The 57,671-nt window shown below is 37.4% G+C and carries 41 protein-coding genes, 1 tRNA gene and 1 pseudogene (1 of these 43 running past the window's edge); 21 read left to right on the top strand and 22 right to left on the bottom strand.

The genetic code is table 11. The features are described 5' to 3' along the window. The 5 genes from HA632_RS06255 to HA632_RS06235 all read left to right on the top strand — a co-directional run. Positions 1-507, top strand: the 3' portion of a protein-coding gene (locus HA632_RS06255) for an AAA family ATPase (protein WP_176306348.1). It extends 30 nt beyond the left edge of the window; only the last 507 of its 537 coding nucleotides appear in the window; its start codon lies beyond the left edge, outside the window; its stop codon occupies positions 505-507. A 92-nt stretch (positions 508-599) separates the two neighbouring features. After that, positions 600-2,492 (top strand): ATP-dependent DNA helicase RecQ, encoded by a 1,893-nt coding sequence (locus HA632_RS06250; protein WP_176306347.1) that lies wholly within the window; start codon positions 600-602, stop codon positions 2,490-2,492. 2 nt (positions 2,493-2,494) lie between these two features. Beyond that, a complete protein-coding gene (fmt, locus tag HA632_RS06245; protein WP_176306346.1) occupies positions 2,495-3,442 on the top strand; it encodes a methionyl-tRNA formyltransferase in 948 nt (315 codons plus the stop codon). A 145-nt stretch (positions 3,443-3,587) separates the two neighbouring features. Then, complete coding sequence (locus HA632_RS06240) at positions 3,588-3,890, top strand: HU family DNA-binding protein (protein ID WP_158592531.1); 303 nt, start codon at positions 3,588-3,590, stop codon at positions 3,888-3,890. Positions 3,891-4,011: 121 nt separating this feature from the next. Next, entirely contained in the window at positions 4,012-4,572 is a 561-nt protein-coding gene (locus tag HA632_RS06235; protein WP_176306345.1) for a YqgE/AlgH family protein, read from the top strand. On the opposite strand, the gene HA632_RS06230 is transcribed toward HA632_RS06235, so the two are convergent. Continuing rightward, positions 4,569-5,405, bottom strand: a complete 837-nt coding sequence (locus tag HA632_RS06230; RefSeq protein WP_176306344.1) for an aminotransferase class IV — start codon at positions 5,403-5,405, stop codon at positions 4,569-4,571. The two genes, HA632_RS06235 and HA632_RS06230, sit on opposite strands and share 4 nt — an antisense overlap. Before the next feature lie 50 nt (positions 5,406-5,455). Continuing rightward, positions 5,456-5,848 carry an START-like domain-containing protein gene (locus HA632_RS06225; RefSeq protein ID WP_176306343.1) on the bottom strand — a complete coding sequence of 131 codons (393 nt, stop codon included), beginning with the start codon at positions 5,846-5,848 and terminating at the stop codon, positions 5,456-5,458. Positions 5,849-5,993: 145 nt separating this feature from the next. Between HA632_RS06225 and HA632_RS06220 the strand changes: the two genes are divergently transcribed. From HA632_RS06220 to HA632_RS06210, 3 genes are all read left to right on the top strand, one after another. Continuing rightward, a tRNA-Met gene (locus HA632_RS06220) sits at positions 5,994-6,067 on the top strand. 291 nt (positions 6,068-6,358) lie between these two features. Next, a complete protein-coding gene (locus tag HA632_RS06215) occupies positions 6,359-9,547 on the top strand; it encodes a LamG-like jellyroll fold domain-containing protein (RefSeq protein ID WP_176306342.1) in 3,189 nt (1,062 codons plus the stop codon). Between the two features lie 306 nt (positions 9,548-9,853). Continuing rightward, a complete protein-coding gene (locus HA632_RS06210; protein ID WP_176306341.1) occupies positions 9,854-19,297 on the top strand; it encodes a LamG-like jellyroll fold domain-containing protein in 9,444 nt (3,147 codons plus the stop codon). 90 nt (positions 19,298-19,387) lie between these two features. Here the strand turns inward: HA632_RS06210 and hisS are convergent, their stop codons facing one another. Beyond that, positions 19,388-20,746, bottom strand: coding sequence for a histidine--tRNA ligase (gene hisS, locus HA632_RS06205; protein WP_176306340.1), 1,359 nt, complete (start codon positions 20,744-20,746; stop codon positions 19,388-19,390). Positions 20,747-20,917: 171 nt separating this feature from the next. On the opposite strand from hisS, the gene HA632_RS06200 reads away from it, so the two are divergent. Further along, a complete protein-coding gene (locus HA632_RS06200) occupies positions 20,918-22,165 on the top strand; it encodes an ABC transporter permease (RefSeq protein WP_176306339.1) in 1,248 nt (415 codons plus the stop codon). A 33-nt stretch (positions 22,166-22,198) separates the two neighbouring features. Here the strand turns inward: HA632_RS06200 and prmC are convergent, their stop codons facing one another. Together prmC and HA632_RS06190 are read right to left on the bottom strand one after the other, a co-directional pair. Further along, entirely contained in the window at positions 22,199-23,053 is an 855-nt protein-coding gene (gene prmC / locus HA632_RS06195) for a peptide chain release factor N(5)-glutamine methyltransferase (protein ID WP_176306338.1), read from the bottom strand. Then, positions 23,053-23,550, bottom strand: coding sequence for a GNAT family N-acetyltransferase (locus tag HA632_RS06190; protein WP_176306337.1), 498 nt, complete (start codon positions 23,548-23,550; stop codon positions 23,053-23,055). The genes prmC and HA632_RS06190 overlap by 1 nt, the downstream gene beginning before the upstream one ends. A gap of 10 nt (positions 23,551-23,560) precedes the next feature. On the opposite strand from HA632_RS06190, the gene ribD reads away from it, so the two are divergent. From ribD to HA632_RS06175, 3 genes are read left to right on the top strand one after another with little or no spacing between them, the layout of a single operon-like run. Further along, on the top strand, positions 23,561-24,619 hold the full coding sequence (gene ribD / locus HA632_RS06185; protein ID WP_176306336.1) for a bifunctional diaminohydroxyphosphoribosylaminopyrimidine deaminase/5-amino-6-(5-phosphoribosylamino)uracil reductase RibD: 1,059 nt from the start codon (positions 23,561-23,563) through the stop codon (positions 24,617-24,619). Continuing rightward, on the top strand, positions 24,612-25,223 hold the full coding sequence (locus HA632_RS06180; RefSeq protein WP_176306335.1) for an HAD family phosphatase: 612 nt from the start codon (positions 24,612-24,614) through the stop codon (positions 25,221-25,223). The genes ribD and HA632_RS06180 overlap by 8 nt, the downstream gene beginning before the upstream one ends. Positions 25,224-25,253: 30 nt before the next feature. After that, positions 25,254-25,856 carry a YigZ family protein gene (locus HA632_RS06175; RefSeq protein WP_217902836.1) on the top strand — a complete coding sequence of 201 codons (603 nt, stop codon included), beginning with the start codon at positions 25,254-25,256 and terminating at the stop codon, positions 25,854-25,856. On the opposite strand, the gene HA632_RS06170 is transcribed toward HA632_RS06175, so the two are convergent. Further along, positions 25,853-26,251 carry a thioesterase family protein gene (locus HA632_RS06170; protein ID WP_176306334.1) on the bottom strand — a complete coding sequence of 133 codons (399 nt, stop codon included), beginning with the start codon at positions 26,249-26,251 and terminating at the stop codon, positions 25,853-25,855. The two genes, HA632_RS06175 and HA632_RS06170, sit on opposite strands and share 4 nt — an antisense overlap. A gap of 188 nt (positions 26,252-26,439) precedes the next feature. Between HA632_RS06170 and dnaA the strand changes: the two genes are divergently transcribed. Genes dnaA through HA632_RS06155 form a run of 3 tightly spaced genes read left to right on the top strand, consistent with a single transcriptional unit; the run spans position 26,440 to position 29,094 of the window. Beyond that, a complete protein-coding gene (gene dnaA / locus HA632_RS06165; RefSeq protein WP_121311646.1) occupies positions 26,440-27,867 on the top strand; it encodes a chromosomal replication initiator protein DnaA in 1,428 nt (475 codons plus the stop codon). Between the two features lie 40 nt (positions 27,868-27,907). Further along, positions 27,908-28,375: a low molecular weight protein-tyrosine-phosphatase gene (locus tag HA632_RS06160; RefSeq protein ID WP_176306333.1), complete on the top strand. Its 468-nt coding sequence runs from the start codon at positions 27,908-27,910 to the stop codon at positions 28,373-28,375. After that, complete coding sequence (locus tag HA632_RS06155; RefSeq protein WP_176306332.1) at positions 28,372-29,094, top strand: SAM-dependent methyltransferase; 723 nt, start codon at positions 28,372-28,374, stop codon at positions 29,092-29,094. The genes HA632_RS06160 and HA632_RS06155 overlap by 4 nt, the downstream gene beginning before the upstream one ends. Before the next feature lie 16 nt (positions 29,095-29,110). Here the strand turns inward: HA632_RS06155 and HA632_RS06150 are convergent, their stop codons facing one another. From HA632_RS06150 to dapF, 5 genes are all read right to left on the bottom strand, one after another. Next, positions 29,111-29,746: a peptidoglycan-binding protein LysM gene (locus HA632_RS06150; RefSeq protein ID WP_176306331.1), complete on the bottom strand. Its 636-nt coding sequence runs from the start codon at positions 29,744-29,746 to the stop codon at positions 29,111-29,113. Positions 29,747-29,843: 97 nt separating this feature from the next. Continuing rightward, positions 29,844-30,755 carry a DUF2279 domain-containing protein gene (locus tag HA632_RS06145; RefSeq protein WP_217902835.1) on the bottom strand — a complete coding sequence of 304 codons (912 nt, stop codon included), beginning with the start codon at positions 30,753-30,755 and terminating at the stop codon, positions 29,844-29,846. 3 nt (positions 30,756-30,758) lie between these two features. Beyond that, on the bottom strand, positions 30,759-31,787 hold the full coding sequence (gene mltG, locus HA632_RS06140) for an endolytic transglycosylase MltG (protein ID WP_176306330.1): 1,029 nt from the start codon (positions 31,785-31,787) through the stop codon (positions 30,759-30,761). Positions 31,788-31,806: 19 nt separating this feature from the next. Beyond that, a complete protein-coding gene (locus tag HA632_RS06135) occupies positions 31,807-32,334 on the bottom strand; it encodes a GNAT family N-acetyltransferase (protein WP_176306329.1) in 528 nt (175 codons plus the stop codon). Beyond that, the gene (dapF, locus tag HA632_RS06130; RefSeq protein WP_176306328.1) at positions 32,328-33,110 is read right to left on the bottom strand and encodes a diaminopimelate epimerase; all 783 of its coding nucleotides are present in this window, start codon (positions 33,108-33,110) and stop codon (positions 32,328-32,330) included. The genes HA632_RS06135 and dapF overlap by 7 nt, the downstream gene beginning before the upstream one ends. A gap of 132 nt (positions 33,111-33,242) precedes the next feature. Between dapF and HA632_RS06125 the strand changes: the two genes are divergently transcribed. The 3 genes from HA632_RS06125 to HA632_RS06115 all read left to right on the top strand — a co-directional run bounded on the left by HA632_RS06125 (position 33,243) and on the right by HA632_RS06115 (position 36,770). Continuing rightward, positions 33,243-34,634 (top strand): S1C family serine protease, encoded by a 1,392-nt coding sequence (locus HA632_RS06125; RefSeq protein WP_176306327.1) that lies wholly within the window; start codon positions 33,243-33,245, stop codon positions 34,632-34,634. 153 nt (positions 34,635-34,787) lie between these two features. Continuing rightward, positions 34,788-36,236, top strand: a complete 1,449-nt coding sequence (locus tag HA632_RS06120; protein ID WP_176306326.1) for a glyceraldehyde-3-phosphate dehydrogenase — start codon at positions 34,788-34,790, stop codon at positions 36,234-36,236. A gap of 156 nt (positions 36,237-36,392) precedes the next feature. After that, entirely contained in the window at positions 36,393-36,770 is a 378-nt protein-coding gene (locus HA632_RS06115; RefSeq protein ID WP_176306325.1) for a hypothetical protein, read from the top strand. 52 nt (positions 36,771-36,822) lie between these two features. Here the strand turns inward: HA632_RS06115 and HA632_RS06110 are convergent, their stop codons facing one another. Together HA632_RS06110 and HA632_RS06105 are read right to left on the bottom strand one after the other, a co-directional pair. Continuing rightward, positions 36,823-39,087 (bottom strand): aconitate hydratase, encoded by a 2,265-nt coding sequence (locus HA632_RS06110; RefSeq protein ID WP_176306324.1) that lies wholly within the window; start codon positions 39,085-39,087, stop codon positions 36,823-36,825. 166 nt (positions 39,088-39,253) lie between these two features. After that, positions 39,254-40,363: an acyltransferase gene (locus HA632_RS06105; protein ID WP_176306323.1), complete on the bottom strand. Its 1,110-nt coding sequence runs from the start codon at positions 40,361-40,363 to the stop codon at positions 39,254-39,256. A gap of 21 nt (positions 40,364-40,384) precedes the next feature. Between HA632_RS06105 and HA632_RS06100 the strand changes: the two genes are divergently transcribed. Then, positions 40,385-41,518 (top strand): hypothetical protein, encoded by a 1,134-nt coding sequence (locus HA632_RS06100; RefSeq protein ID WP_176306322.1) that lies wholly within the window; start codon positions 40,385-40,387, stop codon positions 41,516-41,518. Here the strand turns inward: HA632_RS06100 and HA632_RS06095 are convergent. From HA632_RS06095 to HA632_RS06065, 7 genes and pseudogenes are all read right to left on the bottom strand, one after another. Beyond that, positions 41,515-41,688: pseudogene (locus HA632_RS06095) on the bottom strand (AAA family ATPase); the annotation flags it as partial. The gene HA632_RS06100 and the pseudogene HA632_RS06095 sit on opposite strands and share 4 nt — an antisense overlap. A gap of 37 nt (positions 41,689-41,725) precedes the next feature. Further along, positions 41,726-42,040 carry a hypothetical protein gene (locus HA632_RS06090; protein ID WP_176306321.1) on the bottom strand — a complete coding sequence of 105 codons (315 nt, stop codon included), beginning with the start codon at positions 42,038-42,040 and terminating at the stop codon, positions 41,726-41,728. Between the two features lie 150 nt (positions 42,041-42,190). Next, complete coding sequence (locus HA632_RS06085; RefSeq protein WP_176306320.1) at positions 42,191-43,531, bottom strand: hypothetical protein; 1,341 nt, start codon at positions 43,529-43,531, stop codon at positions 42,191-42,193. Positions 43,532-43,830: 299 nt separating this feature from the next. Next, positions 43,831-44,784, bottom strand: coding sequence for a MoxR family ATPase (locus HA632_RS06080; protein ID WP_176306319.1), 954 nt, complete (start codon positions 44,782-44,784; stop codon positions 43,831-43,833). Positions 44,785-44,856: 72 nt separating this feature from the next. Next, positions 44,857-46,284 carry a peptidylprolyl isomerase gene (locus HA632_RS06075; RefSeq protein ID WP_176306409.1) on the bottom strand — a complete coding sequence of 476 codons (1,428 nt, stop codon included), beginning with the start codon at positions 46,282-46,284 and terminating at the stop codon, positions 44,857-44,859. Continuing rightward, the gene (locus HA632_RS06070; protein ID WP_176306318.1) at positions 46,247-47,095 is read right to left on the bottom strand and encodes a peptidylprolyl isomerase; all 849 of its coding nucleotides are present in this window, start codon (positions 47,093-47,095) and stop codon (positions 46,247-46,249) included. Before HA632_RS06070 ends, HA632_RS06075 begins: the two co-directional genes overlap by 38 nt. 1 nt (position 47,096) lies before the next feature. After that, positions 47,097-49,064, bottom strand: coding sequence for a peptidylprolyl isomerase (locus HA632_RS06065; RefSeq protein WP_176306317.1), 1,968 nt, complete (start codon positions 49,062-49,064; stop codon positions 47,097-47,099). A gap of 255 nt (positions 49,065-49,319) precedes the next feature. Here HA632_RS06065 and HA632_RS06060 point away from each other — a divergent pair, with 255 nt between their 5' ends. After that, the gene (locus tag HA632_RS06060) at positions 49,320-50,909 is read left to right on the top strand and encodes a peptide chain release factor 3 (protein ID WP_176306316.1); all 1,590 of its coding nucleotides are present in this window, start codon (positions 49,320-49,322) and stop codon (positions 50,907-50,909) included. A gap of 78 nt (positions 50,910-50,987) precedes the next feature. After that, positions 50,988-51,182 carry a hypothetical protein gene (locus HA632_RS06055; protein WP_176306315.1) on the top strand — a complete coding sequence of 65 codons (195 nt, stop codon included), beginning with the start codon at positions 50,988-50,990 and terminating at the stop codon, positions 51,180-51,182. Positions 51,183-51,261: 79 nt separating this feature from the next. On the opposite strand, the gene HA632_RS06050 is transcribed toward HA632_RS06055, so the two are convergent. Continuing rightward, a complete protein-coding gene (locus tag HA632_RS06050) occupies positions 51,262-54,567 on the bottom strand; it encodes an S-layer family protein (protein ID WP_176306314.1) in 3,306 nt (1,101 codons plus the stop codon). Between the two features lie 653 nt (positions 54,568-55,220). Further along, a partial coding sequence (locus HA632_RS06045) for a hypothetical protein (RefSeq protein ID WP_176306313.1) occupies positions 55,221-57,671 on the bottom strand: 2,451 nt, incomplete at its 5' end.

The following is a 57,671-nucleotide window of genomic DNA, read 5'->3' as shown; positions in this document are numbered from 1 at the left end:
GGTCCGGGCACAGGAAAAACCACCATCATCGATGCACTTATCGAGCAAGGCTATGCGTGCTTTCCTGAAATTTCAAGACAAGTAACTTTGGAAGCCAAAAAACAAGGCATTGAACAATTGTTCTTAGAAAAACCTTTACTCTTTAGTGAATTATTACTCGAAGGCAGAAGAAAACAACACCAGCAAGCCATTGAAGATGTAGCCGAATTGGTTTTTTTAGACCGAGGCATTCCCGACATTTTAGCTTATATGCATTACATAGGCGACAGTTATCCGGCGTTTTTTGACCATGCTTGCCGAGAACATTTGTATTCCAAAATATTTGTACTGCCGCCTTGGGAAGAAATCTACGAAAGCGACGAAGCGCGTTACGAAAACTTCGAACAAGCCAAACTCATCTTCGACCATTTATTGGAAACCTACCAAAAATACGGTTACGAGCTCATTGAAGTACCTCGCGGAACTGTAGATGAGCGCATCCAATATATCTTGAGTCAGCTTTCTTAATACACATTTGTTGTAATTACAACTCAATCTTATTTTATACCTTTATACCATAAACTGAGTTGACTCATAACTCATAACTCATAATTCACAACTTGGATAAAGCCTTAGAAATCCTAACCAAATACTGGAAACACGATGCTTTTCGCGAACCACAGGAAGCCATTATCACTTCGGTTTTGGAAGGAAAAGACACCTTTGCCTTGATGCCCACCGGTGGCGGAAAATCGATTTGTTTTCAAGTTCCGAGTATGATGATGGAAGGCATTTGCTTGGTGATTTCTCCGCTGATTGCTTTGATGAAAGACCAAGTCCAAAATTTGCAAAACAAAGGCATTAAAGCCATCGCTTTAACCGGTGGCATTCGCCAAGAGGAAATTATCGATTTGCTCGATAATTGTCAGTTTGGAAATTACAAGTTCCTTTATTTGTCTCCCGAACGCTTGCAAAACGACTGGATTTTGGAACGCATAAAAAATCTCCCGATAAATCTTATCGCTATTGATGAAGCGCATTGTGTTTCTCAATGGGGACATGATTTCCGTCCGGCCTATTTGAAGATTGTACAACTAAAAGAGTTCTTCCCAAAAGTGCCGTTTTTGGCGCTAACGGCTTCGGCTACGCCACGAGTTAAGGAAGATATTATCGCGCAATTAAAACTCGATACTCCACAGATTTTCTCCAAATCCTTTTACCGAGACAACATCGCTTACATGGTTTTTGAAACCGAAGACAAGTTGCATTTGTTGCAACAAATACTGCAGAAAAATCCGCAACCGTCTATCGTTTATGTGACCAATAGAAAATCGTGCAACGAAACCGTTCATCAGTTGGAAAGCATGGGTTTTACAGCTACATTTTACCATGGCGGACTTTCCTCCAAAGACAAAGAAAAGCACATGCAACTTTGGATGGACGAAAAAGTTCAGGTAATCGTTGCCACGAATGCTTTCGGAATGGGCATAGACAAGTCGAATGTCAAAACGATTATTCATTTGCATTTGCCTCAAAATCTCGAAAATTATTACCAGGAATCCGGTCGTGCCGGTCGAAATGGTGACAAAGCTTTTGCTGTTTTGCTCAACAATCCTTCCGATATTTTACATGCCGAAGCACAATTCATCAGCGTTTTACCTGACAAAGCCTTTTTGAATTTGGTGTTTTCTAAACTCTGCAACTATTTCCAAATCGCTTACGGCGAAGGCATAGACGAACAGTTTAGTTTTAACCTGAATCACTTTTGTACCAAATACGGTTTTCCGACTTTAAAGACTTATAATGCTTTACAGTTTCTCGACCGACAAGGCATCATAACTTTATCTCAGGAATTCTCGGAGAAAATCACTTTACAATTTATCATTCCGTCTAAAGAAGTGATTCGGTATATGAGTTTGAATCCGAATGACGAGGAAATTCTGTTGACTATGTTGCGCACTTATCCCGGAATTTATGATATGCAAACCGCTTTCAACTTGGCATTGATTGCCAAAAAATCTAACCATACCGAAAGCGCAGTGCTTTCACTGTTACAAAAACTAAAGGAGAAAAACATCATTGAAATGATCGCCAAAAACAATGACGCGACCATTACCTTGAATGAAGTCAGAGAAGACGAACGCACCATCAATCGCGTTTCGAAATATCTCGAAGCGCAAAATAAGTTAAAAACCGCACAGCTTCAGGCCGTTTTACAATACAGTAAAAACAATAAAACCTGCAAGAGTAAATTATTGATGCAATATTTTGGCGAAAGTCAAAAAGACGATTGCGGTATTTGCTCCTATTGTATTGCCAAAAACAAAAAGAAACAAAATCCTGAAACGGTTTCCGAAAAGATTGTGGAATTATTGAAAATGCAGGATTTCAATTCGAGAGATATTCAAAAGTTGACTAAATTTCCGAAAGACGATGTTATCTTTGCGTTGCAAAAGCTGTTGGAAGAAGACATCATCAGCATCAATTCAAATAATTTATATTCCTTAAAATAAACATGGAAAAGTTACGCATCGTTTTTATGGGAACACCCGAGTTTGCCGTTGGCATTTTGGATACCATTATCAAAAACAATTACGAAGTGGTTGGCGTCATTACAGCAGTCGATAAACCTGCGGGTCGTGGTCAAAAGCTTAAATATTCTGCAGTAAAAGAATATGCTTTGGAACACAACCTAAAACTATTGCAACCGTCCAATTTAAAAGATGAAACTTTTTTGAAGGAATTACAAAACTTAAACGCCAATTTGCAAGTCGTTGTGGCTTTCAGAATGTTGCCGGAGGTCGTTTGGCGTATGCCAAAATTGGGAACCTTTAATCTTCACGCTTCGTTGTTGCCGGACTATCGTGGCGCGGCTCCAATTAACTGGGCGATTATTAATGGAGAAACCAAAACCGGTGTGACAACGTTCTTCATTGATGATAAGATTGATACCGGCGCGATGATTTTAAGCAAAGAAATCGGAATCGGCGCTGAGGAAAATGCAGGTGAACTCCATGATCGATTAATGGAAGTAGGAAGCAGCGCAGTTGTAGAAACTTTAGCATTGATAGAAAAAGGAAATGTTACTACCACTATTCAAGTAGACCATTCAGAAATCAAAACTGCTTACAAACTCAATCGGGATAACTGCAAAGTGGATTGGAATAAATCGGCCGTTGAAATTCACAATTTAATTCGCGGCTTGTCTCCTTACCCATCGGCTTGGTGTTTTTTCAAAAACAATGGTGAAGAATGGAATGTGAAACTTTATGAAGCCAAAGTGATTTTGGAACAACATCATTTTAATATTGGTCAAATTATCACAACCAAAAAAGAAATTAAAGTTGCAGTGAAAGATGGGTATATTCAAATTTTGAGCTTGCAATTGCCCGGGAAGAAAAAAATGCAGGCTCATGAGCTACTCAATGGGGTTGCCTTTTCCGAAAGAGCGCAAGCAGAATAAGGTCTCAAGCGTTTTTTTAGTTAAAAAACCGATGAAAGACGAGGGTTTATCAACAAAAGCTTGAAGTTATCAACAAATGCTTGAAAAAAACGCCAAATCTCTTGTGTGGTAAGGAATTCCTATTAAATTTGTTATCATTAACAAAATGTTTAACCAACAATTAATAACTAACATTATGAACAAATCAGAATTAATCGATGCAATTGCAGCTGACGCTGGAATCACAAAAGCTGCTGCAAAATTAGCTTTAGAATCATTTTTAGGAAATGTAGGTGGTACTTTGAAAAAAGGCGGAAGAGTATCTTTAGTAGGTTTCGGTTCTTGGTCAGTATCTAAAAGAGCTGCTAGAGACGGAAGAAATCCTCAAACAGGAAAAACTATCAAAATCGCTGCTAAAAATGTAGTTAAATTCAAAGCTGGTGCTGAATTAGACGGAGCAGTAAACTAATTAATTAGTTCTTCTGATATACAAAAACCATCCTGATTAATCGGGATGGTTTTTTTGTTTTTACGAAAATCATTTGGATATCTGAAAAAAAATTCCCAACTTTAATGAAAATTAGTTGCAGATGATTTCGGAAAAATTACAAAAAGGGCAATTATTAATAGCGGAACCATCCATTATTGGTGATTTGTCTTTTAACAGATCTGTAATTTTACTGGCCGACCACAATGAAGAAGGTTCGGTTGGATTTATTCTGAATAAACCTTTAAAATACACCATCAAAGATTTACTGCCGGAAATTGATGCCAAATTTAAAATCTACAATGGCGGTCCGGTCGAACAAGACAATCTGTATTTTATTCACAATGTCCCTCACTTAATCCCCAATAGTATTGAGATTTCTAATGGTATTTTTTGGGGCGGTGATTTTGAATTGACCAAAGACTTGATCAACAAAGGGTTACTCAAAAAGAAAAACATTCGTTTCTTTTTGGGATATACCGGCTGGGATTCCGAACAATTGGAGAATGAAATGCAATCCAACTCATGGATATTGACGAAAAATATTTATGAAAACAAAATTCTAGGCAAAGCTTCGGCTCACTTTTGGAAAGAAAAAATCATTGAATTGGGTGGTGAATACTTAATTTGGTCCAACGCTCCCGAAAATCCTATTCTAAATTAAACTTCAATCGACTGATTTAGCTTTGCTAACAATTCCTCAGACAATGTTGTCTTAAATTCTTTTTTGCGGTATTTGGTTATCGGTTGGATACCTACAATCACATTGGTTACAAACAATTCATCTGCTTTTTGCAAATCAAAAGGGGAAATTTCTTTTTCTATAACTTCTACATTACCAAGCGCTTCGGCCAGTTTCAGGATTTGTTTCCTCATGATTCCGTTTAAGCAACCTTCAGAAATAGGCGGCGTAAACAATTGATTGTTCATTAACATAAACAGATTGCCATTGGTAGCTTCAATGACATTTTTCTCTTCATTGATAAGCAAACAAGAATCCAATTGGTTTTCTTGGGCAAAAATACTGGCGGTAATTTGGATAATTTTATTGTTGGTTTTGAGTGTAGAAAGCAATTGCTTGGTGACTACAAAATCTTTGTACAGGTCAACTTCAAAAGATTTATCAGCAATAGAATATACTTTTTGGGTCAATTCATTAGCCTGAATTACAAAGGAAACCGAATTATCGGTTGGTGAATAAAAACCACCATCGTTTCTGAAAACGGTCAACCGTACCCGAGCGGAATTTTGGATATTTTGTTGGTTTACCAAGGCTAAAACTTGACTTTCTAGATATTCAAAAGTAAATGACATTGGAATTTGCATTCTTATAATCCGCATGGAAGCCAACAATCTGAAATAGTGGTCTTCAAAAAACAAAATGCGGTTATCCACTATTTTCAAAGTTTCAAACACACCATCGCCATAGAGAAAAGAACGATTGGATACCGTTAATTGCAAATCAGAATCCAGAATCTCACCGTTAAAATTTATCATAAAAAATCCCGTTTAAAAAACGGGACAAATATAACTTTAAAAAATAGGATTTATATAGAACCAATTACATGTTTTAAATCGGAAATTTGATTTTCCCATAAAAGTTTTGACTCTTCTAATTCATCTTCAATAGCGTAATCAACTACCATTAAAGAGACATCTTTAGTGATTTCGTCTTCTAAAATTCTCAACTCAAAGTAATATTCGGTATCTTTTTTATTATCATCTACCCATTTAAACTTTACCTTTTCTCCGGTTTTTTTAGAAGCCAATCGGGCATTTTCTTCAATATCATCCCAAATAAAAGTAAAAAATTCTCCTCTGGAATTCACATTGTCTGCGAACCACTCTTGTAATCCTGAAGGAGTTGAAATGTATTGATATAACAATTGAGGTGATGAATTCAAAGGAAACTCAAGCTCATAACGAATTTTATTATCCATGATTAGAACAAATTTTTTGGAAATATATAGAATATAAAATCAAAAAAAAAACGTTTTTTAAAAATAAAAAAAATAACCGTTATATGTTTGCAGCCAATAATTTTAATTTTATATTTGCACCCGCATTCAGGGAATGCTTCTTCATGGCGAGGTAGCTCAGTCGGTTAGAGCGCAGGATTCATAACCCTGAGGTCGAGAGTTCAAATCTCTCTCTCGCTACAAAAAAAGGCTTAGAAATTTCTAAGCCTTTTTTTATACCTATAATACTCATCCTCTTTATTTATTTTTTTCAAACTTTCTAAAAATCAAGCTAAAACCAAATAGCGATTGAAAGAAGTTCAAAATATATTTGTAAGTATTTTACATGTAATAATTTGTAAATTATGCATTTCATCGATTTTTTTAAGCTTTTTATCGATTGTTATAAATTCTTTTATAGTTTTGAAGTGTCAAATAAAACGATGGAGCATTGGCTTCACCAAATTAATCATTAACTAAACCCCAAGAGTTATGAAAAATACTTTACTTAACCTACAGAGAAATTATTTCTTTCTTATTGCGTTATTAATAACGTCAATCTCGTTTGGTCAAGACTACTATGATTCAAATGGAAATGTCATTTGGAATGCAACTGCAAACAGTGGTTACAACAACAATATCGATTTAATCGGTAGAGATGATAATTTGAGTTTAAACAAAAAACAAAACACCGGTGTGAGTCCTACTCCATTTGTAACAATTGGTTTAGGCAGTATAGCTGTTTCGAATGCTTCGAATCCTAATACTTTCAGTGCTGATAGAAATTATCTCGTTTGGGGTGATAACAACAGCGACATGAATGATTCGAACAGCAATTTAACACTGAACTTTGGAGGAACTTCAGGGGTTTCAACCTCTGTTGATTTACCAAACAGAAGATGGAAAATTGTGGAATCTGGCGGCGATGTTGGTAAAATAAGAGTTTCAATTCCTTCCTCAGGAATGTTGGGAATGCCAACTTTGGCCGGTAATGATAATTATGTAATGGTAGTTGCAAGCGATGCCGGTTTTACAACGGATGTAGAAACAGTATTTTTAACCATTAGCGGCTTAAATCAAGTGGCTGATTTTGACTTTGACGGAACGAAGTATTTTACGTTTGGTGTTGCTCAACAAACTAGTTTTTCAAGACATGCCTCGTTTGATGGGGTTGATGAGTTAATAAAATTTGAAGCCGTTAATAACTTAACAAGCAGTTTCACTATGATGTTTTGGGTAAGACCAGCAGGTCAAAATGCCTTGTCTACAGACAGAACAATCGCTTCAAAGTATAATGGCGCAACAGGATATAGAGTGTATTTATCAACAGATAACAGAATTAACGTTTCATGGACAGGAGGTACAACATTAACTTCATCAACTGCTTTACCCAATTCAATTTGGCATAACATTGCCATAGTGTTCTCAAGTAATTTAACAAAATTATACATTGATGGTGTTTTAGATTCAACCGTTGCCTCCGTTGCTCCAACTACCAATACCAATAATTTTTCAATTGGAGCTGAGTACAGAAATAAATCAGATATCAGAAACTACTTTGCAGGAGATATAGATGAGTTCAGATTATGGAATAGAGGTATTAGCCTTGCTCAAATTAGATTTATGATGAATCAGGAGCTACTTCAAAGTGGCGCTGGTATTAAAGGAAGTATCATTCCTGAAACCGTAACAAAAAATGATATCAGAACATTGAAGTGGGCAAATCTTGTAGCCTATTATTCCATGAATTCTTTCATTGGAACACATGTTAATGACGACTCAGGCAAAAGAAACAGAGGTAATTTATTCAATCAAAACAAAGTTACTATTGCTAATCAAACTGCTCCAATGCCTTATGATTCTACTATCGAAGGACAATGGTCAAATATAAATACTTGGGCTAATGGTACTATACAAAGTCCCCCAAATAGTGTTTCAATAATAAACAATACCACCCCAATTAACTGGAATATTGTTAGAACCAACCACAATGTGTTTTCGGTTACTAACAAAGTAGTGTTAGGTTTATTGGTAACCAACAATACTTTAACGGCCAATAACAATACCAAAATTGAGGTTTCGCACTATTTGAAATTAGATGGCAAAATAGACTTAGCCGGAAAATCTCAATTAGTTCAGCCAATCAACAGTGATTTAGATGTAACCAGTTCGGGTTTTATTGAAAGAGACCAACAGGGTCAGTCAAATATTTACAATTACAACTATTGGTCATCACCGGTAAGTTCCATAAACAACACTACAATCAATCACGGATTCACAGTAGCTGATGTAATGAAAGACGGAACGACGTCAACTCCACAGAATATAGTTTGGTCAGCCGGAATTGATGGCGCACCTACTAGCCCAATCACATTGGCAAGCTATTGGATTTTCAATTTCCAAGAATTGAATGATGGTTTTGCTAACTGGGGAGCTGTAGGCCAAAACGGAACATTATTAGCCGGTCAAGGGTATACTTTGAAAGGTTCAGGAACTTTAGCCGCTAAACAAAACTATACTTTTGTTGGAAAACCGAACAACGGAACGATTACTTCAACAGTTTCTTCCGGTAATTTAAATCTATGTGGAAATCCTTATCCTTCAGCTATCGATGCCAACAAATTTATTGATGACAATGCTTCAAGCATAACGGGTACTTTATATTTCTGGGAGCATTTTGACACAAACTCCTCTCACAATACAATACAATACCAAGGTGGGTATGCAACTTATACCAAAACAGGCGGAACAGCACCGGTAGCTCCATCAGGAGTAAGCGGTTTAGGAACTAGTGCAAAAAAACCTAAAAGATATATCCCTGTAGGACAAGGATTCTTTGTAACAGGTTCAACAACAGGCGGAATTATTACATACAAAAATACTCAAAGAGTATTTATAAAAGAAGATCAATCATCATCATATACATTATTCAGAACAAACAATACAATCACAGAAAATTCTGAAGATGACAGCGATTTGGAAGAAGAAGAACAGTTTACTAAACTAAGCTTAGGGTTTGATTCCGCTAATAATTACCACAGACAAATACTACTAGGATTCATGAATCAGCATGCAACCTCCGGCATTGATAATGGTTATGATGGATTAAGCATTGAATCATTAACAAATGATATGTATTTTATCAATGAAGGCGCCAGATTAAACATCCAAGGTGACGGGTACTTCAATATAAACAACATCTATCCTCTTGGTGTGAAAAATGCCGTCGCAGGGATTGTAAAATTCAGTGTGGATAACAAAGAATTCATGGACGAAAATCAAGATATCTTTATCTATGACAGCGTAACAGATGAATACCACAACATCAAGTCAGAAAGTTTTGAAATTGATTTACCGGCAGGTACAAACGATACCAGATTCTCGCTTAGATTTAATAACGCTAATGCGCTTGGAACCAATCAAAATGAATTGCAAAACGGAATTTCTGTAGTTCACTCACAATCTGATGAAATGATAAACATCAAAAATGAGTTACAAGAAGCTAATATTGATTCTGTAGTACTATTCAATTTAATGGGGCAAAAAGTTAACTCATGGACATTGGAGAGCCAAAATCAAAACAACATCCAACTTCCTGTAAATAACTTAAACAGTGGCGCGTATATTGTTAAAGTTAACACGGATAAAGGCAGCACTAGTAAAAAATTCATCATTAAATAAGCAAATCCAACATACCAAAAAACTCCCTGATGTTAGGGAGTTTTTTTTTACACATTACTCTCCGTCTAATTTTTTTCCACTTAGGAAAAATATTGTGTATCAAAAACACTTTTTTGTAAATATTAAACTATAAAAAAAACACAAAAGCATATAACTCATATTTAAGTTTTGTAAGTTTTTTATACGTTATTCATATAAAATAGTGTATTTCATCGATTTTTTATGCCTTTTGTCGATATATTTTAACCTTTCATCTAAATTTGAATTGTCAAAACAAAACATATCACATACTTAAATAAATAAGTCATGGAAAAAGCACAAATTAAATTAGGAAGAATAGTTATAACTCTGATTGCATTATTTGTAATCAGTCTGGGTTATTCGCAATCTCAAATTTTTTATACAAATTCGGGAACGTTTACTGCTCCGGCCGGAGTAACCTCTATACAAGTTGAAGCTTATGGCGCCGGTGGCGGTGGTGGTTACGGTGGCACATCTAATAAAGATGGCGGTGGCGGTGGCGGTGGCGGTGGCTACTCAAAGAACATAGCTGTAGCCGTAACAGCCGGAACAACCTACACAATAACTGTAGGTGCCAAAGGAATAGGTGCAACATCAAGCGCGTCCCCTAACGGAACTAATGGTGGAAATACAATAGCAACTTTTGGCGCAACAACTATTACAGCCTATGGAGGAATTGGCGGATTTGGATATGCCAATGGTGGTGCAGGCGGAACTGGCGGAACAGGTTCAACTTTTAATGGCGGTGCTGGTGGTGCCGGACTCAACGGAATCGGAAGTGGCGGTGGCGGTGGTGCAGCAGGTCCTTTAAGTAATGGAGGTGTTGGTTCAGTACCAGACGGTGGAACTGCTGGTGGCGGTGATGCCGGAGCAGGAGGAAATGGTAATACTGCTCCAAGCGGAAGCGGATCATCTTCGCTCATTAATTATGGCGGTGGCGGCGGTGGCGGTACCAAAAACTCCGCAGGAGGAAATGGCGCTTTCGGATATGTCCTTATTAAATACACTTCCCCTATTTATGCCCTTACTGCTACACCGACTTCAAACAGTCCTTTGTGTGGTGCCTCCCCTGCTACAGTTACACTTAATTCCTCATCTTTAGCATCAGGAACTTATACCGTAACTTATAACCTTAGTGGCGCAACTACTGCAACAGGTAACACAGCTACTATGAATTTTACAGCCGGAAATCCGGGAACAGGAACCTTTACAACCTCAATTTTAAATCTGGGTTCAACAACGGTAACCGTTACAAATCTAAGCTCCTCATATTGCAGCAATGGTATTAGTGCTTTTAACACTACTAATGTTATTGTAAATAGCGCACCTATCGCCGACGCAGGTACAACAATAACTGCCTGTTCATCAGATACAGAAATTGCAATAACTGCGGGCTCAAGTGCTACTAACTATACTTCTGTAACGTGGACAACTAGCGGAACCGGTACTTTTACCGATGCAAGTTCATTAACAAACTGTACTTATAATCCCAGCGCTGATGATATTGCTAACGGAAGTGTAATCCTTACATTAACCGCTATAAATCCGGGCTGTCCTGATGCAACTTCAACCAAAACACTTACTTTAGTTAGTGCACCACAAGCTATTGCCGGAACTGCAGTAAATACATGTTCTACAGGAGATTCTGTAAATATAACTGCGGGTTCAAGCGCAACAAACTATAGTGCAGTTGTTTGGACCTCAAGCGGAACAGGTACATTTGAAAATGCTGATTCATTAACAACTTGTACATATACTCCAAGTTTTACAGATATCATGGCCGGAAATGTAATATTAACATTGACCGTTATTGGTAATACTCCATGTGGAAATGCAACTTCATCTAAAACACTTTCTATTAATAATCCAATGACAGCTATTGCAGGTGATGATTTTAGTATTTGCTCTACTGCAGGAGCCGTTAATATTACAGCAGGTGCAAGTGTAACCAATCAAACTTCGGTGCTTTGGACATCAAATGGAACCGGTACTTTTACGGATGCTGATTCCCTAACTCTGGCTACTTACTCTCCTAGTGCTGATGATATAACTGCTGGAAATATTACTTTGACACTTACTGCTTCAAATTTGGGATGCAGTGATGTGACTTCGACTAAAATACTAACGTTCGTAGCAAATGCCACTGCAACAGCAGGATCAGATATAAATGTTTGTTATACTACAGGTTCTATTAATATTACAACTGATTCATTTGCAACAAACTATTCAACCATCGTTTGGAGCTCTAATGGAACTGGTACTTTTACGGATGTTGATTCTCTGACTTTAGCTTCTTATACTCCAAGTACTGATGATATAACTGCAGGAAGTGTAACTTTAACCTTAACGGCTAACGGTAATACACCTTGCGGAAATGCAACTTCTACTAAAACACTAAACTTTAGTACCACTATGTCAGCTGTTGCCGGATCTGATTTCAGTGTTTGTTCATCGGCAACTGACATAAACATTACAGCAGAATCAAATGCTACAAACCATAATAGTGTGACCTGGACTTCAAATGGAACTGGTTCTTTTACCAATCCCAATTCATTAACAAACTGTACCTATACTCCAAGTGCTGATGACCTAGCAGCAGGAAGTGTTACACTTACTTTAACGGCATCAAATTTGGGCTGTACTGATGAAACTTCAACTAAAATATTGACTTTTGTTCCCGATGTCACAGCGGTAGCCGGAACAGCAATAACTATGTGTTCAACTGTAGGTTCAATCAACATCACTTCAAATGCAACAGCTTCCAATTATACTTCGATTGCTTGGACAACAGATGGAACCGGAACTTTAACTGACGCTGATTCACTTACACTCGCAACCTATACGCCAAGTTCGGATGATATTACAGCTGGAAGTGTGATATTAACTTTAACTGCCTATGGCAATACACCTTGCTCGAATGCGATTTCGACAAAAACATTAACAATAAGCAGTCTTATTACCGTGGAAGCCGGTGCAGACGCATCTGTTTGCTATGCTTCAGGACCAATTAGCATCGCTACAGATGCTATTGCCGTTAATCATACAAATATTAATTGGACATCAAACGGAAGTGGTAGCTTTACTAATGCCGATTCGTTAACCTCTTGCTCTTATACTCCAAGCGCTGATGATATAATGGCCGGAACTGTACAATTCACCCTTACTGCTTCAAATGCCGGTTGTGCGGATGCCATTGATACCAAAACAATAACAATAAGCTCCCAGCCAACGGCTGTTGCAGGAACTACTATAAATACCTGTTCCAGTAACGGGGCTGTAAACATAACAGCCGGTTCTAGCGCAACTAACTATACATTCGCAACATGGTCTTCAAGCGGAACCGGTACTTTTACTGATGCCGATTCACTTACCTTAGCTACTTATACTCCAAGTACGGAAGATATTACTGCCGGTAGTGTAACCTTGACCCTTACAGTTTCCGGGAATGCACCATGTAGTGATGTTACCTCAACTAAAAATATGATTATTGACCTTACGCCAACTGCTGTAGCAGGTTCGGATTTTACAACTTGTTATTCCTCAGGAGCAATCAATATCACAGCAGATTCAAGTGCCACTAACCAAACAAATGTTCTCTGGTCCTCAAATGGTAGTGGTGTTTTTACCGATGAAAACTCTTTAACAAGTTGCACTTATACTCCAAGTGAGGCCGATTTAGCAGCAGGAAATGTAATTTTCACACTCACTGCTTCAAATGCAGGTTGCACAGATGCTACAGCAACCAAAACGATAACATTTAGCTTACTTCCAACTGTAGCTGCCGGAACTGAAATAAATACTTGTTCCAGCAATGGCGCTACAAACATAACAGCGGGTTCTAGCGCAACTAACTATACTTCTATTGCCTGGACGTCGAGTGGAACAGGAACTTTTACCGATGCAGATTCGCTAACTTTGGCTACTTATACTCCAAGTACAGACGACATAAATGCAGGAAGTGTAATCCTAACGCTTACAGCTAACGGGAATACTCCATGTGCTGCTGTTACTTCAACCAAAAATATGATTATTAGTCTTGGACCAATTGCAGAAGCGGGTTCAAATTTTTCAACTTGCTATACCGGAGGTTCAATCAACATTACCGCCGATTCAAGCGCTACTAATCAGACAAGTGTAACTTGGACCTCGAATGGCACAGGGACATTTACCAATGCAGATTCATTGACTACTTGTACTTATACCCCAAGTGCTGATGATATAACCGCAGGAAGTGTAATCTTTACACTAACGGCTTCAAATATTGGCTGTGCTGATACCACTGCTACAAAAACCCTAACTATTAATTCACTTCCAACGGCAATTGCAGGAACTGAAATAAATACTTGTGCTACTGAAGGTGCCGTTAACATAACCACGGGTTCTAACGCAACTAACTATACCTCTGTTACTTGGACATCAAGTGGAACCGGGACTTTTACCAATGAAAATTCTTTGACAAATTGCACATACACACCTAGTGCCGCAGATATTACAGCTGGTAGCGCCATATTGACACTTACCGTAAACGGAAATGCACCGTGTGCCTCAATTTCAGATACAAAAATAATAAACATAAGTAACACAATGACTGCCGTTGCCGGTCCGTCTTTTACTACTTGTTCATCAAATACTGCAATTCCTGTTACGACGGGTTCAAGCGCAACAAATTATACTCAAGTAACATGGACCTCTAATGGAACCGGTACTTTTACTGACCCGAATTCTTTAACAACCTGTACTTATACTCCAAGTGCCGATGATTTAACCGTTGGAAATGTAGTTCTGACCCTAACAGCGTCAAATACCGGTTGTCCAGCTGTATCATCAAATAAAACCTTAACTTTCACAATAGCGCCTTTTGTCGATGCAGGATCTGACATTGCTACTTGTTCAACTTGTGGAACGGTAAATATTACTGCTAATTCAAGCGCTTCAAACTATACCTCAATAGTTTGGACATCAAGCGGAACAGGAACATTTACAAATCCGACTTCTTTAACAAATTGTACCTACACTCCTAGTGCTGCAGATATTACAACTAGTTTGACGCAAGGTGGAATAACATTAACATTAACCGCTACAGGAACCTCTCCTTGTACGACAACTATTTCCACTAAAGTTTTAGCTATAACGTCACAAACGTTTACTTCATCAGGTACTTTTACTGTTCCTGCAGGTGTTTACCAAGTAACCGTTGAAGCTTGGGGCGGCGGCGGAAAAGGTGGTGACGGATTAAATGTTGGTAAAGTTGGCGGCGGCGGCGGCGGCGGTGCCTATTCTGCAAAATCTGTTGCTGTAATTCCCGGAAACACTTATACTGTTAACGTTGGATTAGGTGCAACTAATTCTTCAAATGGTGGTGATTCATGGTTCATAGATACAACTACATTTCTAGCCAAAGGCGGAACAACAGCACTTGACAATGCTGTAGCCGGTGCCGCCGGTGGTAGTGCTTCTGCTTGTATAGGAGACGTTACTTCAAGAGGAGGAAATGGTGCAAACGGAGTAACCGGATCATATGGCGGAGGCGGTGGTGCCGGTGCTGAAGCAGGAGAAAACATGGGTGTTGATGCAACTACCAACTTAGGTGCTATTGCAACCTGTAACGGAGGACACGGAGGAAATGGATATACTTCACAAAATGGAAACGGATCTCCGGGTATTGCCCCAGGTGGTGGCGGTGGCGGTGGACGCAGAAACGGAAACAATGGTGTAAATCAAGGTACCGGTGGTCCCGGTGCAGATGGGAAAGTAATTATAAAATGGCCTGTAAATGCTCTGCCTTCCACAATTACAACGGCTCCGGGAGGAGTAACATCAAATCTACAATTATGGTTGCGTTCTGATTTATTAAACGGAACTACTACTGTGGCAGATAATACTCCTGTAACAACTTGGTTCACACAAGCAAGAGGTGCAAATGCCATTAAACCAGCTGCTGTTGGAGCTCCGATATATCGTAATAATGCAGCTTACAACATTAACTTTAATGCAGTTGTAGATTTTACCAATCCTTACAACACGCCTTCTCAGGTTTATACCGATTTGAACAGTTCAAGACAATATTTAAAAGGAACAAACGGATACTATTCTCAAGACACTTTCGTAGTGGTTATTCCTGATGTTACCGTTACATCTGCTTTAAACAGTATGGATGTATTTTCCGGAAAAAGCGCTCCATGTGCTCAGAATACCAAAACCGGTATTTCTTACGGGAACGTTGACACAAGATTTACCAACGAGGTACTTTCCTATACTTCAGGAACTACTACATCATACGGAACTGCTGAAGTTAGCACAAGCTCGCAATACAACAAACCCGGAATTATAAACATCAGAAATAATTCGGGGAACACCGGAATGCAGTTGTTTTACAATGCCAATAATATAGCAACTACTGAAGTTAATGCTGCCAAACACAGAAATATTAATGACAGCCAATATTGGATTGGAAGAAGTGAAGCTTGGGATGGCAGTTTAGACGGAAGAATTGCCGAAGTGATTACCTATAACTCAAGAAAAAATGACGGCACTGAAAGAACTAAAATCGAAACTTATTTAGGGATTAAATACGGTATAACTTTAGGCGTAAATGGAACTTCTCAAAACTATATAGGTTCTGACGGCACCATCCTCTGGGATGCGGCAGCTAATTCCGGTTTTAACTATGACATTGCCGGAATTGGAAGAGACGATATATCGAAATTAAACCAAAAACAATCTAAAAGCGTTAATGACAATGCAAACTTAACTATCGGATTAGGATCAATTGCAACTACAAATACAGCAAACACTAATACTTTTGACACCGATAAAAAGTACCTAATCTGGGGTGATAACGGTGGAAATATGAATGATTCCGGAACCGATTTGACCATAACTTTTGGCGGAACCTCAAATGTAACAACGCTAACAGATCTTCCTAATAAAAAATGGAAAATTGTTGAAGTTGGCGGTGATGTGTCTACCACAAAAGTTGCTATCCCAACATCGGCTTTCGCGAGTTTGCCTGCTTTGTCCGGAAATGATGCTTATGTAATGATTGTGGCTACCGATGCTGCTTTTACAACAGGCTTGGAAACAGTTTTCTTAACCGCCAACGGAACTAACCAAGAAACTGATTATGACTTTGACGGAACGAAATTCTTCACCTTTGGTGTAGCTCATGAAAGCGTATATTCAAGACATGCAACCTTTGACGGAATTGATGATACTATGAAAGTGGGTAACGCCAATAATTTAAACAGTGCTTTTTCAATAATGACTTGGATTAGACCAACGGGTAACAATACTTTGGCCAGCGACAGAACGATTGTATCAAAATACAACGGCAGTACAGGATTCAGAGTTTATTTGTCTGCGGATAACAAAATTAATGTTACTTGGGCCGGCGGAACAACATTGACTTCTGCTACTGCTTTACCAAACTCAGAATGGCACAATATCGCAATCATTTATTCTAGCGGTTCTGTTAGACTTTACATCGATGGTGTATTAGATTCTACAGTTGCTTCTGCAGCACCGGTTTCAAATACAAATACTTTCTCAATAGGTGCTGAGTACAGATCAAAATCAGATACTAGAAATTTCTTTAAAGGAGATATTGACGAATTCAGACTGTGGAACAGAGCCTTATCGTTAACACAGTTAAAATTCATAATGAACCAAGAAATATTTCAAAATGGCACGACTACAAAAGGTGCTGTCTTACCGACAAACATTACTAAAAACGATATCAGCACCTTAAATTGGAATAGCCTTCAGGCCTATTATTCAATGAACTCTTTCATTGGTACACACATCAATGATGACTCTCAAAATAACAACAGAGGAAATGTATTTTCACCAAATAAAACAACAATTACCGAACAGTCATCACCACAACCATATCAAAGTGTAGCCAATGGCGCTTGGACAAGCACTGCCACTTGGTCTAATGGAACTATTCAACAATTACCAAACAGTATTTCAATTGTTGACGGCACAACTCCAATCAACTGGAATATTGTTAAAACCGGTCATGATGTAGGATCAGCAGGAAACAAAACAGTACTTGGTTTATTAGTTACCGCTAATACATTAAGCGCTACTAATGATACAAAAGTTGAAATATCACATTTTTTAAAACTGGATGGCAAAATTGACTTAGTGGGTAAATCACAATTAATCCAAACAATCAACAGTGATTTAGATGTGACTAGTACTGGCTCTATCGAAAGAGACCAACAAGGACAATCCAACACTTACAACTATAACTATTGGTCTTCTCCGGTTAGTTCCATCAACAACACAACCATTAATCAAGGTTATACCGTTGCCAATGTAATGAAAGACGGAACCGATGTAAACAATTTACAAAGTATCCAATGGTCAGGTGGTTTAGATGGCGCGGCTACAAGCCCAATTACTTTAGCCAGTTATTGGATTTTTAAATTCCAAAATTACACTAACGACTATGCTAACTGGTCTGCTGTTGGTCCAAACGGAACACTTTTAGCAGGTCAAGGGTATACTATGAAAGGCTCAAACGCTGCTACCACTAACCAGAACTATACTTTTGTGGGTAAACCAAATAATGGTATGATTACTTCACCGGTTTCTGCCAACAGCTTAAACCTTTGCGGAAATCCTTTCGCTTCTGCAATTGATGCCAATCTATTTATCGATGACAACGCGACCAGTATAATAGGTACTCTTTATTTCTGGGAACATTACAGCACTAACAATTCTCACGTTACGATGCAGTACCAAGGCGGATATGCTACCTATACCAAAGTTGGCGGAACTGCTCCTGTAGCACCGGCTGGTGTAAGTGGAATGGGCTCAAGCAGCAAAGTAGCCAAAAGATTTATTCCGGTTGGGCAAGGTTTCTTTGTAACCGGAACAGCAACAGGCGGAAACATAACTTTCAACAATAACCAAAGAATCTTTATCAAAGAAGACAACGCCAATTCTTATACCTTGTTCAGAAGCAATGCTAACCCAACGGTAAACAGCAATCCGGATTTTGACAATACTGAAGATACTTTTAGCGAAGAACAATTCATGAAATTAAGATTAGGATACCACTCTGCCGACAACTATCACAGAGAAATATTACTAGGCTTTATGAATGAATACGCTACCGCCGATTATGATAACGGATACGATGCTTTGAGTATTGAAAATTTAACCAACGACATGTACTTTATCCAAGGCGAAAACAAATTAAACATTCAAGGTGATGGTGCGTTTAATGCCAATAACATCTATCCGCTTGGGGTTAAAAATGCCACCGAAGGAATGGTGAAATTTGTCCTTAACGACAAAGAAAACTTTGACGAAAGCCAAGACATCTTTATCTATGATAACGAAACGCAAACTTACCATGATATCAAGTCTCAAAACTTCGAAATCAACCTGCATGCCGGAACCTATGAAAACCGATTCTCATTGAGATTCCTTAATCCGTCAGCTTTGGGAACTAACCAAAATGAGTTGCAACAAGGTGTTGCGGTAACTCATTCGCAATCGGACAACATGGTAAACATCAACAACGAGTTGCAAGAAGTTACCGTTAAATCAGTTGCGCTTTACAATTTACTTGGACAACAAGTAATTTCATGGAAGTTAGACGGCCAAAACCAATCAGAAATGCATTTACCGGTAAGTGGTGTTACCACCGGCGGATACATTGTAAAAGTCATCACCGACAAAGGTGACATCACTAAGAAAATCCTAATTAAGTAGTTTTATATTTATTTACCCGAAAACGCTCTGCAAAAGCGGAGCGTTTTTTAACTAAAAAAGCCCCAAACTTTATGCTAATACTTCTAACCCTTAAGCTAATTTCTCTAAAATACCCGATAGATCGTTTTCCGATTGTTCGCCGGATATTAGGTTCTTCAAAATAAAGGTAGTGCCTTGGATTTCTTTAACCACAAAAGGAATGTTTCTTCGCTCTGCGTGTTTGAATTGCTTGTCAATCTTCGCCGCATCGGGGTATAATTCTACTTTGATGTTTTGGCTGCGTAAAAATGTGATGGCTTTCATCGCTTCAAAAGCTTGGCTTTCATCAAAATTTAAAAACAGCACTTTGGTCGATGTCGTAACGGTTTGCGGAAACAAATGCAATTCTTCGAGCACCAAATAAATACGGTCAAGTCCAAAAGAAATACCCACACCACTCATATTTTTTAAACCGAAAATACCGGTCAAATCATCATATCTTCCACCGCCACCAATGGAACCCATGGCCACACCTTCGGGTGCTGAAACTTCAAAAATGGCACCGGTGTAATAGTTCAAACCACGTGCTAAAGTAACATCCAAATCTAAGTTGGCTTTTTGCAAACCGAGCTTGATTACGTTGTCACAAATAAAGCGCAGTTCTTCAATTCCCTTTTTACCTTCTTCCGAAGTGGAAAGCAACCCTGAAAGTTTTTCCAATTTTTCCGAAATCGTTCCGGTAAAACTGAACAATGGCTGCACTTTTACTAAAGCGTTTTCCGAAATGCCTTTTTCTATCATTTCTTTTTTAACGCCTTCCTCTCCTATCTTGTCGAGCTTGTCTAAAGCTACCGTAAAATCAATCAACTTATCCGAAGCACCGATTACCTCAGCAATTCCCGATAATATTTTACGGTTGTTGATTTTGATGGTAACACCTTCCAAACCTAACTCCGCAAAAACCGAATCGTACAACTGAACCAATTCTACTTCCTGCCATAACGAAGTAGAACCAACCACATCGGCATCGCATTGGTAAAACTCTCTAAATCTTCCTTTTTGAGGTCGATCCGCACGCCAAACCGGTTGGATTTGGTATCGCTTAAACGGAAACTCAATCTCGCCTTGGTGTTGCACTACATAACGTGCAAAAGGCACGGTTAAGTCATAACGCAAAGCTTTTTCGGAAATCTTTCCGGTGAGCTGTTTGTAGTTGATATTTTGTAATTCATCTGATGGAACCTTATCCAAAAAATCTCCCGAATTCAAAATCTTAAAAATCAAACGATCGCCTTCTTCCCCATATTTGCCCATCAGGGTTTCGGAGTTTTCAAAAGACGGTGTTTCAATCGGCTGGTAACCAAATTTCTCAAAATGCGAACGCATCACCGAAATAATATAGTTGCGTTTGGAAACCTCTGCGGGTGAAAAATCTCTGGTACCTTTGGGAATACTTGGTTTTTGTGCCATCTTAATTAATTATGAATTACGAATTACAAATTATCAATGGACTACAAACACGTAATTCGCAATTGACAATTCGTAATTGACTTTGCAAATATCTTATTTTTTAAAACTATTTTCTACTTCACAGTCAATATTCTTGTAACAAAAGCTGTATTTTAGTGTCAAATTACCGTTATGATTGGATTATTCAAAGAAAATGTAAAAATTGCGTTGGGTTCGATTCGAACACAATTGCTCCGCACTATTTTAACGGTGATTATTATTGCGATTGGTATAACAGCTTTGGTTGGGATTCTGACCGTTGTCACTGCTATCGAATACAACCTGAACTCTAGCTTTGCCTCTATGGGCTCCAATACCTTTAATATCAACCAATACGAATTCAAAAACCGACGTCGTGGCGGTGGTGAAACAGAAAAAATCAACCCGATTATCACCTATACCGAAGCCAAAAACTTTAAAGAAAAATACAATTATCCTTTAACGCAAACCTCGATATCTTTCGTTGCGACCTCTGCAGCGGAAGTTAAATTTGAAAACCAAAAAACCGATCCGGAAATATCCGTTTTGGGCATAGATGAGCATTTCCTGAGCAACTCCGGTTTGGAAGTTACCCAAGGGAGAAGCTTCAACTCATTTGATATATCCAATAATGTTTATGCTTGTATCGTCGGTTCCGATTTTGTTTCCGAGGACGGCTTACTTAAAGAAGTCAATCCCATCAATAAAATACTGACTATTCGCGGAGCAAAGTTCAGAGTAATTGGTGTATTGAAAGAACAAGGCTCTACTTTTGGCAACAGCCAAGACTTGCGCGTTATGATTCCTATTCAGGTGGCGCGTTCCATGTTTTCAGCTCCCAATATCAATTATTCTTTGAGCATGATGGTCATCAAAAAGGAATTGTTAGACGAAGCCGTTGACAATGCCCTAATCACGATGCGCAAAGTAAGGCGACTCAATCCCATCGAAGAAAATAATTTCGGAATTTCCAGAAGCGACGATTTACTCAACAGAATTGCAGACCTTACAGGCTATCTAAATATCTCCGCTTGGGTAATCGGGATTATTACCATACTGGGTTCTTCCATCGCTTTGATGAACATCATGATAGTTTCAGTAACCGAAAGAACAAGAGAAATTGGCGTTAGAAAATCATTGGGCGCCAAAAAAAGCACTATTGCTTTCCAATTTTTTATTGAAACCTTAACCATCGGACAAATCGGCGGAATCTTTGGAATCATCTTCGGAATTCTGGTCGGATTTTTAATTTGTTTGAGTGCCGACTGGGATTTTGTAATACCATGGGGTGCCATCATGGCTGCTTTCGCCACCAGTTTTGTGGTAGCCTTGGTTTCGGGATTGTATCCTGCGATTAAAGCATCACAATTGGATCCGATTGAAGCATTGAGGTATGAGTAATTAATCTTCTGTATTCTGTTGACTGTGTTCCGTTTATAATACTGCCGAAATCATTCTGTCATTTCCATAAATGTCTTTTATCAAAGTAACATTTTTGAACCCAAACCTTTCAATCAACACCACGGTTTCTTTGCCTAAATATTGATTGATTTCGAAGTACAGTTTCCCATTCGGATTTAAATTTTTCTTTGCCAACTCGGTGATTTTTCGATAAAAAAGTAAAGCATCGTGGTCTTCTACAAACAAGGCCAAATGTGGTTCGTATTCTAACACATTAGGATTGATTTCAGCCTTTTCTAAATTCTGAACATAAGGCGGATTGGACACGATGATGTCAAATTGTTGTTCTAAATCTACTGTTTCCAATATGTTTTTGAGCATAAACTGAACCGCTACAGTATTCAATTCCGCATTTTTTTGGGCTGTTGCCAAAGCCTTTTCCGAAACATCAATCGCATAAACTTCAGCATTCGGCAAATTCTTTTTCAAAGCAATCGGAATACATCCGCTACCGGTTCCAATGTCTAGGATTTTGAGTAGATTTGGCAATTCGGATATTCGGATATTTGATAAAATTAAGTCGACCAGTTCTTCCGTTTCAGGTCTTGGAATTAAAACATTTTCATTGACTAAAAACGGTAAACCAAAAAACTCGGTTTCTCCCAAAATATATTGAATCGGTTTATGCTTTTTCAATTCGACCAAAACACTTTCCCAACGCAACAATTGAAGTGCATCCATTTCCATCTCAGGGTACAGCGCCAAATCGATTCGCTTTTTCCGGTGGAAACTTTCTAAAACTAAATAAAAGAAACTCTCAACTTCCTTTTCCTCATACAAAGGCGATAGTTCCTGAAAAAAAGTGTTTTTATAGTTTTTAATTAACATCAGGATTTGGAATTTAAACTCTTGATCATCCAAACCGGACAAGTCGTATGACCGGTATTGCCCAAAGGCGCACAAAGGTATTCAAAACCCATTTTCTTGTACAAGCTTTGTGCCGCTAACATTTCGGGTAAGGTTTCGAGATAGCATTTTTCATAACCCAACTCGGTGGCCTTCTCTAAACACTTTTGAATCATTTGGGAACCAATGCCTTTACCTCGAACTTCTTGCAAAAAGTACATTTTTTGTAATTCACAAATATTCTCGGTGGAATTCTCCAATTGACTCACGCCTGCGCCGCCTACAATTTTACCTTCAACTTCTACTACAAAATAGGTCGCCCGTGGTTTGTCATAAGCCTCAAACATAAAATCCAACTGTATATCGGCAAAGGCAGTTCCGGTTTTCGGGAAATTATCGGCTATAAAAACTTCTCGTATTACGGCTGCAATTTGCTGATTGTCTTGCTTTTGGATTTCTCTGATTTGTATGCTGCTCATTTTAAAAGTAATGTCTTATTTTTGTGTTGTGAAGATAGAGGAAATTTACATAAAACGCTGCATTCAATTAGCCAAAAATGGCTTAGGCAATACCTATCCCAATCCCTTAGTAGGCAGTGTCATTGTTTATGACGGTAAAATCATCGGAGAAGGTTGGCATCGAAAAGCCGGCGAAGCTCATGCCGAAGTCAATGCCATCAATTCGGTAAAAGACAAATCCTTGTTGACCAAATCAACCATTTATGTCTCACTCGAACCCTGCAGTCATTTTGGCAAAACACCGCCTTGTTGTGATTTAATCATCAAACATAAAATCCCGAAGGTAGTGATTGGAACCGTTGATCCCAATAGTAAAGTCGCCGGTGCCGGAATCAAACGATTGATTGAAAACGGTTGTCATGTAACCGTTGGGATTTTGGAAAAAGAATGTAACGAATTGAACAAACGCTTCTTTACATTTCACAAAAAAAAACGCCCTTTTATCATCTTGAAATGGGCCGAAAGTAAAGATGGGTTTATCGCGCCTTTGACCAAAGAAAAAAAAGAACCGGTATGGATTTCCAATGTTTTTTCGCGCCAATTAACCCATAAATGGCGTAGTGAAGAGCAAGCCATTTTGGTCGGAACACAAACTGTTTTAGACGACAACCCTAAATTAGATGTTCGCGATTGGACAGGAGAAAACCCAATCCGAATCGTTTTAGACAGAACCGGAAAAATTACTACTGATTATGATGTAAAAGACGAAAAAACAAAAACCATCGTCTTTACTGAACAAGAAAATTTAATCTCTGGCGAGAATATTATTTTTGAAAGTGTTATCTTTGATAAGCAACTAACCCAAAAAATAATCGGTATTTTATACCAATATAACATACAATCTGTGATTGTGGAAGGCGGAAATAAAACGCTGCAAACTTTTATAGACAACAATCTTTGGGATGAAGCTAGAGTTTTTATCGGAAATATTGCATTGGACGAAGGTATTAAAGCACCTTTGTTAAGCGGTATTTCCAAAACAGACGACATAAAAGACGACCAACTTAAACTTTTTTTAAATCATGATTAACACAATAATTTTCGATTTTGGCGATGTCTTTATCAACCTTGAAAAAGAAAAATCGATTGAAGAGTTTAAAAAGTTAGGTCTTGATGGCCCGAATGAAGTGCTATTAGCCCAAAATGATTTGTTTGAAAAAGGTCAAATCACCGATGTGCAATTCGTAGAGAGTTTTCACCAGTTTATCCCCAATGCTTCTATCGAAGAAATTACCAAAGCCTGGAATTCGGTTATAGGTGATTTCCCTTTGTATCGCTTAGAATTTTTACAACTACTCTCCAATAAATACCGCTTGTTTTTGTTAACCAATACGGATTCCATTCATATCAATAAATTCGAACACAAAGTAGGCATGTCTTTCTACTCCGATTTTTACCGTTGCTTTGAAAAAGTGTATTACTCTTACGAAATGGGGATGAGAAAACCACAGCCGGAAATTTTCACCACTATAATGAACAAGCACGACCTATCGCCCAAACGCACTTTATTTGTGGATGACAAAAAAGAAAACACCGATATCGCTGAAAGTCTCGGTCTTTATGTGTGGAATTTACAAGTGGGCAAAGAAGACGTGGTGAACTTGTTTGACCAAAAGCACTTGCCTTTCTCCTAATTCCAATATCAATTTTCAATAACAGTTTCATTGAAAGACACCTATAATACTATTGCTTCGCCTTCACCGGTTATACTTTATAAAGAAAAAAACAGCAAGTTCTTTGGGTATGCTTTTCCGGTAACGACTGAAGCTGAAGTCAAATCTCATCTTGAACAGTTGCGAAAACAACACTTTGGAGCAGTCCATTTTTGTTATGCTTTTCAATTAGGAACCGACACCATACAATACCGCGCCAATGATGACGGCGAACCCAGCAACTCTGCCGGCATGCCTATTTACGGGCAAATTCAGTCCTTTGATGTGACCAATATATTGGTGGTGGTGGTTAGATTTTTTGGCGGTGTAAAATTGGGCGTGGGCGGATTAATCTCAGCCTACCGAATTGCAGCACAAATGGCATTGGAGGAATCGGAAATAATTGAGAAAACAATTGACGTTCATTTCCTAATCTCCTTTGATTACAAAAACATGAATAAAGTGATGAGAGTTATTAAGGAAAAAAACTTAGACATCATTGCTCAAAAAATGGAAGAAAGTTGTCAAATTGAAATTGCTACCCGAAAAAAAAATGCCGAAAATACAGTCGACATTTTTAGTAATTTATTTGAAATTGAGATCCAAAAAATTTAATCCTTCATGATGTCCAAAATGTATTGTGGAGGCGCAATAGGTTTTCCCAAATTTATGTCCACAAACACGAGTATAAAATGCGCAGTTGTTAATAACTCATCGTTTTCATTGCGAATTTCACAATCGAATTCTATCTTCACAGAGGATTGACTTTTGAACTTGGTAATCACTGTAAGTAAGTCGTCATAACGTGCTGGTTTTTTGTAATTTATCGTCATCGAAACTATCGGAAGGGCAATTCCGTTTTCTTCAAGTGATTTATATGAAATCCCTTTGTTTCTAAGCCATTCCACGCGTCCCATCTCAAAATAAGGCACATAATTCCCGTGATAAACTACACTCATTTGGTCGGTTTCCGAGTAACGAACTCTAACCTGAATTTGATGTTCTTTCATCTGCTTTTTTTGCTTTTAATCTATAATCAATACTTCTCTTTACAACAATATTTTTAAAAAATCAATACCATATAAATTTTTTTTAACGAATTTTATTCACATATTTGTTATCCCGAAAAACACGACGATTTTCATAGTCGTCTTTGTCAAAATAACCTAACAATAATTACTATAATTTTTAACCAAATATGAGCAAAACTGCGCAATCGGTATGGGAAAACTGTCTTGAGTTCATAAAAGACAATATTCAAGAACAAGCTTTCAAAACTTGGTTTGAACCGATTAAGTCAGTTGAACTTACAGACAACGCTTTGTACATTCAAGTGCCTAGTAAATTTTTCTACGAATGGCTCGAAGAACACTACGTTAAATTATTGAAGGTAGCGTTAACCAAAGAACTCGGAAAAAACGCAAAGTTACTCTATAAAATCAAAATGGAAAACACTTATGGCAACAAACAACCGTTTACGGAACAATTGCCAAGTGCACACCGCAGCCCGATAAAATCTCAAGACGTTGATGCTCCGTTTAAAAACCTGAATCCCGAACTAAAGAATCCTTTCGTAATTCCGGGAATCAGAAATTTAAAAATTGAGTCACAACTCAATCCAAATTACAGCTTCGACAATTTCTTGGAAGGTGATTCTAACCGTTTAGCACGCTCTGCCGGAATGGCGGTAGCCAACAAACCTGGCGGAACTTCTTTCAACCCGCTATTGATTTTTGGTGGCGTTGGTTTAGGAAAAACCCACTTAGCCCATGCTATCGGGGTTGAAATCAAAGACAAATATCCTGAAAAAACCGTATTGTATATTTCTGCTGAAGTATTCACGCAACAATATATTGATTCGGTTAAGAAAAATAACAGAAATGACTTTATTCATTTCTACCAATTAATTGATGTGTTGATTATTGACGACGTTCAATTCCTTTCCGGAAAATCAGGAACGCAAGATGTATTCTTCCATATCTTTAATTACTTACACCAAAACGGTAAACAAGTAATCCTAACCTCAGACAAAGCACCGGTAGACATGCAGGACATTGAACAACGTTTGTTGTCGCGTTTCAAATGGGGATTGTCTGCCGAGTTACACCAACCGGATTACGAAACCAGAATTTCTATCCTAAAAAATATTCTATACCGCGATGGCGTTGAAATGCCGGAAGAAATTGTAGAATATGTCGCCAGAAACATCAAATCTAATGTGAGAGAATTAGAAGGTGCGATTATTTCGTTGATTGCTCAATCGTCTTTCAATAAAAAAGAAGTGACCTTGGATTTGGCCAAAAGTGTCGTAGAAAAATTCGTTAAGAATGTTAAGCGCGAAATTTCTATCGATTATATTCAAAAAGTAGTTTCTGATTATTTCCAATTGGATGTTGATACTTTACAGTCTAAAACCAGAAAACGTCACGTGGTGCAAGCCCGTCAATTGGCCATGTTCTTTGCTAAGAAGTTTACGAAATCTTCTTTGGCAAATATCGGTTCTCAAATTGGAGACCGAGATCACGCTACCGTACTACATGCTTGTAAAACCGTTGACAACTTGGTTTCTACCGACAAACAATTCAAAAAATTTGTAGAAGATATTCACAAAAAATTATCTCTTTAATTGGGTTTTTGACTAAGTTTGCAGCTTAGAAAAAATCACTATGCCTGTTAAAATTTTAATGGTTTGTTTAGGAAACATCTGCCGATCTCCGTTAGCAGAAGGCTTGTTGGCATCCAAACTTCCCCAAGATAAATTTTTAGTAGATTCTGCCGGAACAGGAAATTATCATGTTGGCAAACAACCCGATCAGCGTTCCATTTTGGTCGCTCAAAAAAACGGTTTAGACATTACCCAGCAGAAAGGCAGACAATTCACTTCCAGAGATTTTGACGAATTCGATTATATCTTTGTGATGGACAGTTCCAATTATGACAACGTTATTGATTTAGCCAAAACGGAAGCGCACAAGGCAAAAGTGGAAATGATTTTGAATCATTTATTTCCGGGTGAAAATGTAGATGTCCCCGATCCTTATTACGGATTGCAAAACGGTTTCGATATGGTGTATGAAATGCTGGATGAAACCTGCTCTATTTTGGCGAAAAAACTAATCGAAAAGCATCCATGACTACCGCTAGCCTAAAAGGAAAACTCTATTTGATTCCGACCACTTTGGGCGAAATGAATCCGGATGATGTTTTACCACAATCCGTAAAAAGAGCCATTGATTTTATTGACACTTATATTGTTGAAAACGAAAAAACCGCTCGAAAATTCATCAAATCGATAAACCCTGAAAAAGTTCAGGCGAGTTTACAATTATCGGCACTCAACAAACACACCGATATTTCAGAACATAACGCCATGATTGCACCATGCTTAAATGGCGTAAACATAGGCTTGATGAGCGAAGCCGGTTGTCCCGGAGTAGCCGATCCCGGAGCGGTGATTGTGAAGTTAGCGCATGAAAAAGGCATTCAAGTGATTCCTTTGGTCGGTCCTTCTTCCATCCTATTAGCTATGATGGGTTCGGGGATGAACGGACAGAGTTTTGCTTTCAATGGGTATTTGCCTATTGATAAAGGCGAAAAGAAATCGGCACTAAAAAACTTTGAAAAGCTATCTAACGATAAAAATCAATCTCAAATTTTTATTGAAACACCTTATCGAAACAATAAGTTGTTAGAAGACATTTTACAAGCATTACAACCCAACACTCATCTTTGTATTGCCACCGACCTGACTTTGCCAACTGAATACATCAAAACGTTTCGTGTGGCAGATTGGAAAAAAACAAAGGTCGATTTACACAACCGACCTACTATTTTTATTATTCATAAGTTTTAAAAGAGCAAAAACGAAATTATTGCACTTTGGCGTTCTTGATGGCTTTGATGCCATGCGTTTCGAATCCGCCGAAGTCTTTAAGATATGTTCGCACCGAAGTCCCGTAATCATCTTTACATTTTTTGGCACCTCTTGAATTCAGAAAACGTTTTACTGAACCGGTTCCACCCAAATGCGCAGCCGCTAAAATCCCCGATTCTGTAATTTTAACGCCATCTATTACCTTTCCTTCAAAGTCTTTGATGTACTTTCTCAATTCGTATTTGTTTTTAGAAAGTAAGGCAATAAAAGCTTTCTCTTGTAGTTTCGGATTGTTTAAAAAGGCCGAACTATCATGAATCCCAATTGACTTGAGGGTTTGAACCCCAAATTGGTATTTACCTAAATACCCTAAAGTATTGATTTTTTTGTATTTCCCTTGGGATTCTTTGTGTGCAATGGCATCCTTATAGCCAATAAAATACTTGCCCTTGAATGGGACAGCCGGACTAAAATAGTCTATGTTGTTTTCAGAAGGAAAGACGTATGAAAGTCTTTTATTTTCATCAACACGAAAACCGAAGTTGACTTGGGAATTATAGGGTTTAAAACCTGAGCTTATGAAAGCTACTGTTAGTAGGATTGATGTGTAAAAAATTCCTTTTTTTATCATTAAATGTTATTTCTCAAGCGCTGTCACCGACATGAAATTACCGAGTGCAAATATACAACTAATTTTATAAAATTGAATATCAAGTAGTTAAACTGCTTTAAAAATAGATTAAGTGCATCTTCGAACCGCCGCGTCCCTTGATTTCAAACGTTGGAGCCGGAATCTTGATGGTGTTAAAAATTGTTAAAATCGTCTTAACAAAATGGGATTTGGTTTCAATTTTCGTCAAATCAACGTCGAGACTGAGGTAAAATTGACGGTATCTTTCACTTTCCGGAAGGAAAATGGTGTTGACAAATTCCTCCTTTCCGGTAATCATTCCTTCGGCACCATAACCAATGGCAATATTGAGCCATTTCGGAATTTTGGAATCCTTGGCAAAGGAATAAATGTTAGCCGAAAGCCAATACGTTTGTCCGTTATAATCTTTAAGTATTTGCTCAGACAATGAATTCCCCAAAACATTAGGTCGAGCCGAGGCATAAGGTGTTGTATGAAAAGAAAATTTAGGCACAATTCGTTGTTCTTTCCAAAGCAATTCCTGGGAAACAAACAAAGCCGTTCCGGACACATTGGCCACCACATCGCCTAAAGAGGCTCCCCAATTGGCAGAATAACCGTCGAAAACCTCAACCGTAGTCAGGAAAGCCAAGCCCAAAGTGGAACCATAAATCAGTTGACTCTTTCTACTCGAACCACTCCATTTCAAAGCATTGGCTCCAAAACTACCCAAATGATATGCAGAAAAAACATGTCCGGCTTTGTCCATTTGCAGCCATTCGGCATTGTCATTGATAAAGTGAAAATCGGAACGCGGATAATCGGCGTACCAAATCTGGTTTAAACCTATCAAAGCTGTTGCTCCAATAGCCGCTTCAGAGATAACTAGAGTTTTGAGTCGGTTTTTGTTTAAAGTATCCGAAGGTTTCAGAAAGCTCTCTATACTATTTTGCGCCCAAAGTAAATTCGAGCAGCACAAAAACAGAATTATGTAATGCTGCTTTTTCAAAGATTAACGTTTGGTTCCTTGGGCATTCAGCCAATCGGCATATTTCTTGGCGTTAACATTGTGCTGTTCCATGGTGGCGGCAAATTCATGGTAACCAAATCGCTCCACACTCGCACAGAAATAAAGATAATTATGGTTCTCCGGAGTCAAAACTGCGTCAATAGCATCGATGTCCGGCATTGCGATTGGTCCGGGTGGCAAACCTAGATTTTGATAGGTGTTGTAAGGTGAAGCGACAAACAAATCGTTGTATAATACCCTTTTGATGATTTGATCAAAATCGTTGTCTCTCAATTTCAAGGCATAAATCACCGTTGGATCTGCTTGTAGTTTCATTCCGTCTCTCAGACGATTTAAATAAACACCGGCAACGGTTGGCCGTTCACTTTTCTTTACGGTTTCTTTGTGAACGATGGAGGCCAAAGTAATTACTTGCACCGGAGTCAAATTCAATTCAGCTGCTTTAGCGATTCGTTCTTTGGTCCAAAATCGATTGTATTCTTCCAACATTTTGTCTCTGAATTTTTCAGCCGAAATGTTCCAATAAAACTCATAAGTATTAGGCAAAAACATAGCAAATACATTCTCTTTGGTGAATCCGTTTTTTTTCAGAAAAGTCGTATCTCGAAAAGTTGCCAATAATTTGGTGGTGTCCGGTTCTATTTGAGCACTGATTCGCTCGCAAAGATTTTCTAATCTTTCTTGGTTGTTGAAAGCCAATTTCACCGGAACGTTTCTTCGCATGGTGGCTACCAATTGAAAAGCACTCATGCCTTTCTTCAACAAAAACCTTCCGGCTTTTACATTTTTCGGGTAAGAACGAAGATTAGCCATGAGTTCAAAATCACTCATGTTTTTTACATAAGGTGAAAGGATTCGCTGCACATCTTCATATTTAGAATCGGTTGGAATTTCAACAAAAATTTCTTCTTTGTCGAAATTGGTATTGGCTGTAAAGAATTTGATATAAATAAACAATACTACTATTAAACCAACAGCAGCTAAAATTTTAAAGATTTTACTTTTGTTCAAAACCGAGACTATTTAAGATTTATTTTTTAATTAACTGAAAAAGGGCTTCATCGTGAAAGCGATTATTGGTGAAATTCCAATCTTTTTTGACGCCGATTTTTTCAAACCCAAATGTAGTAAAAAGAGCTAAGCTCGCTGTATTTTCCATCCCAATATTTGCAAACAACTGATGCAATTGCAACTGCTGAAAAGCATAGTCAATCACTAAACCCAAAGCTTCTTTCCCAAATCCACTTTTTCTATCAGTTTCATTTTGAATAATAATCCCAACACCTGCGCGTTTATTTTTGGGGTCAAAATCAAATAAATCAATCAGCCCTATAGCTTCAAAAGTATCTTTTTTGCAAATGGCTAAGCGCAATTGTTTGGCTTCATAAATGTCCTGGTGCGCATTTTCGAGATATTGACGAATGAGAAACTTGCTGTAAGGCGTTTGCGTATTGCTGACTTCCCAAATATTTTCATCGTTTTCTATGTGATAGATAAACTCCAAATCTTCGGGTTCGAGAGCGCGTAAATAGATGGTATTCCCTTTAAGCGTTACCATTCTATTTCTCCTTCAAAAACAAAAGTTGCCGGACCTTTTAGAAAAACATGGGTGTATTTATCACCTTCTTTCACAAAAGATACTTCTAATTTTCCGCCTTCAACATCTAAATGAATATGGTGTGAAGTAGTTTTTCCAATGGCGTGCATGGCAATGGCTACTGCAGTAGCTCCGGTTCCGCATGACAAAGTTTCATCTTCTACCCCGCGTTCATACGTACGCAAGGCAAAATGATTTTCTGAAATTTGTTTGACAAAATTCACATTGGTTCCGGGCTTGCCGTACAAATCGGAATAGCGAATTTGGGAGCCGACAGTTTTGACATCATAATTTTCCAAGTCTTCCACCATCATCACGTGATGTGGCGAACCGGTATTGAGGAAAACATAATCACTTTCTATTTTTACAAAATCGACGTCTTTCATACCCAACGAAACCGTTCCGTTTTCAAAGATGGAAGCATGATGCGGACCGTCAGTTGCTATAAAATCGGTGTCGTCTTGAATCACATTCAAACTTTTTGCGAAAGCCACCAAACATCGACCTCCGTTACCGCACATTGAACTTTCGTTGCCGTCAGAGTTGTAATATACCATACGGAAATCAGTATCGGTGTCATTTTCCAATAAAATCAAACCATCACCGCCTATACCGAAGCGTCGGTCGCATAATTTTTCGATGAGTTTGGTATCGTTTTTAGGAAAAATAGTTTTGCGATTGTCAATCATGACAAAGTCGTTTCCGGTGCCTTCGTATTTGTTAAAAGTGATTTTCATAGTCGTAAAAAGTGACACAAAGATAGCAAAATTAAGATTGCCTTAAAAATTGTTAAACGAGCGTTAAAGGGTGTTTGAAGAAAAAATGAAAGTTTTTAATTTTACTTTCAGATAATTTAAATGTTAATGACTATGAAAAGACTATCAAGTTTATTTTTGGTTTCTTTATTGAGCGGTGCCACTACACTGGGCGCATACAAATTATTTATCGAAGGGAAAAGCAACCGTGATTCGATTGTGACCATGGCTTCCGAAAGCAACTATAGAACCGTCGGTTTATCGGCTGAAGCCATTGACTTCACTGTGGCAGCGGAAAATGCTGTCCACACCGTTGTTCACGTAAAAAATGTGTCCGTTAGGACCGTTTCCAATCCGATTATGGAATTCTTCTATGGCCAACGCGGTGGGCAACAACAAGAGCAAATTGGTACCGGTTCGGGTGTTATCATTTCTGAAGACGGTTATATCGTAACCAATAATCACGTGATTAAAGACGCTACAGAATTGGAAGTTACCTTGAACAATAACAAATCCTATAAAGCCAAACTCATCGGAACCGATTCTAAAATGGACATTGCTTTGTTAAAAATCAATGCCGATGAAAAATTACCATATTCTACTTTTGCCGATTCAGACCAAGTTAAAGTAGGCGAATGGGTCTTGGCCGTTGGAAATCCGTATAATTTAAATTCAACAGTGACTGCCGGAATTGTGTCGGCCAAAGCCAGAAATTTAGACAACCGAAATGGGATTCAATCTTTTATCCAAACCGATGCTGCTGTGAATCCCGGAAATAGTGGTGGTGCGTTGGTGAATACCCGTGGAGAATTAATCGGAATCAACACTATGATTTCTTCTCCCACAGGAAGTTATGCCGGTTATTCTTTTGCAGTTCCGTCTAACATTACCCGTAAAATCATTGAAGACATTATGGAGTTTGGCGGCGTGCAACGCGGCATTTTGGGTGTGGAAGGCAATGAATTGAACAGCAAAGCTTCTACTGAGTTAGGCATCAAAGACACTGAAGGTTTCTATATTAATAAGGTAACCAAAAACTCCGGTGCTGAAAAAGCGGGTTTGAAAAGCGGTGATGTCATCAAAAAAATAGACAATCAAAAAATCAGTTCGTTTGCCGAATTGACCGGTTACATCAATACCAAAAGACCAAATGACAAAGTACAAGTGACTTTCATTAGAGATGGTGTCACTAAAACCGCTTCGGTGACTTTAATAAAAAATGACATCTTCACGACTGAATTTAAAGGATTGGAATTAGAGAACATTGATGCCTCCGACAAAAAGAAATACCGAATTGACTATGGTGTTCGCATCAAAGAAATCAACAACGAAAATCTCAAACCGTATTACGACCAATTAAAAGGCAACATCATTCTTTCGGTAGACAATGTGAAAGCCACAGATGTAGAAACCATTTCCGGATTTTTGAACAAAAAAGACGAAAATCAAAGCGTAAGCATTCAAATGATCAACCGAATGGGACAAGTAATTCAAGTCATTATATAAATTCATCTTACTTATTTTTCTAAAAGCCAGCCTTTAAAAGGGTTGGCTTTTTTTATTGTTAAATATTTACGAAATCGTTTTCGTGAAAGGCTTCTATTTTATATTTTTGCGCCAAATTTAAATTTTCAACACAACTAAACTCTTTTCTTTTTTATGAACAGCAACACTTTATACGAGAAGGAATTATCATTTCAAGCCGACAGGCGAAAGGCAGGCGTAGAATTTATCAAAATTATCAGCGACTTATGGTATGACAAATCTATCGAGTTGGTTCTTTTCAGAAACCAATTAATTGACAGAAATGTTAGCGATATTATCAATTTGCATGAGTATGCCGGTGAATTTGTTCAAAAACCTATCAATGTTTTTGATTCGGTAGAAATTGCCAGAGCCATACTAAATTTAGATTTACCGCCATCTCGCATAGACATTGGCAAACTGACTTACGAATACCATTTAGAAGACAACAAATACCACGATGCCAGAGCTTTTGTCATTGACAAGTTGAAAAATGCAAAAGACTCTAAAAACATCAAACCAAAAGACGTGGTTTTGTACGGATTTGGTCGTATTGGTCGCTTGTTAGCGCGTGAAATGATGAGCAAAATAGGAAAAGGACAACAATTGCGTCTTCGTGCCATTGTAACGCGTGACCGAAATGATGCTTCTTCATTAGAAAAAAGAGCATCTTTATTGCGCTATGATTCAGTTCATGGTGATTTTGAAGGTTCGGTACAAGCCGATGTTGAAAATAACGCTTTAATCATTAACGGAACTACAGTTCACATTATCACTGCTGCTTCTCCGGAAGAGATTGATTATACCAAATACGGCATCGAGGATGCATTAGTCATAGACAATACCGGTGCTTTCACTACGGAAGAAGCACTTAAAAGACACTTGGTTTCTAAAGGTGTTAGTAAAGTATTATTAACCGCACCCGGAAAAGGCGTTCCAAATATCGTTTACGGAGTAAACCACAACGACCACAATCCGGACAAAGTAGATATTTTCTCGGCCGCTTCTTGCACAACCAATGCCATCACTCCTATTTTACAAGCAGTCGAAGAAACTTTGGGTGTTGTAAAAGGTCATTTAGAAACCATTCATGCTTATACCAATGACCAGAATTTGGTGGATAACATGCACAAAAAATACCGTCGTGGTCGTGCAGCGGCTTTAAATATGGTAATCACCGAAACCGGTGCCGGAAGCGCTGTGGCCAAAGCTTTACCGAGCTTAGCCGGAAAATTAACTTCGAATGCCATTCGCGTTCCTGTTCCCAATGGCTCCTTAGTGGTTTTGAATTTGGAAGTAGGCAAAGAAACCTCTATAGATGAAGTAAATGCCATCATGAGAAAATATGCCTTAGAAGGTGAATTGGTAGAGCAAATCAAATATTCTTTGAATAACGAATTGGTTTCCTCGGATATCGTTGGTACTTCGGCACCATCTATTTTTGACAGTAATGCTACCATAGTTTCAGGCGATGGTAAAAACATAGTGCTGTATGTTTGGTATGACAACGAATACGGATACAGTCATCAGGTAATTCGTTTGGCCAAATATATCGCCAAAGTAAGACGTTATACTTATTATTAATCGTTATTAATTCAGTAGGGTAAAATCCGTTTGGTTTGTTTAAAACTAAACGGATTTTTTCATTGTTATCAACTTTTTTTTGTTGATAACAGTTGATTGTATTAAAATAATGATTATTTTCGAGCGTCAAAATTAAGCCCCTTTAATCAACTCTTTATGAAAAAAATAATTTTTAGTCTATTAGTAATGACTTGTTTTGCCTTTTCAGACAATGAAGAGCCCAAAGTAACTACCTACAGTTACGGTCATAACGGAATGGAATATGTAGCCCGAAACAAAAACGGGATGGTCATCATCAGTACTTTCAATTCTAAAATGACTATTCGTCAAGAAATCGCTTATAAGATTTACGACTTGTATTTAGATAAAAAACTGGAAACCGACAAAAAAATCACGGTATACGGAGACGAAGCTGATGTTACCGGAAAGTGCATCATCAAAAAGAAAGACAACTTAACCACGGTAGATTTTTATTACGAAAGTGTACAATGGTGTTCCGGACACAAAGAGATATTTCAAAAGAATACAAAATAAAAAAAGCTCAACGTAAAGTTGAGCTTTTTTTGTGCATTATAGTTTTTCCTAATTAAGCTTTTCCGGCCGCAATCAAGTTCAATGCTGAACCGGCTACAAACCAACCAATTTGGCTGTCGTTGTAAGTGTGGTTAGCCAAGATAGTATCTTTAGAACCATCAGCATGTACAAACTCTAACGTTAATGGTTTACCCGGAGCAAACTCTGTCAAGTCTAAGAAATTGATGGTATCGTTCTCTTGGATTTTGTCGTAATCTGCTTCGTTAGCAAAGGTTAAGGCCAACATCCCTTGTTTTTTCAAGTTGGTTTCGTGTATACGGGCAAATGATTTTACCAGTACCGCTTTTACACCTAAGAAACGTGGTTCCATTGCGGCATGCTCACGAGATGAACCTTCTCCATAATTGTGGTCACCCACAACTATTGACGGAACTCCTGCAGCTTTGTATGCTCTCTGCACTGCTGGAACAGCATCGTAATCACCGGTTAATTGGTTTTTTACTTTATTGGCTTCCTGATTGAAAGCATTCACAGCACCAATCAACATATTATTGGAAATATTATCCAAATGTCCGCGGAAGCGTAACCATGGTCCGGCCATAGAGATATGATCCGTGGTACATTTTCCGAAAGCTTTGATTAATAATTTAGCGCCAGTAATATTTTTGCCATCCCAAGCTTCGAATGGTGCTAAAAGTTGTAATCTGTCAGAGGTGGGAGAAACTGCCACTTGTACTGATGAACCATCAGCGGCAGGTGCTTGGAAACCTGCATCTTCTACATCAAACCCTCTTTTTGGCAACTCATCACCACTTGGTGGATTCAATCTTACCTCTTCTCCGTTATCATTTAACAAAGTATCAGTAAGCGGATTGAAAGTCAAATCTCCTGAAATCGCTAAAGCAGCTACCATTTCCGGTGACGTTACAAATGCGTGAGTGTTTGGATTTCCGTCCGCACGTTTAGAGAAGTTTCTGTTGAACGAGTGAACTATAGTATTTTTTTCGCCTTTATCGGCGCCGGTTCTGTCCCATTGTCCGATACAAGGTCCGCAAGCATTGGTAAATACCTTGGTTCCCATTTTTTCGAAAGTCGCAATAATACCGTCTCTTTCGATGGTGTAACGGATTTGCTCTGAACCCGGATTGATTCCGAATTCGGCTTTGGGTGTGATACCGTGGGCTACTGCTTGTTCTACTATCGAAGCCGCACGAGCCATATCTTCGTAAGACGAATTGGTACAAGAACCGATTAATCCCCATTCTATTTTTAACGGCCAACCATTAGCGATAGCTTCTTCTTTCATTTTAGAAACCGGTGTTCCTCTGTCGGGCGTAAATGGTCCGTTGATGTGTGGTTCTAATTCAGAAAGGTTGATTTCAATTACTTGGTCGAAATAAGCGGCAGGATTAGCATATACTTCGTCATCTCCGGTTAAGTAAGAGGCAACTTTATCGGCTGCATCCACAATATCTTGACGATCGGTTGCGGCCAAATATCTTCTCATCGAATCATCGTAACCAAAAGTAGAAGTGGTAGCACCGATTTCGGCACCCATATTACAAATGGTTCCTTTTCCGGTACAAGACATTGAAGTAGCACCTTCACCGAAATATTCTACAATAGCTCCTGTTCCGCCTTTTACGGTAAGAATATCGGCTACTTTTAAGATTACATCTTTTGGAGCAGTCCAACCGTTTAATTTTCCGGTCAATTTTACACCAATTAGTTTTGGAAATTTCAATTCCCATGACATACCCGACATTACATCTACGGCATCAGCACCACCCACTCCGATGGCTAACATTCCTAATCCACCCGCGTTTACGGTGTGTGAATCGGTTCCAATCATCATTCCGCCCGGGAAAGCATAATTTTCTAAAACGATTTGGTGAATAATTCCGGAACCCGGTTTCCAGAACCCGATTCCGTATTTGTTGGAAACAGACGAAAGGAAATCGAATACTTCTTTGGATTGGGTATTGGCAACAGCCAAATCGGTTTTAGCGCCAACTTTCGCTTGGATTAAGTGATCACAGTGAACCGTTGTAGGCACAGCTACTTTGCTTTTTCCGGCGTGCATGAATTGCAATAAAGCCATTTGTGCAGTTGCATCTTGACAAGCCACTCTATCGGGTGCAAAATCAACATAATCTTTTCCGCGAGTGAACGATTGAGAAGGCATTCCTTCCCATAAATGCGAGTATAAAATCTTTTCAGATAAAGTAAGCGGACGACCCACTAACTCGCGTGCTTTATCAACACGGGCAGCCATAGTAGCGTACACTTTTTCAATCATTTCAATATCAAAAGCCATAATAAAACTTGGTTAATTTGTTTGCAATGCAAATTTACGAAAACGTTATACTTCTAAAAAGTTTTTAATAAAATAAGTTAATTGAGCATGATGATTTAGCAAATAGTAATTTTTGCTATTGATTTTTTATCGATTACGTATTTTAAATGTCAAAAATTGATTATTCTTAATTTTTATCTCGCAAATCCATCATTGGTTTCTCATAAAATCGGTATAACAAATAACTTAATAATAAGGTTAAGAATACATACACGGTCAAAAAACTGTATAATTCGAAGGCATTTTGCGTATTATAATCTATGTTGTGTTTCAGTAACTGAAGCACGATACCGTAATGCAACAAATACATCGAATACGAAATAACGCTGATAAAAACGATTGGCTTTCGGATAAATGATTTTTCTGTTTTCCATTCTGAAAAAAATGGTAAAAAACAGGCCACAACTAAAGAGACCAAAGGCAAATAAATGATGTTCCAAAAAGCAGGATGGGTTTCAATAAACAAACCAAAATAGCCAATGGCTACAAACTGGAACAAAAACAACAAGATTCCAATGACAAAGAAAACATAACGGTGTTTTCTCCATAACGCTGTAAAGTTCAGATAAATCCAACTGCACAAAACCCCTATAAAAATACTGTCCAACCGATAGATTACCACGGCTTTCAGCGACATATTCCATTGGTTTAAATTAACATTGGTTGTGGTGTTTTGGTACCCTATTTTATTGCAAAAGAAAACCAATATCAAGCATAAAACCGATAGAAGAAAAAACCTCGATTTGTGTTTGGGCTTGACTATAATTCCAACCAACACCAAAAACAACGGCAAAACCAAATAGGCAAACTCTTCTACAGAAAGACTCCAAGACTCTGTAAAAAAAGGCGTCATTGGCGTGATTGTATTTTGCGCAAAGAAAAAGTATTTCCAGGAATAGGAAATATCATTACCGATACTATAGGCTATAATAATATTAACAACAAGTATGAGATAATAATTGGGCAACGTTCGAAACCATCTTCGCTTCAAAAAAAAGACAACGGTATGCCACGAAAAATCGTGTTTTAAGTACAATTCATATAAAATCTTCCCGATGAGGAATCCACTCAAAACAAAAAAAACCTCAACACCTAAAAAACCCGACAACAGCATCAATTGGTGGAAAACACCATAAGTCAAAGGAAAAACCCAAATGCAGTGCCCAAACATGACCATCAAAATAGCAGCAGCTCGCATGAAGTCTAATCCAAATATCCTGTTCTGGTTTCCAATCATATAAAAATGTATTTTTGTCTTATGTTGAAATCAAAGATATATAAAATTTCAGGAGTTCTGATGCTCTTGGCGCTCTTGGCAGGCGGAATTTGGTATTGGCAATTGCCTAACCGACACAAAGCCATTGTGAAATCATTTTTGTTTGAAAAATTAGGCCTAGTAGAAAAGGATTGGAAAGTAGCCAACCAATCGACTACCTACAAAATGATTTCTCCGGAGTTTTATATTGACGGTATTTACAAATCGATGGAGGGACCAAAATCCTCGAATTACGTGCAACTTTCTCAAGACTCAACGTTGCTTTGGCTCACGGGATTTGAAGTAAAAGCCTTGGACAATAAAACACTCGAGCAGGTTTCCAAAGATTTCATTTGTCATACCAATATCGACTTTAATGACGTGAAATACTATAGTTCGTTTCATTTGGAAAAAAGAATCGGTACCCAATATCCGCGGCTGACTTCGCTGTCCCATGGAATGGAAAGTTTCAGTTTTCCAAAAGGTTACGGCGTTCCGATGAAAGGCAATGAATTGCTTTATGTGACCACAGAATCTTTGAACCACAATTTGCCCGACGCCAATTTTTGGATACGACATCAAGTGGACATCAACTATTCGAAAGCCAACAATTTAAAACCGTTGATGAGTCGAACGGCATTTATTATGTTGCCTTATGACCAATACGACCCGAAGAAATCGCCGACCGATCCGGGAACCAATCAATGCATACCGGTGGAAACCAAGAACCACAGTTATGATGACGGAAAAGGAAATAAACTCTCGGGACATTGGGTAATTCCGACCGGCAAAAACACTTATCGCAGCAGCGTTACTTCACAATTACAAATCAAAGACAGTTTGTGTTTGCATGCGGCAGCAATTCATGTGCATCCTTTTGCCACGAGCATTTCGCTGTATGATAAAACCAATAAAAAAACGATTTTTAAAAGCACAATTCTCAACCACAAAGGCAAAACCGGTTTGACCGGCATTGATCCTTTTTCTACCGAAGAAGGCATCTGGTTATTCGGAAATCATGAATACGAAATTGTGTTGGAAGTCAACAACACCTCAGCATCCGAACAAGATATGATGGGCAGTATGTTTTTGTTTTTTTACGATAAAGAATTGGATGCTTACCTCAGAAAAAATTAAAGCAACTTATCGATAATCATTTCTTCGGTGATTCCTTCGGCGTCGGCTTTGTAATTTTTGATGATTCTGTGACGCAAAATTCCGGTGGCTACCGCTTTTACATCTTCAATATCCGGAGAAAATTTACCATTGAAAGCCGCATTAGCTTTGGCCGCTAAAATCAGGTTTTGTAAAACACAGCACAGTGTCGATTAGACATTACAATTTTTATCTTGTTAAGTTAATATTTGGATCTTTATTTTTATCTACTTTTTCAATTATAAAATCGTCACAATTATTTTCTTTTATAGATTTTTTTATGTTCTTCATCAAAGATTTTGTAACATATTTATATTGATTGTTTTCAAATTTAACTTTATAGATTTTTTGATTTAATACTTTATCGAATCTTGCTATTAATTTACCATTTGATAATGTGTCGTAAATTTTATAATCAATTATTTCTTTTATATCATCACAACTATAAATTTTCTTTTGTGAATATAGACTAAATGTTACTAATAATAAAAACAGCTTTTTCATAATTTAATTTTTTCTAATAAATATAACATTTCCTTGTTGATTAAAATCATAAAATCCTCCTTGAAAGAGTTGTTCAAATAAAAGCCCTAATTCTAAGTCTTGTGTGTCTTGCATTATCGCATCAAATGCAAAATCATTATAATGTACATATTAGTGTAAACAAACACTAAATACAATCATTGCGTTTAAATTTCCTAATAATTGTAATTCATTTTGTGTTGGATTTGGATTATTGGATAGTGTTTCTAATAAATTTACAAGTTCAATATCAATATAAATTCTTTCTGGTTCATTTTTATTAAACTTACCATAATAAGGATTTCCACCTGGATCATTACCTAAATCTGTTATGTGAATTTCTGGACCATTGCCCCAAGTAAGACCATTAATAATTTGGGAATTCGAAACACTTGTTAAGTTATGTATAGTATTTATTAACCTTGTATCTGATTTCAGTGCAGGTATGTACTCTTTGACAAGCATCGTGAAATTTGGATATAATGTAGAATAATTACTCCCTTGAGGATATTTAAAAAATGGTAAATATGTTATAGTATTAACTAAAGGATAATTAATTAACTGCTGATTAAAATTTACCATCTCAGCAGTTGGATTATTAAGCAGATTTATAAATGAATTGTAATGCAATTGATTAATTTCTACAAAAGTCAAACAAGAAGGATTGAAGCTCATCATCGGTGGAATATTATTCAAAGCAAAGAAAATTGCATTTTGGTTGTCAGGAGTTAATTCATTACCATTGTTTCTAACAAAATCAATAATATTGGAATGCATCCAAGGATTATATGTCAATGTGGCTCCTATGCTTGGGAAATTTTGTGAGAGTATATTAGTATAAGCAGTCACTTGACAAGCTAATATAAACTCGGCATTATTTAAATCGGCATCCCCGTTATAGGGATTTGGGATATATATACCGGATAAAGCATTACCACCACTTCCTGCTCCTGCGCTTGATCCGCTTATTGGTTCTGTTATTGTTTGATCTAAGGTTGTTGCTTCTTCGCATGGCCAATATGAAATAGACTCAGAAACACAAATACTACATCCATCACAATTTCCAGGTGTACAATATGGAGCTTCTTGTGTACAATGATAATCATATGTAATCGTTTGACAAAAATCTGAAATTGTTATAGAGGTATTAAATCCCTTATAGTAAATCATTTCAGAACTTTCCGTTTTAGGCTCACCACTAACTATAGTATCTTTTTCTTTATTTTTAAAAATAATTTCATTCCATTCGTCACCATACTTTTCATAAACAAGATTGTAATATTCTTTGTCTTCAAGCACTTCATAGATTGGATAAATCTTAAATGAATAGGTAATTTTGTTGTTTTGAGATGTATACCTGTAGATTGTTGTTGTATCTATAACATAACCTTCATCTGTTCCTTCTTCTCTTGCATTGATACTTGTAGATTTTATAGTCTTAAGCAGGTCAAAGTTTTTAATTCCTTTTTCCATTTTAAATTGTGCAAATGAGATTTTATATTTTTCTTTTTGAGTATTTGATGTGAGGTGCTATTTTCATAAATATCTTCACTACACCCTAAAAAAGTAGACAATAATGCCACTAAACTAAGCAATGGTAATTTGGCTTTTAGCTTCATAATCTTTTGATTTTAAATTAATTAAAAATTCATTTATTTCAAATGTAAGAATTATATTTAACATACAGAATATTTAATAAACTTTATGTGCCAAATAAAAAAGCACTCGAATATGAGTGCTTTAAAATTTTAATTTTATAATATAATTAAGTTTTACAAGAGTTTATTAATTATCATTTCTTCGGTGATTCCTTCGGCGTCGGCTTTGTAATTTTTGATGATTCTGTGACGCAAAATTCCGGTGGCTACCGCTTTAACATCTTCAATATCCGGAGAAAATTTACCATTGAAAGCCGCATTGGCTTTGGCCGCTAAAATCAAATTTTGTGAAGCTCTTGGTCCGGCGCCCCAATCTAAATAGTTGCTTACATATTCTGATGCCAAGTTACCTTTCGGACGCGTTTTACCCACTAAAGTTACAGCATATTCGATTACATTATCAGCCACGGGAACGCGACGAATTAAGTGTTGAAAATCGATAATTTCTTGAGCCGTAAATAACGGATTGATTACCGGTTTGTCATCGGAAGTGGTGCTTTTTACCACTTGTACTTCTTCTTGGTATGACGGATAATCTAATTTGATGGCAAACATAAAACGGTCTAATTGCGCTTCCGGTAACGGATAAGTTCCTTCTTGCTCAATTGGGTTTTGGGTTGCTAAAACGAAATATGGTAAGGCTAATTTATAATTCTGACCGGCAATCGTCACCGAACGTTCCTGCATTGCCTCAAGTAAAGCGGCTTGGGTTTTGGGTGGTGTTCTGTTGATCTCATCGGCCAAAATGATATTGGCAAAAATGGGTCCTTTAATGAATTTGAATTGACGGTTTTCATCTAAAATTTCACTCCCTAAGATATCCGAAGGCATCAAATCGGGTGTGAATTGAATACGTTTAAAATCCAATCCTAAAGCTTGCGAAATGGTGTTCACCATTAAGGTTTTGGCCAAACCGGGAACACCAACTAACAAGGCATGTCCGCCTGAGAAAATACTCAGTAAAATTTGGTCAACTACTTCGTCTTGACCTACAATTATCTTGGCAATCTCTTTTTTAAGTTCTAATCGTTTTTGAACTAAATTTTGAATGGCAGCAACATCAGACATTTGATATAAGATTTTTGATATTAGATATTAGATTTAAGAAGTACAAGATACATTTTAATCTAACTTTAACTACTATTTTTTCAACCAATTATTGATAAAGAGACAATCTTGGTATTCGCCGTTAATTTTAACATAGGTTTCCTTGATTTTTTCTTCAGACCATTTTCCAATGGCTTTGATTTGCTTTTCTTTTAATGCCAAATCTTTGATTTTGATATAATCTTTACCGTAATCAGCCGTATGTTCATTGATTCTGTTGGTAACCGTGATGATTTTATATTTTTTTCCGGTTCTTGGGTCATCGTCTAAGATTGGCGAAGTGATTGCTTTGTCTTTCAAATTAGAGACTTCACTATACAAACTTGGATCCATTTTGGTCAATTCGAAGTGGGTGTCTTGCGTTTTAGGATTGATTAGCGTTCCGCCGTTGGCTCTAGTCTCTTTTTCGTCCGACATGGTTCTGGCCGCTTCGGCAAAGGAGATTTCTCCGCTTTCAATTTTATTCTTAATCGTAATGATTTTCTCTCTGGCTTCTTTCAAGGCTTGGTCAGAAACTTTAGGCATCATTAGAATGTGTCTCAACTCTACTTCCTGTCCTTTGATTTTTTCTACCATGATGATGTGATAGCCGTATTCCGTTTCGAAAGGTTCTGAAATTTCTCCTTCTCCCAAACTGAACGCAACATCTTTAAACTCTTTTACGAATTGGGTTTTGCGGTTGATTTTATAAAAACCACCATTGGAAGACGAGCCTCGGTCATCAGAATAAATTACGGCTCTGGTTTTAAAGCTCGAGCCGGCTAAAACTTCGGCTTTGATTTCTTTTAATCGGTTGATGACTCTTTGCTTTTCTTCCTCAGTAATTTTTGGCGTGATTACGATTTGGGCTACTTCCATTTCGGCACCAAAAACCGGCAATTCATCTTGCGGAATAGACTTAAAGAAATTACGGGTTTCTTCCGGAGTGATTTCAACAGCATTTACAATTTTGTTTCTCATTTCCGTGGTCAACTTGTTGGTTTTGATGATGTCAAACAACTCACTTCTGAAGTCTTCTTCGCTGTCTTTTTTGAAATACTTTATTACGTTTTCCATCGAACTCAATTGCTCCACCATGTAAGCAATTTGCTCGTTCATTTTTTCTTTTACTTCTTCATCTTTGATAACGATACTATCCTGAATGGCTTGGTGGGCATATAATTTCTCTTCCAACAATTTGCCTAACATTTGACAACGCGTAATGTCTTTCACCGATTGCCCTTGGCTGGACAATTCCAAAAAAGATTTATCGATATCAGAATCCAAAATGATATAATCCCCAACGGTAGCAATAATCCCGTCAACTTTGACTTTTTTTGCTGTTTTGGCCTGTGGCTTGGTCTTAACGGAATCTTTAATAATTTCTTGGGCATTGGTTGTACCAACTGTAAAAATGGCAGCAATAAACGCTATGGCAAGTTGGCTATTTATAAATTTCATAATCTTTGTTTTTAATGGCATCATCGGTAATTTCTTTTTCAAATTTCTTTATCAATTCTAATTTTCTTTTGTTCAGTATAACTTCTTTCAGTGTGGGTTTGATGTATTCAAACGGTGAGATTTGATTTTTATCAATCACATTGGTGATTTTAATTAAATAGACATCCTCATTGGATTGGATTTCGGCTTTTCTTCCCGGTCGAATCATTTCGTCTCGGTTATCCGGATTGATGACCGGTAACTTTCCATAAACCTGACTCATATCGACCCAAACACTGTCGTTCAAGGCAAAACTCTTGAATTGGAGCGCATAGGTATCCCAAAACTTTTTGTCTTTTTTATTGTAATCAAAGAACTTACTTCTTATGGTGGCAAAACGCGGATTGTCTTTGGCCAAATTGACAAAACGCAGGCGTACTAACGTTTCGTTGGTTTTAAAATTTTCCTTGTTTTCGTCGTAATACTTTTTTAACTCTTGTTGGCTTACTAAAGTGTCTACGGTATTTTTAACCACTTCTTCTATATACGCTTTTGTATATAAATCTATTTTATATTGCTTAATTAAAGCATTGTATTCTCCTTTTTTCTTATCACTAAGATTTCTCTCAGCAGCTTCAATGAGTAGTTTTTGGCTTGCCCATCGGTTGATGAAATCCCTCACCATCAGCACACTGTCTTCTTTTGAAGTTCCCACCGGAACCAGAGTGGCGATATCACTTTTGTACAAATAGCTTTTTCCTACTCGGGCAATTGATTCCGGCTTTTGTTCCGGTTTAAAATAGTTACAAGAACAAAATAAAACAATGACCAAGAAAAGGCTATATCGTTTCATTTTACGGATTCAACTGTTTCTTTACTTTTTCAAAGACTTCTTTATTGACTTTAACTGTAAACTCTTGTTTTAAATCGTCAACCCATCTTTGTTCTAAATACTGTTGGTAGTCGTTTACTATTTTTCCGCGACATTCGTCTAAAGTTTTGATGGCTTTTGGCATCACCTTATCGACTTTGGTAACAAAATAATATTCTCCTTCTTTTACAATATCTGAAATACCAACTTCAAACTTGGTGCTTTTTGGCAAAGCGTCATTCCCTTCTTCAAACACACCGTTGTTACTCATAACGTTTACTACATTGTTAACGTTTAGCTTTTCTTTGATGGCTTGAACTTCGGTGTTTTTTTTCAGCAAATTCAGTGTTTTTTTGATTTCTTCCATTTTGGTAGAAGACAGAACGGTAGCTTCCACTCTGTTTTTCCATTGGTGCTCTGATTTGTGTTCGTCATAAAACTTTTGCAATCCAATCGAATCCGTTTTGGCTCTTTCCCAAATCTCTTTCTCCATCAAATCAAAAAGCAACAAACCATCGCGGTATTCTTCCATTACATTGGCAAATTCTGAAAACTCATTCTCCAAATTATCATCATAATAGGCTGTTAATTGTGCATCCAAGAATTTTTCATACAACGCATCCACCAATTTTGAAATCGGTTTTGCAGTCAAGCCTGCCTTTTGTTGTTTGTCTACAAATTCTAAAAATGTTTTGCCTTCAATCTTTTTGTTGTTGATGGTTAATATTGGAGCGGTATATTCTTTGGCATTTTCCGGTTGCTTCCATTTTGATTCATAGAACTCATCGGTTACCAATTTTGACAAAACAGCATATTGCTTGTTGTCACGTTTGTGTGTGTATTTCTTTCTTAATTTTTCGTTTAGCGAGGCGGTAATTTTTTTGGATCTGTCGTCTTTACCTACTTTGGTTTCCAATTCATTTTTCATCTCATCAAGCGTACGCACCGGATGTTTTTGAATCAACTTTATGATGTGCCAGCCAAATTGCGATTGGAAAGGTTTTGAAACCTCATTCGCTTCCGTCATTGAGAACGCAACATTCTCAAACTCTTCCGAACTCAATTGTCCTGAACCGAATTTATTCAAAACACCGCCTTTAGACGAAGATGATTTATCTTCAGAGAACTGTTTGGCCAAATCCTCAAACTTTTCCCCTTGTTGGATTTTTTTATAGATATCGTTGATGGTATTTTTGGCTTTATCCTGATCAGTGTCTTCCGGTTTCGGGTTTAAGATCATAATATGCGCTACGGTAACTTCACCTCGATTGTTTCTGATGTCCTCAACTTTCAAGATGTGATAGCCGAAGCGGGTTCTGATAATTTTTGAAATTTTCCCTTTTGCCGTATTAAAAGCAGCACTTTCAAAAGCATAAACCATTCTGAACGCAGTAAAGTACCCTAAATCACCTTTGTTTTCTTTGGCAGAAGGATCTTCGGAAAACTGAGTGGCCAAAGCTCCGAAATCTTCCCCGGCTATGGCTTTTTTACTAATCTCTTCTATTTTTCTGTAAGCTTTGAGCGTGTCTTCAGGGGTTGCATTTTCATCCACCATAATCAGAATATGCGAAGCTTTTACCTCTTTCTGTAGTCGATTGTAACCTTCTTGAATGAGTTCTTGGGTAATTTTGGTATCGTTAAAATAGTTTTTGGCCAATTGAGTTCGGTAAGATTTTAGCTCACTCTGGTATTTTGGATTGTTTTGTAAACCTAATTTATAGGCTTTGTTGACTTTTAATTTGTACCCTACAAAGAGTTCTAAATATTGGTTTAAATCCTTTTGAGATTCATCTTTTACTAACTCCAGATTTTTTTTGTAAACCCTTGAAAACTCGTCTGTATAATAGGGTTTATCGTTGATGGTAAACAAAACTTCTTTTGAATTATTTTGTCCGATTCCGGCAATTGACATTGAAAAGAACAATCCTAAAAAAAACTGTTTTAAACTCATGTTTTTATAATTTCTATTAAAAAATTTACAAATTAATATTGTTTTTTTCGACAAGCCGAAAAAGCTTTGGTTTATCGAAGTAACAATCAACAAAAGTAACAATTCAAACACATTATACAAGTATAGAGCCTACTATTAACAAAAATTTATTAACAGAAAAATTACCCTGTTTTGCATTAATCAAAACAGACCTCAAATACATGACCAAATAATGGGTAAATAATAGTATTTTTGCAGACCATTTATCAAAAAATCATGAGTTTTTTAAAAGAAATACAACGCCGCAGAACCTTTGGTATTATCTCACACCCCGATGCCGGGAAGACTACACTGACTGAAAAGCTATTGCTTTTTGGAGGTGCGATACAAGAAGCCGGTGCGGTAAAGAATAATAAAATCAAAAAAGGCGCTACTTCCGATTTTATGGAAATTGAGCGTCAAAGAGGAATTTCGGTGGCGACTTCGGTCTTGGCTTTTAATTATCAGGACAAAAAAATCAACATTTTAGATACACCCGGACACAAAGATTTTGCGGAAGACACTTTCAGAACTTTGACTGCCGTTGACAGTGTAATTGTGGTCATTGACGTGGCTAAAGGAGTTGAAGAACAAACCGAGAAATTGGTGGAAGTTTGTAGAATGCGCAAGATTCCAATCATTGTTTTCATCAATAAATTAGACCGTGAAGGAAAAGATGCCTTTGATTTGATGGATGAAGTCGAACAAAAATTAGGATTAACGGTTACCCCTTTGAGTTTCCCTATCGGAATGGGTTATGACTTTCAAGGCATTTATAATATTTGGGAACAAAACATCAATCTTTTTAGTGGTGACAGTCGAAAAAACATCGAAGACACCATCGCTTTTTCCGACATTAACAGCCCGGAATTAGAGAAAATAATAGGTGAAAAACCAGCAGTGAAACTTAGAGAAGAATTAGAATTAATTTCAGAAGTTTATCCGGCATTTGACAGACAAAGTTATTTGGACGGTACTTTACAACCGGTATTTTTTGGTTCAGCCTTGAATAATTTTGGTGTAAGAGAGTTATTAGATTGTTTTGTTGAAATTGCACCTACGCCAAGACCCAAAGAATCAGAAACCCGATTGGTTAAACCCGAAGAAGAAAAGATGACGGGTTTTGTCTTTAAAATACACGCCAATATGGACCCAAAACACCGAGACAGATTAGCATTTGTCAAAATTGTTTCGGGCACTTTTGAAAGAAACAAGCCTTACACGCACGTACGATTGAACAAAAACTTGAAATTCTCAAGTCCGAATGCTTTTTTTGCGGAGAAAAAAGAAATTGTTGACATATCCTATCCCGGAGACATTGTGGGTTTACACGATACCGGTAACTTTAAAATCGGTGATACTTTGACCGAAGGAGAAATGATGAGTTTCAAAGGCATTCCGAGTTTTTCACCAGAGCATTTCAGGTACATCAATAATGCCGATCCGTTAAAAGCGAAACAGCTGGATAAAGGTGTTGACCAATTGATGGATGAAGGTGTGGCACAGTTGTTTACTTTAGAAATGAACAACAGAAAGGTTATTGGCACAGTTGGAGCACTCCAATATGAAGTTATTCAATACCGATTAGAACACGAATACGGTGCTAAATGCAGCTACGAAAATTTCCCGGTACACAAGGCTTGTTGGGTAAAACCAACCGATCCTAAAAGCGAGGAATTCAAAGAGTTCAAAAGAATCAAACAGAAATTCTTGGCGTACGATAAATACGGACAGTTGGTTTTTTTAGCCGATTCAGAATTTACCATTCAAATGACACAGAGTAAATTTCCTAATGTCAAATTGTATTTCACGTCAGAATTTGAATAAATCGATTCTAAAATTTAAGAGTATATTTTTTTATGTTAGAAAATGATTACTATATTTACGCCCAGAATAAAAATTTTTATGAAAAATATCGCTAAAATCTGTCTTTTACTATCTCTTTTGTTAACAAACTTTGCGGCTTTTGCCCAAATTGACGAACCACCTGAAGGTGGTGATGCACAAGCGGCACCAATAGACACCAAACTCATTTTGTTAGCGACTATGGGAATCTTATTTGTTTTATACACCTTAAGACAAAAGAAGAAAACTGTTTAACTTGAAGTTTAAGAATTAAATAAAAAAATCCCGTCAATTTCTTGACGGGATTTTTTTTATGGATAAGTATCTTAAAACACTATCTGATTACTTTCTTAGTCACTACTAAACCATCTTGAGATGTGATTTGAATCAACAACACTTCATTGTTATGACCTGCTGATATACTAGTTTCAGAATTATTAATTTCATTCTTTTCCAATAACAATCTTCCTCTAATATCAAATACTTTTACAGTAGCCATGATTACGTTACCGGAATTGATTACAAAATCATCACCTCCGTTTTTATAAACAACAACCTGATTAGCATTAAACACAGGCGATACAACTGTTAATGGCAACTGATAAAGAATCTCAAATCTGGAAGCAAAAGTCCCTGCATCTGAAGTAAAGGTATATCCTCCGGCATTTAAATTATGTACCACTGATGATAAATTATCTCTCAAGAAAACGTCTTGTCCATTTACAAATAAACCATCTACATGATCGATAGCAATAGTATATTGACCGGCATTGGTTACTCTGAAATTTAGTGGAACCACGTCAGTATTGTCAAAAGGCAAAGCCCTACCTTGAATAGCATAAGGAGTTGTATCTATCAATGAAGTCAAAGCAATATCACCATCACTAAGGTATCTGCCATCTATTGAATTGTCTATCCCATTAGTTGCATTGGTTATATATCCAATCATCGTTTGAGAATATAAACCGGTAGCATTTGTTGCATTCAACCAAATACGGTTCTTTTCGATAATGGTGTTATTTCTAAAAAATTGATTGGCGTGATCGTTGATTCTCATAGAGTTGTTAAATTCCAAAGTAGATCCGGTAGCAGTAGCCTCAACAAAAAATCCTTGTCCCGTTTGAATAACGTCATTAGGGTCAAAAACAGCTGTCCCGCCATTGGTTACAAATCCACCTTGTGTCCAAGTACTGTAACTCGAGTTTAACGAACCGTTAGTTTTTCTTAAAAAATACAAAGTCCCTGTTATATTGGCTGCGTTATTAGTATCTGTAACCAAGGCTATTGCGTCTATTGGTGACGGATAAGGATTCCCTACTAAATTATACCTTAGCCCTGAACCTGCATTGTTCAATGCAACCGTTTTGGTTCCGTTATTAAGGGTTCCTGTAAAAGTCCCTGTCCATGTTGCCGGAGCAGTAGGATGGTTGTATGGCATACGAATCAGATAACCAAGACCCGTTGTAAACTGGACATTATTATTGTCAATTCCGTTTACACCTGCACCATTTAAACCAGTAATATTAAATCCTGAAACACTACTATAGGTATTTGAACTTGTATTATATGTATAAAAACGGTTGGCAAAAGTAAAGGGAGAAAAGGCATATAAACCTTGTCCTGTTACCGGTGAAGACCATAAAGTATAATCGAGTCTCATGATTGCACTGCTGTTTCTTTTTACCACAGCTACACCTGAACCCGTGTTGGCTACATCATTTATCTGAATTAAATTGGCATTATTTTCAACCGTCAATGTACCGCTGTTGTCTATCGCATTCGTTACAGTTAAATCATATAATGAATTTACTTTTAATGTTGTTCCTGAATTCAATGTTAGAGTATTGATACTGACGTTAGATGAAATTTCAGGATAAAAAGCAGCCGATGCTATTGTCACATTTGACACGTTTTCTGGAACCACTCCACAAGACCAGTTGGCAGGATTTGTCCATGCAGTGCTTACACCACCGGTCCATGTATTATCATTAGACAGTGTAACCACCCAACTTCCGCCAGAAAGTGTGAAGGTCGTGTTACAAGTATTGTCTTTGGCATATCTTGTATAAGTTGTATTAACAATCAAACCAGCCGGAGGATTATACGATGCAACATTAGAACTTGGAATATCCACTCCATTTGCCTGCCATACATAAGTAATCGTCTCATCTCCACCAGTCGCTGGAGTTGCATTTCCAATTGAAATAGGATCTCCATTATAACAAACCACTTCTCCCGAAGTCAATATTGACCCTGGTGCAAAAGCGTTATAAACCGTTGCGGTAACCGGAGTTCTGTTAACAGAAACACATCCTGTAGTTGTATTTCTGGCCTCTGCATAATAAATTGTGGTTGAAGAAATACTTGGAGTTGTATAATTAGTAGAATTGCTAAGTAGTAAAGTTCCGCCTATAGCAGTATCGTACCAATCTACCGCTTCTCCAACATTAGCTGAAGCTGACAAACTCACAGTTCCTGTACTGCATATATTGCCATTTGTTCCTAAAGGACTAACAGGCAAAGCATTAACAACCAATGTTCCGTTAGTGTAGGTAATATTGTAATTTGAGGCTGTAAATGTTCCTCCCGTAGCGACTGAAGGAGTTATTGCGTATGACCCTGCTGCTGCTCCTAAAATAGCACCGGTACTTGACAAAGTTACACTTCCTACCGTTTCACCATTCTGTAATGCACTTGTTGTAAAGGCAGTAGTTCCTAAAATATATGAAGTGCCAAAACATTTTTCGGCATTATCTGCTGTGATGGTTAGGTTTGCTGTTGTAACTGTTCCACTACAAGCAATGGTAATACCGGTAACACCGCCTCCACCAAAAGTAATATTTTCATTATAAGTACCTACTGATGCTGTTGCTTTTAAACGAACCCATACATTTTCTCCTGAGATGTTACCTCCTGTAGCGGTTAAAGTAGCTGTTGGTCCAAATCCTGAAAGAGCTGAAGTAGTAGATACTTCATAATTGGCAGAGCCACTTATAGTAACAACTCCATTCGCCGGGATTAATCCATAACCATTCACTTTAAAACCCTGAACAGGTGCCGAACCATAAGGATTAGCAGCACCAAAAGCTAATGCAGTGGTGGCTGATCCCAATATGCTACCATTAAAAGTAAAATCATTAATTGCGTAACTTCTGGCACTGGCGCTTCCCCCACTGGAATTATATCCATAAAATCTAAAAGAGGTCGCTGATGTCAGATTTTGATAGTTGGCCCCGGTTAAACTGATGGTAGTTCCTGCAGCTGTTGGAGTACCAATATTGTTTAAATAACTATCCCCATTGGCATCAGAGCGGAAGGCAAAAGAAGTAGGCGCTCTACTTCCTGAAGTTCCGGTATAAACAAAACTGCTCATACTGACTTTATAACCAGTCGCAGGGGTTATGGTAAAGAAAAAATATTGAGTTGTATTGATTGATGCACTGGTTGTCCAGTCTCCCACATTATAAGTGTTTGTTGATGTTACTCCTGTTAGCGCAGGTGATGAAAAACCAATTCCACTCACTGTAATATTAGCATTAGCAGTCTGACCGGTTGAGTACGGATTAGCCGTAGCCGGATTTGTCCCGTTGATTGGATTTGTCCAAACAACAGTCTGCCCAAATGTGCTTATCCAAAACATAAAAAAGCAAAATATAAACAAAGCTCTCTTGCTAGACTTTAAAAGAACTGTTGTCTTTGTATTTGAATTTAAATGAGGTAAAAATCTTTTCATAATCAATTAAAATTATTTTTGAATGTGGCTTAATAAATAAAACTCTTACCATTATTATTATTTTCTTTAAGTTTATTCTGAAATACTTGTGCTTAGTATCCTCCTTTTACAAATAATAACAAACTTCCAAGATGCTTTTCTGTAAAACTAAACTTATTAAAAACGATTAATTGTTATAGTTATTATCGCACAAAGAAATAAATTGTTTTCTAAAAACGCTATTTTTTTTTAGATTAAATGCAGTTTTTTTTATTTGTAATGAATTTTTTAATCGTTTAACGGTTATTATCAATAGTTTAACGGTTAAATCTTTTTTTAAACCCATTTTATCAAAAGCCATAGAAATAATACAAGAATTGCATGAATGACGTCCCCATTTATAGTCACAGAGTAGCCAAAAATCATTTTTGCATTTACAACCGTGCTATTTCAGTCGAATGATTTATATAACAAAGAACTCTTTGTTGTTCTCTTCTTTATGGCAACTTATACCCATAAAAAAATCCCTGTCTTTTGAACAGGGACTACAACTAAATTAGTTGAACTATATAAAAAAATTACTACTCGTCTTCGGCGATTAATATCTTAGCAACCATTTTTACATCTGTCTTCAAGGCTGTCTTAGGAAACAAAACCTTTTTAGTCACTTTTAAACCATCATTTGAGGTAATTTGAAATACCAAAATCTCAGATGTAATTCCTGATTTTAGCAAAACCTGACTAGCATTAATGTTTTTTTCACTAATTAAAAGCCTACCGGTTATATCAAATACATTCACACTTGACATTACTATATTTCCGGTATTAATAGAAAGTTCATTGGTTATTGTTTTGTAAATAACCACTTGACTTTCGTTAAAAACAGGAGTTACGACAGCTAACGGAGTTTGATACAAAACTTCAAATCTGGCATCAAATGTTCCTGAAGCTGTAGTAAAAGTATAGCCCCCTTCACTTAAATTATGTACATTTCCTGTAGTATTATCTCTTAAATAAATTATTTGACCATTATTAGCAAACAAACCATCAACTCGATCTATGGCAATAGTATAATCGCCGGGAGTAATCACTTTTAAACTCAAAGGAACTACGTCTGCTACATCAAAAGGCAATGCTCTCCCTTGAATGGCATAAGTTTCATTTCCTATTAAAGAACCTAAAGCAACATCACCATCCGTAATTAATTTTCCATCTATTGCTTGGTCAACACCTTGGGTTGCTCCTGTCATGTAAGCAATCATGGTCTGTGCAAACGAACCGGCGGTATCGGTAACATTTAACCAAATACGATTTCTTTCTACTGTACTATTGATATTATTATTGCTTCTCATAAATCGATTAACTGTGTTATTGATACGCATTTCATTATTAAAAACAACTGTTCCGGAACCTGTGCCCTCTACAAAGAACCCTTGACCGGTTTGAACCACATTGGACGAATTTTCGTTATATTGAGGCAGGGTTAATATACTTTCTCCGTTACCGGTAAATCCGCCTAAATTATAGGTACAATAACCTCCATTTGTACCTCCATTTGTTTTTCTCCAAAAATATAACGTCCCTGTTATAGACCCGTTAGCAATATTATTACTTATAAAAACATCTGCATCTATAGGAGAGGGATATGGGTTTCCTATCATATTATACCGTTTGCCCGGACCAAAATTCTGCAAGTTTATGCTGTAATTTCCATTATTAGGAACACCCGTGAACTGCCCCAACCATGGGGTAGGTTGATTGGGATGGTTATTAGCTACTCTAATCAAATATCCTTTGGAAGGTGTAAAATGGGTCACAACCGGATCCACTGTTTGATACTGATTGGCGTCTGTATTATAATCATAAAAACGATTGGATACTGTATTAGGTGAAAACGCCTGTAATTGTTGTAAACCTACGGGAGAAGACCATAATGTATAATCTAAACGTTTTATAGGCGCACTGTCTCTTTTGACAACGATGGAACCCGTATTGGCATTTGTAGTCCCGTTTTGCAATAAGTTAGCGTTACTATTAAAAGTAACTGAACAGCCTGGATTAACCGTTAGAGCACCATCCAAGGTCACACTGTCACCTGAAGAAATAACTACTGTAGCATTATTCGTAACTGTAAGTTTACATGCTCTTAAATCATAAGGAGTGTTGTTCGTGCCTGGCGAAGTAAAATTACCAGAAATAATTACTGACTTAGAAGCAGTTGGTTCGCCGTTAGTCCATGCTGTACCGTTCCAAGTGGTGGAACTCACAGATAGTGTGGCTTCAGCAGCAAAAACTTCTGTACAATTACCACTTTTTACAACTGCTCTGAATTTAGTTTCTTGGGTTAAAGGACCACTATTATATGTAGTAGCTGTGTGAGCTATTGGAATCCAATTAGTAAAAGGACTAACAGCGCTTTCCCAACGAACAACTTGTCCTATTTGACCGGATAATGTTAACAATACATCTGTTGATTCCGAACAAATAGTTGTAGAACCTGACACCACTCCTCCAACAGAAAGAGGAGATACTGTAACGATTCTTGTTTCAGTTACATTAGAACAACCTCCTGTTCCACTGACTGTGTATGTCATCGTTGCTGTTCCGGCAGAAACACCTGTTACAACTCCAGTTGTGCTATTAATTGTGGCAATTGAATTATCACTTGAAAACCATGTTCCTCCTGTTATTGTTGAACCAAAAGTAGTAGCATCATTTAGACAAATAGCTTCTATACCGCTCAAAGTTCCGGCAGAAGGTGAAGCGCTTACTGTAATCGTTCCTATTGCATTTACTGAACCACAACCACCAGTTAATGGAATAGCATAATTAAATGTTCCTGATGCTGTTGGGGTACCACTAATGGTGATCGTATTTGATGCCCATGAAGCGGAAACTCCTGCTGGTAAACCAGTTGCTGCACCTATTCCTGTCGCGCCAGAAGTTGAATGTGTTATGTTGGTTAGCGTTGTATTTACACAAAGTGTCGGCGAAGACGATGCCACTCCAGCAGTATTGTTTGGGGTTACCGT

It is taken from the genome of Flavobacterium sp. J49 (assembly GCF_011742145.1).
In the GTDB taxonomy this organism is placed as follows: domain Bacteria; phylum Bacteroidota; class Bacteroidia; order Flavobacteriales; family Flavobacteriaceae; genus Flavobacterium.
The sequence above is the reverse complement of the archived record's forward strand: the minus strand, read 5'-3'. Positions and strand labels throughout refer to the sequence as shown.

Bases quoted from the DNA above. Each gene is read 5' to 3' on its own strand.
- fmt (WP_176306346.1), top strand. From the start codon at position 2,495: ATGGAAAAGTTACGCATCGTTTTTATGGGAACACCCGAGTTTGCCGTT.
- HA632_RS06240 (WP_158592531.1), top strand. From the start codon at position 3,588: ATGTTTAACCAACAATTAATAACTAACATTATGAACAAATCAGAATTA.
- HA632_RS06235 (WP_176306345.1), top strand. From the start codon at position 4,012: ATGATTTCGGAAAAATTACAAAAAGGGCAATTATTAATAGCGGAACCA.
- HA632_RS06230 (WP_176306344.1), bottom strand. From the start codon at position 5,405: ATGATAAATTTTAACGGTGAGATTCTGGATTCTGATTTGCAATTAACG.
- HA632_RS06225 (WP_176306343.1), bottom strand. From the start codon at position 5,848: ATGGATAATAAAATTCGTTATGAGCTTGAGTTTCCTTTGAATTCATCA.
- HA632_RS06215 (WP_176306342.1), top strand. From the start codon at position 6,359: ATGAAAAATACTTTACTTAACCTACAGAGAAATTATTTCTTTCTTATT.
- HA632_RS06210 (WP_176306341.1), top strand. From the start codon at position 9,854: ATGGAAAAAGCACAAATTAAATTAGGAAGAATAGTTATAACTCTGATT.
- hisS (WP_176306340.1), bottom strand. From the start codon at position 20,746: ATGGCACAAAAACCAAGTATTCCCAAAGGTACCAGAGATTTTTCACCC.
- HA632_RS06200 (WP_176306339.1), top strand. From the start codon at position 20,918: ATGATTGGATTATTCAAAGAAAATGTAAAAATTGCGTTGGGTTCGATT.
- prmC (WP_176306338.1), bottom strand. From the start codon at position 23,053: ATGTTAATTAAAAACTATAAAAACACTTTTTTTCAGGAACTATCGCCT.
- HA632_RS06190 (WP_176306337.1), bottom strand. From the start codon at position 23,550: ATGAGCAGCATACAAATCAGAGAAATCCAAAAGCAAGACAATCAGCAA.
- ribD (WP_176306336.1), top strand. From the start codon at position 23,561: ATGTCTTATTTTTGTGTTGTGAAGATAGAGGAAATTTACATAAAACGC.
- HA632_RS06180 (WP_176306335.1), top strand. From the start codon at position 24,612: ATGATTAACACAATAATTTTCGATTTTGGCGATGTCTTTATCAACCTT.
- HA632_RS06170 (WP_176306334.1), bottom strand. From the start codon at position 26,251: ATGAAAGAACATCAAATTCAGGTTAGAGTTCGTTACTCGGAAACCGAC.
- dnaA (WP_121311646.1), top strand. From the start codon at position 26,440: ATGAGCAAAACTGCGCAATCGGTATGGGAAAACTGTCTTGAGTTCATA.
- HA632_RS06160 (WP_176306333.1), top strand. From the start codon at position 27,908: ATGCCTGTTAAAATTTTAATGGTTTGTTTAGGAAACATCTGCCGATCT.
- HA632_RS06155 (WP_176306332.1), top strand. From the start codon at position 28,372: ATGACTACCGCTAGCCTAAAAGGAAAACTCTATTTGATTCCGACCACT.
- HA632_RS06150 (WP_176306331.1), bottom strand. From the start codon at position 29,746: ATGATAAAAAAAGGAATTTTTTACACATCAATCCTACTAACAGTAGCT.
- HA632_RS06135 (WP_176306329.1), bottom strand. From the start codon at position 32,334: ATGGTAACGCTTAAAGGGAATACCATCTATTTACGCGCTCTCGAACCC.
- dapF (WP_176306328.1), bottom strand. From the start codon at position 33,110: ATGAAAATCACTTTTAACAAATACGAAGGCACCGGAAACGACTTTGTC.
- HA632_RS06125 (WP_176306327.1), top strand. From the start codon at position 33,243: ATGAAAAGACTATCAAGTTTATTTTTGGTTTCTTTATTGAGCGGTGCC.
- HA632_RS06120 (WP_176306326.1), top strand. From the start codon at position 34,788: ATGAACAGCAACACTTTATACGAGAAGGAATTATCATTTCAAGCCGAC.
- HA632_RS06115 (WP_176306325.1), top strand. From the start codon at position 36,393: ATGAAAAAAATAATTTTTAGTCTATTAGTAATGACTTGTTTTGCCTTT.
- HA632_RS06110 (WP_176306324.1), bottom strand. From the start codon at position 39,087: ATGGCTTTTGATATTGAAATGATTGAAAAAGTGTACGCTACTATGGCT.
- HA632_RS06105 (WP_176306323.1), bottom strand. From the start codon at position 40,363: ATGATTGGAAACCAGAACAGGATATTTGGATTAGACTTCATGCGAGCT.
- HA632_RS06100 (WP_176306322.1), top strand. From the start codon at position 40,385: ATGTTGAAATCAAAGATATATAAAATTTCAGGAGTTCTGATGCTCTTG.
- HA632_RS06090 (WP_176306321.1), bottom strand. From the start codon at position 42,040: ATGAAAAAGCTGTTTTTATTATTAGTAACATTTAGTCTATATTCACAA.
- HA632_RS06085 (WP_176306320.1), bottom strand. From the start codon at position 43,531: ATGGAAAAAGGAATTAAAAACTTTGACCTGCTTAAGACTATAAAATCT.
- HA632_RS06080 (WP_176306319.1), bottom strand. From the start codon at position 44,784: ATGTCTGATGTTGCTGCCATTCAAAATTTAGTTCAAAAACGATTAGAA.
- HA632_RS06075 (WP_176306409.1), bottom strand. From the start codon at position 46,284: ATGCCATTAAAAACAAAGATTATGAAATTTATAAATAGCCAACTTGCC.
- HA632_RS06070 (WP_176306318.1), bottom strand. From the start codon at position 47,095: ATGAAACGATATAGCCTTTTCTTGGTCATTGTTTTATTTTGTTCTTGT.
- HA632_RS06065 (WP_176306317.1), bottom strand. From the start codon at position 49,064: ATGAGTTTAAAACAGTTTTTTTTAGGATTGTTCTTTTCAATGTCAATT.
- HA632_RS06060 (WP_176306316.1), top strand. From the start codon at position 49,320: ATGAGTTTTTTAAAAGAAATACAACGCCGCAGAACCTTTGGTATTATC.
- HA632_RS06055 (WP_176306315.1), top strand. From the start codon at position 50,988: ATGAAAAATATCGCTAAAATCTGTCTTTTACTATCTCTTTTGTTAACA.
- HA632_RS06050 (WP_176306314.1), bottom strand. From the start codon at position 54,567: ATGTTTTGGATAAGCACATTTGGGCAGACTGTTGTTTGGACAAATCCA.